Source organism: Finegoldia sp. BIOML-A2 (genome assembly GCF_009678315.1).
Lineage (GTDB): Bacteria > Bacillota > Clostridia > Tissierellales > Peptoniphilaceae > Finegoldia > Finegoldia magna.
This window is the reverse complement of sequence record NZ_WKZE01000004.1, coordinates 1-57,671: the sequence shown is the minus strand read 5'-3', so window position 1 is coordinate 57,671 and position 57,671 is coordinate 1. Positions and strand designations below refer to the sequence as shown.

General features: G+C 30.9%; 56 protein-coding genes (1 of these 56 running past the window's edge). 50 read left to right on the top strand and 6 right to left on the bottom strand.

Annotated elements, in window-relative coordinates; genetic code table 11:
* The 7 genes from pulA to GKF99_RS05110 form a co-directional block, all read left to right on the top strand.
* Nucleotides 1-1,115 carry the 3' portion of a type I pullulanase gene (pulA, locus tag GKF99_RS05140; RefSeq protein ID WP_154272793.1) on the top strand. 694 nt of this gene lie to the left of the window's left edge, so 1,115 of the gene's 1,809 nt are visible here — the last part of the coding sequence; its start codon lies off the left edge, out of view; it ends in the stop codon at nucleotides 1,113-1,115.
* Nucleotides 1,115-1,732 carry a hypothetical protein gene (locus GKF99_RS05135; RefSeq protein ID WP_154271813.1) on the top strand — a complete coding sequence of 206 codons (618 nt, stop codon included), beginning with the start codon at nucleotides 1,115-1,117 and terminating at the stop codon, nucleotides 1,730-1,732. Before pulA ends, GKF99_RS05135 begins: the two co-directional genes overlap by 1 nt.
* Before the next feature lie 9 nt (nucleotides 1,733-1,741).
* Nucleotides 1,742-3,439: a phospho-sugar mutase gene (locus GKF99_RS05130; protein ID WP_154272792.1), complete on the top strand. Its 1,698-nt coding sequence runs from the start codon at nucleotides 1,742-1,744 to the stop codon at nucleotides 3,437-3,439.
* Nucleotides 3,440-3,558: 119 nt separating this feature from the next.
* Nucleotides 3,559-4,131 carry a xanthine phosphoribosyltransferase gene (locus GKF99_RS05125; RefSeq protein WP_002836751.1) on the top strand — a complete coding sequence of 191 codons (573 nt, stop codon included), beginning with the start codon at nucleotides 3,559-3,561 and terminating at the stop codon, nucleotides 4,129-4,131.
* 88 nt (nucleotides 4,132-4,219) lie between these two features.
* Complete coding sequence (locus GKF99_RS05120; protein ID WP_002837647.1) at nucleotides 4,220-4,726, top strand: FHA domain-containing protein; 507 nt, start codon at nucleotides 4,220-4,222, stop codon at nucleotides 4,724-4,726.
* Nucleotides 4,716-6,050: an FtsW/RodA/SpoVE family cell cycle protein gene (locus tag GKF99_RS05115; protein WP_002836748.1), complete on the top strand. Its 1,335-nt coding sequence runs from the start codon at nucleotides 4,716-4,718 to the stop codon at nucleotides 6,048-6,050. Before GKF99_RS05120 ends, GKF99_RS05115 begins: the two co-directional genes overlap by 11 nt.
* A complete protein-coding gene (locus GKF99_RS05110; RefSeq protein ID WP_002836747.1) occupies nucleotides 6,040-7,458 on the top strand; it encodes a penicillin-binding protein 2 in 1,419 nt (472 codons plus the stop codon). The genes GKF99_RS05115 and GKF99_RS05110 overlap by 11 nt, the downstream gene beginning before the upstream one ends.
* A 49-nt stretch (nucleotides 7,459-7,507) precedes the next feature.
* Here the strand turns inward: GKF99_RS05110 and GKF99_RS05105 are convergent, their stop codons facing one another.
* On the bottom strand, nucleotides 7,508-8,329 hold the full coding sequence (locus GKF99_RS05105; RefSeq protein WP_002836745.1) for an NAD(+)/NADH kinase: 822 nt from the start codon (nucleotides 8,327-8,329) through the stop codon (nucleotides 7,508-7,510).
* Nucleotides 8,330-8,393: 64 nt separating this feature from the next.
* Here GKF99_RS05105 and GKF99_RS05100 point away from each other — a divergent pair, with 64 nt between their 5' ends.
* The 12 genes from GKF99_RS05100 to GKF99_RS05045 all read left to right on the top strand — a co-directional run bounded on the left by GKF99_RS05100 (nucleotide 8,394) and on the right by GKF99_RS05045 (nucleotide 19,915).
* Nucleotides 8,394-9,215 carry an RluA family pseudouridine synthase gene (locus GKF99_RS05100; protein WP_002836743.1) on the top strand — a complete coding sequence of 274 codons (822 nt, stop codon included), beginning with the start codon at nucleotides 8,394-8,396 and terminating at the stop codon, nucleotides 9,213-9,215.
* 348 nt (nucleotides 9,216-9,563) lie between these two features.
* A complete protein-coding gene (locus GKF99_RS05095) occupies nucleotides 9,564-10,808 on the top strand; it encodes a zinc ribbon domain-containing protein (protein ID WP_035109603.1) in 1,245 nt (414 codons plus the stop codon).
* 90 nt (nucleotides 10,809-10,898) lie between these two features.
* Complete coding sequence (locus tag GKF99_RS05090) at nucleotides 10,899-11,522, top strand: YtxH domain-containing protein (protein WP_002836739.1); 624 nt, start codon at nucleotides 10,899-10,901, stop codon at nucleotides 11,520-11,522.
* A 7-nt stretch (nucleotides 11,523-11,529) separates the two neighbouring features.
* Nucleotides 11,530-11,970 (top strand): hypothetical protein, encoded by a 441-nt coding sequence (locus GKF99_RS05085; RefSeq protein ID WP_094203821.1) that lies wholly within the window; start codon nucleotides 11,530-11,532, stop codon nucleotides 11,968-11,970.
* Between the two features lie 158 nt (nucleotides 11,971-12,128).
* Nucleotides 12,129-13,034 (top strand): diacylglycerol kinase family protein, encoded by a 906-nt coding sequence (locus GKF99_RS05080; protein WP_002836735.1) that lies wholly within the window; start codon nucleotides 12,129-12,131, stop codon nucleotides 13,032-13,034.
* Complete coding sequence (locus GKF99_RS05075; RefSeq protein ID WP_002836734.1) at nucleotides 13,035-14,042, top strand: LacI family DNA-binding transcriptional regulator; 1,008 nt, start codon at nucleotides 13,035-13,037, stop codon at nucleotides 14,040-14,042.
* A gap of 67 nt (nucleotides 14,043-14,109) precedes the next feature.
* Nucleotides 14,110-14,370 carry an HPr family phosphocarrier protein gene (locus GKF99_RS05070; protein ID WP_002836732.1) on the top strand — a complete coding sequence of 87 codons (261 nt, stop codon included), beginning with the start codon at nucleotides 14,110-14,112 and terminating at the stop codon, nucleotides 14,368-14,370.
* A 59-nt stretch (nucleotides 14,371-14,429) separates the two neighbouring features.
* Complete coding sequence (gene ptsP / locus GKF99_RS05065) at nucleotides 14,430-16,124, top strand: phosphoenolpyruvate--protein phosphotransferase (protein ID WP_154272791.1); 1,695 nt, start codon at nucleotides 14,430-14,432, stop codon at nucleotides 16,122-16,124.
* Between the two features lie 53 nt (nucleotides 16,125-16,177).
* A complete protein-coding gene (locus GKF99_RS05060) occupies nucleotides 16,178-17,062 on the top strand; it encodes a hypothetical protein (RefSeq protein WP_154272790.1) in 885 nt (294 codons plus the stop codon).
* Complete coding sequence (locus GKF99_RS05055; RefSeq protein WP_154272789.1) at nucleotides 17,046-17,384, top strand: LysR family transcriptional regulator; 339 nt, start codon at nucleotides 17,046-17,048, stop codon at nucleotides 17,382-17,384. Before GKF99_RS05060 ends, GKF99_RS05055 begins: the two co-directional genes overlap by 17 nt.
* A 128-nt stretch (nucleotides 17,385-17,512) precedes the next feature.
* Nucleotides 17,513-18,445 carry a carbamate kinase gene (gene arcC, locus GKF99_RS05050; protein WP_002836727.1) on the top strand — a complete coding sequence of 311 codons (933 nt, stop codon included), beginning with the start codon at nucleotides 17,513-17,515 and terminating at the stop codon, nucleotides 18,443-18,445.
* A 120-nt stretch (nucleotides 18,446-18,565) separates the two neighbouring features.
* Nucleotides 18,566-19,915, top strand: a complete 1,350-nt coding sequence (locus GKF99_RS05045) for a nucleobase:cation symporter-2 family protein (protein WP_002836726.1) — start codon at nucleotides 18,566-18,568, stop codon at nucleotides 19,913-19,915.
* 23 nt (nucleotides 19,916-19,938) lie between these two features.
* Here GKF99_RS05045 and GKF99_RS05040 read toward each other — a convergent pair whose 3' ends face one another.
* A complete protein-coding gene (locus GKF99_RS05040; protein WP_154272788.1) occupies nucleotides 19,939-20,964 on the bottom strand; it encodes an FAD-dependent oxidoreductase in 1,026 nt (341 codons plus the stop codon).
* A gap of 239 nt (nucleotides 20,965-21,203) precedes the next feature.
* On the opposite strand from GKF99_RS05040, the gene GKF99_RS05035 reads away from it, so the two are divergent.
* From GKF99_RS05035 to GKF99_RS05020, 4 genes are all read left to right on the top strand, one after another.
* Entirely contained in the window at nucleotides 21,204-22,280 is a 1,077-nt protein-coding gene (locus GKF99_RS05035) for a BMP family ABC transporter substrate-binding protein (RefSeq protein WP_154272787.1), read from the top strand.
* Between the two features lie 65 nt (nucleotides 22,281-22,345).
* Entirely contained in the window at nucleotides 22,346-23,878 is a 1,533-nt protein-coding gene (locus GKF99_RS05030) for an ABC transporter ATP-binding protein (RefSeq protein ID WP_154272820.1), read from the top strand.
* Nucleotides 23,868-24,968, top strand: a complete 1,101-nt coding sequence (locus GKF99_RS05025; RefSeq protein ID WP_154272786.1) for an ABC transporter permease — start codon at nucleotides 23,868-23,870, stop codon at nucleotides 24,966-24,968. Before GKF99_RS05030 ends, GKF99_RS05025 begins: the two co-directional genes overlap by 11 nt.
* Entirely contained in the window at nucleotides 24,968-25,903 is a 936-nt protein-coding gene (locus tag GKF99_RS05020; RefSeq protein WP_002836720.1) for an ABC transporter permease, read from the top strand. Before GKF99_RS05025 ends, GKF99_RS05020 begins: the two co-directional genes overlap by 1 nt.
* A gap of 52 nt (nucleotides 25,904-25,955) precedes the next feature.
* Here GKF99_RS05020 and GKF99_RS05015 read toward each other — a convergent pair whose 3' ends face one another.
* The 4 genes from GKF99_RS05015 to GKF99_RS05000 form a co-directional block, all read right to left on the bottom strand.
* Nucleotides 25,956-26,300, bottom strand: coding sequence for a hypothetical protein (locus GKF99_RS05015; protein WP_094203810.1), 345 nt, complete (start codon nucleotides 26,298-26,300; stop codon nucleotides 25,956-25,958).
* The gene (locus GKF99_RS05010) at nucleotides 26,293-27,573 is read right to left on the bottom strand and encodes a DUF1576 domain-containing protein (RefSeq protein ID WP_154272785.1); all 1,281 of its coding nucleotides are present in this window, start codon (nucleotides 27,571-27,573) and stop codon (nucleotides 26,293-26,295) included. The genes GKF99_RS05015 and GKF99_RS05010 overlap by 8 nt, the downstream gene beginning before the upstream one ends.
* Nucleotides 27,574-27,665: 92 nt before the next feature.
* The gene (locus tag GKF99_RS05005) at nucleotides 27,666-28,784 is read right to left on the bottom strand and encodes a toxic anion resistance protein (RefSeq protein ID WP_094223567.1); all 1,119 of its coding nucleotides are present in this window, start codon (nucleotides 28,782-28,784) and stop codon (nucleotides 27,666-27,668) included.
* On the bottom strand, nucleotides 28,784-29,863 hold the full coding sequence (locus GKF99_RS05000; RefSeq protein WP_094208775.1) for a 5-bromo-4-chloroindolyl phosphate hydrolysis family protein: 1,080 nt from the start codon (nucleotides 29,861-29,863) through the stop codon (nucleotides 28,784-28,786). The genes GKF99_RS05005 and GKF99_RS05000 overlap by 1 nt, the downstream gene beginning before the upstream one ends.
* 163 nt (nucleotides 29,864-30,026) lie before the next feature.
* Here GKF99_RS05000 and GKF99_RS04995 point away from each other — a divergent pair, with 163 nt between their 5' ends.
* The 27 genes from GKF99_RS04995 (at nucleotide 30,027) to GKF99_RS04865 (ending at nucleotide 57,632) form a co-directional block, all read left to right on the top strand.
* Nucleotides 30,027-30,431 carry an NUDIX domain-containing protein gene (locus tag GKF99_RS04995; RefSeq protein WP_002836712.1) on the top strand — a complete coding sequence of 135 codons (405 nt, stop codon included), beginning with the start codon at nucleotides 30,027-30,029 and terminating at the stop codon, nucleotides 30,429-30,431.
* A 4-nt stretch (nucleotides 30,432-30,435) separates the two neighbouring features.
* Complete coding sequence (gene whiA / locus GKF99_RS04990) at nucleotides 30,436-31,353, top strand: DNA-binding protein WhiA (RefSeq protein ID WP_154272784.1); 918 nt, start codon at nucleotides 30,436-30,438, stop codon at nucleotides 31,351-31,353.
* Between the two features lie 64 nt (nucleotides 31,354-31,417).
* Nucleotides 31,418-34,903 carry a DNA polymerase III subunit alpha gene (locus tag GKF99_RS04985; protein ID WP_154272783.1) on the top strand — a complete coding sequence of 1,162 codons (3,486 nt, stop codon included), beginning with the start codon at nucleotides 31,418-31,420 and terminating at the stop codon, nucleotides 34,901-34,903.
* Between the two features lie 9 nt (nucleotides 34,904-34,912).
* Entirely contained in the window at nucleotides 34,913-35,872 is a 960-nt protein-coding gene (gene pfkA, locus GKF99_RS04980) for a 6-phosphofructokinase (protein WP_094207277.1), read from the top strand.
* A 12-nt stretch (nucleotides 35,873-35,884) separates the two neighbouring features.
* Nucleotides 35,885-37,642 (top strand): pyruvate kinase, encoded by a 1,758-nt coding sequence (gene pyk, locus GKF99_RS04975; protein WP_094207276.1) that lies wholly within the window; start codon nucleotides 35,885-35,887, stop codon nucleotides 37,640-37,642.
* Nucleotides 37,643-37,676: 34 nt separating this feature from the next.
* On the top strand, nucleotides 37,677-38,567 hold the full coding sequence (locus GKF99_RS04970) for an HAD family phosphatase (protein WP_094207275.1): 891 nt from the start codon (nucleotides 37,677-37,679) through the stop codon (nucleotides 38,565-38,567).
* The gene (locus GKF99_RS04965; protein WP_094203802.1) at nucleotides 38,554-38,799 is read left to right on the top strand and encodes an RNA-binding S4 domain-containing protein; all 246 of its coding nucleotides are present in this window, start codon (nucleotides 38,554-38,556) and stop codon (nucleotides 38,797-38,799) included. The genes GKF99_RS04970 and GKF99_RS04965 overlap by 14 nt, the downstream gene beginning before the upstream one ends.
* A 1-nt stretch (nucleotide 38,800) precedes the next feature.
* Nucleotides 38,801-39,175 (top strand): septum formation initiator family protein, encoded by a 375-nt coding sequence (locus GKF99_RS04960; protein ID WP_094207274.1) that lies wholly within the window; start codon nucleotides 38,801-38,803, stop codon nucleotides 39,173-39,175.
* 68 nt (nucleotides 39,176-39,243) lie between these two features.
* Nucleotides 39,244-39,666, top strand: coding sequence for a S1 RNA-binding domain-containing protein (locus GKF99_RS04955; RefSeq protein ID WP_154272782.1), 423 nt, complete (start codon nucleotides 39,244-39,246; stop codon nucleotides 39,664-39,666).
* A gap of 37 nt (nucleotides 39,667-39,703) precedes the next feature.
* Complete coding sequence (gene tilS, locus GKF99_RS04950; RefSeq protein ID WP_154272781.1) at nucleotides 39,704-41,059, top strand: tRNA lysidine(34) synthetase TilS; 1,356 nt, start codon at nucleotides 39,704-39,706, stop codon at nucleotides 41,057-41,059.
* Complete coding sequence (gene hpt, locus GKF99_RS04945) at nucleotides 41,049-41,609, top strand: hypoxanthine phosphoribosyltransferase (protein WP_154254607.1); 561 nt, start codon at nucleotides 41,049-41,051, stop codon at nucleotides 41,607-41,609. Before tilS ends, hpt begins: the two co-directional genes overlap by 11 nt.
* A complete protein-coding gene (ftsH, locus tag GKF99_RS04940; protein ID WP_154272780.1) occupies nucleotides 41,609-43,522 on the top strand; it encodes an ATP-dependent zinc metalloprotease FtsH in 1,914 nt (637 codons plus the stop codon). Before hpt ends, ftsH begins: the two co-directional genes overlap by 1 nt.
* Complete coding sequence (locus GKF99_RS04935; protein ID WP_094207269.1) at nucleotides 43,522-43,986, top strand: DUF5673 domain-containing protein; 465 nt, start codon at nucleotides 43,522-43,524, stop codon at nucleotides 43,984-43,986. Before ftsH ends, GKF99_RS04935 begins: the two co-directional genes overlap by 1 nt.
* A 114-nt stretch (nucleotides 43,987-44,100) precedes the next feature.
* Entirely contained in the window at nucleotides 44,101-46,155 is a 2,055-nt protein-coding gene (locus GKF99_RS04930; RefSeq protein WP_154272779.1) for a glutamine synthetase III, read from the top strand.
* Nucleotides 46,156-46,169: 14 nt separating this feature from the next.
* Nucleotides 46,170-47,768 carry a CTP synthase gene (locus GKF99_RS04925; protein WP_110058072.1) on the top strand — a complete coding sequence of 533 codons (1,599 nt, stop codon included), beginning with the start codon at nucleotides 46,170-46,172 and terminating at the stop codon, nucleotides 47,766-47,768.
* Nucleotides 47,769-47,773: 5 nt separating this feature from the next.
* Entirely contained in the window at nucleotides 47,774-48,562 is a 789-nt protein-coding gene (locus GKF99_RS04920; RefSeq protein WP_110058073.1) for a type III pantothenate kinase, read from the top strand.
* Nucleotides 48,555-49,478, top strand: coding sequence for a tRNA dihydrouridine synthase DusB (dusB, locus tag GKF99_RS04915; protein WP_154272778.1), 924 nt, complete (start codon nucleotides 48,555-48,557; stop codon nucleotides 49,476-49,478). The genes GKF99_RS04920 and dusB overlap by 8 nt, the downstream gene beginning before the upstream one ends.
* Nucleotides 49,479-49,570: 92 nt before the next feature.
* Complete coding sequence (gene greA, locus GKF99_RS04910) at nucleotides 49,571-50,050, top strand: transcription elongation factor GreA (RefSeq protein ID WP_094205876.1); 480 nt, start codon at nucleotides 49,571-49,573, stop codon at nucleotides 50,048-50,050.
* Nucleotides 50,051-50,052: 2 nt separating this feature from the next.
* On the top strand, nucleotides 50,053-51,963 hold the full coding sequence (gene lysS / locus GKF99_RS04905) for a lysine--tRNA ligase (protein WP_154272777.1): 1,911 nt from the start codon (nucleotides 50,053-50,055) through the stop codon (nucleotides 51,961-51,963).
* Between the two features lie 63 nt (nucleotides 51,964-52,026).
* Nucleotides 52,027-52,308 carry a CD1845 family protein gene (locus tag GKF99_RS04900; protein WP_001267200.1) on the top strand — a complete coding sequence of 94 codons (282 nt, stop codon included), beginning with the start codon at nucleotides 52,027-52,029 and terminating at the stop codon, nucleotides 52,306-52,308.
* 83 nt (nucleotides 52,309-52,391) lie between these two features.
* Nucleotides 52,392-53,165, top strand: a complete 774-nt coding sequence (locus GKF99_RS04895; protein WP_154272776.1) for a replication initiator protein A — start codon at nucleotides 52,392-52,394, stop codon at nucleotides 53,163-53,165.
* The gene (locus GKF99_RS04890) at nucleotides 53,162-53,989 is read left to right on the top strand and encodes an ATP-binding protein (RefSeq protein ID WP_154272775.1); all 828 of its coding nucleotides are present in this window, start codon (nucleotides 53,162-53,164) and stop codon (nucleotides 53,987-53,989) included. The genes GKF99_RS04895 and GKF99_RS04890 overlap by 4 nt, the downstream gene beginning before the upstream one ends.
* Entirely contained in the window at nucleotides 53,982-54,467 is a 486-nt protein-coding gene (locus GKF99_RS04885) for a PcfB family protein (protein ID WP_000606600.1), read from the top strand. The genes GKF99_RS04890 and GKF99_RS04885 overlap by 8 nt, the downstream gene beginning before the upstream one ends.
* Nucleotides 54,464-55,198, top strand: a complete 735-nt coding sequence (locus tag GKF99_RS04880; protein ID WP_154272774.1) for a phage antirepressor KilAC domain-containing protein — start codon at nucleotides 54,464-54,466, stop codon at nucleotides 55,196-55,198. Before GKF99_RS04885 ends, GKF99_RS04880 begins: the two co-directional genes overlap by 4 nt.
* Nucleotides 55,191-56,198: a type IV secretory system conjugative DNA transfer family protein gene (locus tag GKF99_RS04875; protein WP_154272773.1), complete on the top strand. Its 1,008-nt coding sequence runs from the start codon at nucleotides 55,191-55,193 to the stop codon at nucleotides 56,196-56,198. Before GKF99_RS04880 ends, GKF99_RS04875 begins: the two co-directional genes overlap by 8 nt.
* A gap of 37 nt (nucleotides 56,199-56,235) precedes the next feature.
* On the top strand, nucleotides 56,236-56,775 hold the full coding sequence (locus tag GKF99_RS04870) for a helix-turn-helix domain-containing protein (protein ID WP_002835581.1): 540 nt from the start codon (nucleotides 56,236-56,238) through the stop codon (nucleotides 56,773-56,775).
* Entirely contained in the window at nucleotides 56,709-57,632 is a 924-nt protein-coding gene (locus GKF99_RS04865) for an IS3 family transposase (protein ID WP_149972081.1), read from the top strand. The genes GKF99_RS04870 and GKF99_RS04865 overlap by 67 nt, the downstream gene beginning before the upstream one ends.
* Nucleotides 57,633-57,671 lie beyond the last annotated feature (39 nt).

Genomic DNA, 57,671 nt, shown 5'->3' with positions numbered 1-57,671 from the left:
TTATGGATGTGGTTTATAATCACACTTTTAGAAATAAAGATCATCCATTTAATTTGATTTATCCACAATTTTATAGACGCGATAATAATGGAGATTTTACAAATGGATCTGGTGTTGGTAATGAATTAAACACAGAAGATGAATTTGTGAGAGATTTTATTATTCATAGCTTATTATATTTTCAAAAAGAATTTCACATTGATGGTTTCAGATTTGATTTGATGGCTCTGATAGATTCAGAAACAACTGATAAAATCGTAAGTGAACTTCGAAAAGAAGATGATAATGTAATTATTTACGGAGAGCCATGGATGGCAGATGAATCTCCACTACCAAAAAACAGAAGAACCACTTTTGGTAGTCAAAAAGGAAAAGATTATGCGTTATTCAATCCTTTTTTTAGAAATGCCATTAAAGGTGATAACGATGATATTTCTACAGGTTTTGTTCAAAAAAATGTAGATAAAATTAGTTTGGAAGTAGGAATTTGTGGATCAATTTACTATGACGAAGAAAGACGTGGGTTTTGCAAAAGTTCTAATGAATCTATTAACTATTTTAATTCACACGATAATTTAATACTTCAAGATAAATTACTTAAAACAAATGCAGATATTGTAACATCTACAAAACTTTGTTTTGATTTGATAATGCTAAGTCAAGGGATACCATTTTTCCATTGTGGAAATGAGTTTTTGAGAAGTAAATGGATGCTTAAAAATACTTATAATCTACCTCTTGATATTAATGCAGTGAATTGGAAGTTGAAATATGATAACAATGAAATATATCAATATGTAAAATCGTTAATTGAATTTAGAAAAATACATTCAGAATTTAATCTAAAAGATGAAAATGAGATTAGAAACAAAATCAAATTTTACGATTTAAATGATTTTTGTATTTGTTTTAGTATTAAAAATGATAAAGGATTTTTGCTTGTTTTTATAAATTCAGGAGAAAAATTCGAATTTGATTTGAGCAATTATTTTAAATATTTTGTAAATTGCACGAAGATTTTTGATGAGAAAATAATTGAAACAGAAGTAAGCGGAAATGTAATTTTGATTGGGGAGAGAAAAAGCGGGGTATATTCAATAAGTATGGAGAAATAATGGATACTAGATATGAACTTAAAGATGTAGATAAATTTTTGAGTATAGAAGGTTTCTTTGGTGGAGATCAACAATGGTTTGAAGATGTTTTGCATTCAAACTATCTTACTAAAAAAGGTTGTTCAGTAATTGCCATCACAAATTTTCTTATCTACATTGCAAATACAAAAAAAGAATATGCTAAGTTAGTTCCAGAAAATTTTATCGGCAGTCCGATAAATAAGACTGATTATATAAAATTTGCTGACAAGTTATCTACATTTGTTAAACCTAAACTATATGGCGTTCCATTTTTATTTCCAATGAACAGTGCTATTCGAAAGTACGCTAAGAAAAACGGAGCGAACCTTGTTGTACAAAACTACAATTTTACTTGGAATATCAGAAATATAGTGACATATATTATTGGCGCAATCGCAAATGGATATCCAGTTTTGATGTTGACGTTGAATCACAAAAATCCTGATGTTAAATTTCATTGGGTTACGATAACTTCGATTTATTATGATGATAGTTGGAAAATTGAATGCTCAAACTGGGGGACAAAGAGAGTGTATGATTTAGAAAAATGGTTTAAGGAAAAGTCTTTGTACAAAGGTTTAATTTATTATCAATAGGAGGATTTTATGGATTATTTAAAAAAATATAATGAATGGTTAAATGATGAGTGTTATGATCAACAAACCAGAGACGAATTGATGTCAATAAAAGATGATGATGAAGAAATAAAAGATAGATTTTATAAATCATTAGAATTTGGTACTGCAGGTTTGAGAGGGAAAATCGGGGCAGGGACAAATAGAATGAACAAGTACAACATAATGAAAACAACACAAGCACTTGCAGATACTATAAAAAATTACGGCGATGAAGCTTTGAAAAGAGGCGTTAGCATTAGCTACGATGTTAGAAAATTCTCCAAAGAATTTGCAGAAATATCAGCAAACGTATTAGCTTCTAATGGAATAAAAGTTTATTTGTCTGACGATATTAGACCAACACCAATGTTGTCTTATTCAATTAGAAAATTCAATTGCATTTCAGGAATTATGATTACAGCATCTCACAATCCAAAAGAATACAATGGATACAAGGCTTATTGGGAAGAAGGTAGCCAAATTCTTGAAGATAAGGCTAATGAAATTTTGAATAATTTGGACAAAATAGAAAGTTTTACAGAAGTGAAGATAGGAGATTTTGAAAAATTAATAGCCGATGGGAAGATAGAATATTTTGGTGAAAATTTGGACAAAGATTACTTTGAAGATGTGCTTAGCCTTACAATTAATGACGACAATATTGATAAAGATGTAAAAATAGTTTACACTCCATTGAATGGGACTGGAAATAGATTTGTAAGACATATCTTAGATGTCAGAGGATTTAAAAATGTCTACGTAGTAAAAGAACAAGAAAATCCAGACAGTGATTTTACGACTGTTCCTTATCCAAATCCTGAAAATCCAGAAGCGTTTGAATATGCTATCAATTTAGGTAAAGAAGTTGGAGCTGATTTGTTATTGGCAACTGACCCAGACGCTGATAGAACTGCTGTTGAAGTTTTAAGTGATGGTGAATATGTCTTCTTAGATGGAAATAAAATCGGAGCATTATTGACAAACTATATTTTGAGTCAAAGATACGAAAAACACGATTTGCCAGAAAATCCTGTAGTTGTAAAATCAATCGTAACAGGAGATTTATCGGCTAAAATTGCTAAAAAATATGGCGTTGAAATGATAGAAACATTAACTGGATTTAAAAATGTTTGTGGAAAAGCGAATGAATACGAAAAAACTGGCGAAAAATCTTGGGTATTCGGATATGAAGAAAGTATTGGTTATTCTTACGGTACATTTGTAAGAGATAAGGATGCGGTAAGTTCTTCAATGATGATTTCAGAAATGTTAGCTTATTATAAGAAACAAGGAAAGACTTTGATTGACGTTTTAGATGATTTGTATGAAGAATTTGGTTATCATGAAAACTCACTATCTTCAGTAGTATTAGAAGGATTGGATGGTCAAGAAAAGATCGGAAGAATTATGGAAGAATTCAGACACAGCCCAATTCATGAAATTGGTTCTACAAAATTAGTTGAAACAAAAGACTATGATGTAAATTACAAAGATTTTGGAACTCCAAGATCAAATGTTTTAAAATATTACTACGACGATGGATCATGGTATGCATTAAGACCTTCTGGAACTGAGCCAAAAATAAAATTATATATTTATTCTGTTGCAGATTCAAAAGAAAAAGCAGAACAAAAAGTTTTGGATATTGAAAAAATAGCAAAAGAAAAAATGATGAATGTTAAATAATTTTAAGATATCACTTGCTCTTATATTTTTGGGGTAAGTGATATTTTTTAAATTGGCAAATATTGAGATTTTTTGATATTGTATGTATAATATACTATATTAAATTCTAGGAGAGAAATATGAGAAAACTTGAAGAGAGAATAATGAAAGATGGTCAAGTATTACCAGGTAATATACTTAAGGTAGACAGGTTCATTAATCACATGATTGATCCTGTTCTTTTTGAAGATTTGGCAAATGAATTTTACGAAAAATTTAAGGATAAAAAAATAAACAAAATACTTACGATTGAAGTTAGCGGAATAGCAATTGCGTATGCTTGTGGAATTAGATTTAATTGCCCGGTTGTTTTTGCCAAAAAAACAAGTTCAAAAACTTTGGGAAACAACTGCTACAGAACAGAAGTGTTTAGTTTTACTAAAAATAGAAGCTACGAAGTAATGGTTTCAAAAGAGTACTTAAATGAAAATGATCATGTTTTATTGATTGATGACTTCCTTGCAAATGGTAAAGCGTTGGAAGGTTTGATTGACATTTGTTCACAAGCAAATGCAACTGTTGAAGGAATTGGAATTTTAATCGAAAAAGTTTTTCAAAAAGGTGGAGACAATTTAAGACAACAAGGTTATACAATAGAATCATTGGCAAGAATTAAAGGATTCACCGACGATTCTGTTATATTTGAGGATTAATTTTGACAAATTGTAACTTTATTATTCATTTTTTAAGTCCAAAATATGATATATTATATTAGGATAAAAATGAGAAAGGATGGAGCCTATGAAATACATTATTGACATATTGGACGCATTCTTTTCTATACAAATTACTCCAAATTTAAAATTATATAATTTAATTTCTATGTTTTTTAAATATTTGTTTGTAATAATAATTTACTATTTTATTTTCAACATAATCAAGATGATTTATTTGGACATAAAAGGAACAAACAATATGAATTACAGTTCAAATACTTATTTAAAACTAATTAATAGAAAAGAGAATTTGCCTTTTAAAATACAAGAGCATTATTTTATAGGAAGAACTGCTACTATAGGAAGAGACGACAGCAATCAAGTTGCATTAAAAGATAGGTTTATATCGAAGAGACATGCACGTATATATAAAGAAAAAAATAATTATTATATAGAGGATTTGAACTCTGCTAATGGAACTTTTTTGAATGGAAATAAATTGATTAATTCTGCAAGATTGAACGACAAAGATTTGATAGATATCGGACAAATTGAATTTATGTTTGTAAATGGTGACAAAGATGCAAACTAAACGTAAGAAAAATAGCAGATTTAAAGAATTTATCGATAACTTAAAACCAATGCGTGTAAATAGTAAGATGATTAAACCGGTTTATTTGATATTACTGTTTAACATATTTGGTTTTTTTCTAGCTTTGGGATCAAATGAAAAAGGATTAGATCCGAAAGCTTTAGCTTACTTTTTGTTTGCTACAATTTTAATGTTTTTTGCAAATAAATACGTAACAAAAATCACTAAAGGTGATGGATATATATTACAAATCGCTTGTATGCTTTTTAGTATTGGTGTAATCGTGATTTACAGGCTTAACCCTTATGAAGGATTGAAGCAAATAATGTGGTTTACCATTGGGATACTATTGTTTTTTGGAACATTTTTTATTTTAAAAAGCTACAAAAAATGGTACAAATTCACGGCACTTTATTTAATAGGTTGTGTTGTGATGTTTCTAATGACACTAGTTCTCGCTGAAGATAAATACGGAGCTAGAAACTGGATTAGCATATTCGGGGTTGGTTTCCAACCGTCTGAAATTACGAAAATATTGTATGTATTTTTCCTTGCTAGTTATGATTACAACACTGATTTGTTAGATAAGATAAATATAAAGTCAGCGCAAAAATACAAAAAATATCTACCTGTAATCAAAAGATATTTCTTGATGATAGTTGTTTATTTATTTATAGGAATGTTTTTCTTGCAAAAAGATTTGGGAACTGCAATGATTTTTTACGGATTATTCTTAGTTTACCAAATTGTAAATCAAGAAGACATCAGATTAATTTTATTAAATTTATTCATAGCGATTGTCGGGGCGGTGGCTGCGTATATGCTTTTTTCTCATATAAGAATAAGGGTGTCTACATGGCTTGATCCATGGAAGAATATCGATGGAATAGGTTATCAAATCACACAAGCTTTGTTTGCGATTGCGAGTGGAGGATTTTTTGGAACGGGTCTTGGATTAGGAAGACCGGATGTAGTTCCTGTAGTCACAAGCGATTTTATTTTCGCTGCGATTTGCGAAGAAATGGGAACTTTCACAGGAATGGGTGTAATAATGTTGTTCTTGATTTTGATTTACAGGGGAATGAAAATTTCGTTGTATCAATCAAATAAATTCTACAAGATTGTAGCGCTTGGAATTTCTGTAATTTTTGCAATTCAAGGGCTTGTTATGTTTGGTGGTGTTATGAAGTTGGTTCCTTTGACAGGAATTACTATACCATTTGTAAGTTACGGTGGAACTTCAATGGCGATGTCATTTATTTGCCTTGCGATTTTACAATTCTGTTCAACTGATCAAGGAGAGGAAGATATTTATGCAAAATAAAATGAACAAAAGAATTATTGTGGTTTTATCTTTCTTGATGACTTTGTTTGTGTTGTTGGTTTTGTATTTGACTTATTTTCAAATAGTAAAAGCTGACAAAATTGCAAACAATGAATACAACAAAAGATTGTGGGTAGATGAAGATAAAGTTGAACGTGGAACAATCTATGATAGAGATAAAAATGTTTTGGTAGAAACGAAGAAAGATTCATCTGGGAAAAATTATAGATTTTTTGATTATGCAGATATTTATGGAAATATAACTGGATACAATTCAAAAACCTACGGTACAGCTGGTCTTGAAAAATCATATATGAAAGAATTGTTAAACATTAACAAGGACACTCCTTTATCGCAATTGAGAAATATAGTAAGCTCAAACAATAAAGGTAACGATCTTGTTTTGACGACAAATTCCACTTTACAAAAACTTGCCTACAATTTATTAGACGGCAAAAAAGGTTCAATTGTAATGATGAATCCGACAACTGGTGAAGTTTATGTAATGGCAACTTTCCCTTCATATAATCCAAACGAAGTTTCATCACAATGGCAAGAACTTTTGAATAGAGAGACATCTCCATTATTAAATCGTGCAACGCAAGGAATGTATACTCCAGGATCGGTTTTTAAAATAATTACTGGTAATGCAATATTAGAAAATGAAGACAAAGTTGACAAAGTTGTAGAAGATAATACTGGTACAATTGAGTTTAACAAATACACTATTTCCAATAATAATGGTGCTGTTTTTGGAGAGACGGATTTGAGAAAAGCTCTTGAGAAATCATCAAATGTTTATTTTGCATCGCAAGGTGTAAAATTGGGGAACAAAATTTTGGAAGATAACGCTTCAAAATTTATGCTTGGCAAGAAAATTCCTTTTGATTTGCCAGTAGCAGTAAGCGTTAATGGATATACAAAAACAAAAAGTGATGCAGATATTGCAACGACAAGTTTTGGACAAGGAGAAACTTTGGTAACTCCATTGAACATGGCTATGGCAATGAGCGCTGTAGCAAATGATGGACAAATGTTGAAACCTTACTTGGTTAGTCAAATAATAGATTCAGAAGGAAAAGTAATTAAAGAAACTAAGCCAGAATTATTGTCTGAAGTTGGCAATAAGAAGAATATGGTAACCTTAAAAGATTATTTGAGATCTACTGCAGAAAGTTACGATACACTTAATGTTAGTACTTCTGTAATCGCAAAATCAGGTACAGCAGAAATTAAAGATAAAACAAGTACACATGCTTGGTTTGTCGCTGCTGCACCGGCAAAAAAACCAAAATTTGCGATAGCAGTTATTTTGGAAGATGATAACTCTTATGGTGTAAAAACTGCAGGACCTATAGCTTCAAAAATGCTCAACGCAGCAATTAATGAGTTGGGATTAGAAAAATAAAACAAAACATGGATGGCGATGATTCATTGCAATCCATGTTTTTTATTGCTTATAAGAATTTGTCTTTGATATTTAACCAATACCAGTCTTTTAAGAAAACTAATTTATTGATATATTGATCTGAATAAGTAAAGTTTACATAATCTACATTATCATAACTTCTGTTCAATCCATCAGCTAGAACTATGGAACTTTTTCTGTCAAAGTTGTGATCTCTAAAATACAATGTAACGTTACTTTTTGATGGAACAACAAGAGAATTTAAAAGCGAACGGTATGCTTTTGAATTAATTGGTGCAAGAGGTGTCACTTGAAAACCATCCAGCCCGTGATACAATACAGATCCACCAGCTGAGAAATTGTACGCAGTTGATCCAGAAGGCGTGGATACTATTATTCCATCTCCAGCAAAGGACTCTAAGTGGTTATCATCGATGTATACATCCAAATATACAATTGATGAGTCATCACTTTTTACTACGAATTCGTTCAGTGCTTTGTGTGTATAAGTTTTGCTGCTATTTCTGATCGCTGTTTTAGATTCAAGTAAGGAGATTTTTTCGATTCCGTAATTCTCGTTAATTAAATCTGAAATGAATTTGTCTATGTTAGGGATTAGAATTTCTTGATAAAAGCCTAAGTGTCCAGTATTTATTCCGACAAAAGGAATAGTTGAAAATTCATATTTGTGAACTGCTCTAAGAAATGCTCCATCTCCACCGATACAAAGATTAATCAGCGCATTCTCATCAAAATCGAAAGTAGGTTTGAATCCTTTTTGTTCTAATTTTTCTTTGACAATTAAAGCTGTTTCAAGTGATTTTTGGTTATCGTTTACATATATATTTATAATTTTGCTGTTTTTGTTCATTTATACTAAAAGCTCCTAATATTTGATATAATTTTATTATACCAAATAACTGGAGATTTAAACAATGAAACAAATTAGTTTTGATATAGATAAAAAAATAAGGTTAGATGAATTTTTGAAAGTAAATCACATTTCCAAAAATTTATTTCTCAGTATTTACAAAGATGACATTTTGATAAATGGAAAACATGCAAAGAGAAACTCTAAGTTAAAACCAGGTGACAAAGTAACTATCGATCTTAAAGATGAGGAAAATAATTACGAACCAATAAACTTAGACATTGAAGTTTTGTATGAAGATGATGATATTTTTGTATTAAATAAACCTGACAAACTCACGATGAATACAGATGGAGAAGAAAGCTTAGCGAATTTTGTGTCTTATTTATTTGAGCAAAGAAATATTAATCAAAAAGTTAGATTTATCAATAGATTGGACCAAGACACATCAGGAGTTGTAATGGTTGCTAAAAATAAAATAGCTCAAGCGTATTATCAAAAAACTTCGTTTGAGAAAAAATACTTAGCAATCGTAGAAGGAAATCCTAAAAATCAAAAGATAGAATTAAATTTAATACGCGATTGTATTAAAACAGAAATTGATGAAAATGGTAAAAAAAGTGTTACTATTTTGAAAAATATCAAAAGTTACGGGGATTATTCCTTGGTTAGTTTAAAGCTTTTGACGGGAAGAACTCATCAAATAAGAGTAAGCATGGAATATATTAACTGTCCAATAGTAGCAGATAGTTTGTATGGAGAAAAAATTGAAGGATTTTCTCAAATGCTTCACGCAAATGAAATAGACTTTGTAGATATGAAAGGGAATGAGCATATTATTGCGACAGATTTTCCTCAAAGATTTAATAATTTTTTGAAAAAATAATCTCACTTGAAAACACTTTTATGTTGTAGTATAATTAAATTAACCTCAGAAGAGGAACCCTGAAAAATTAAACCGACACACACTATAAGGGATGACGGACGTTCGATAATTGATGACGAGCCCTCTTTGAAGGGATGTCAGATGTTTGAGACAGTCAACCCACCTTCACATACTGAAGGTCATTAATTGATTAGGGTCTTCTGAGGATATTTTGTAAATAAAAGCGATTTCGCTTATTAGCATGGGACAAAATCTCATGCTTTTTTCTTATGTGTTTAATTTGAGATTATCTATTCACTAAAGTAGTATGAGAATGTATAATATATGATAGATAAGGTGAGTGATATTATGAAAGATTCTAATTTAAAAAAATGCCCAAATTGTAATTCATTTGTTGGCGTTGATGATAGATTTTGTAGAGTTTGTGGTCATGATTTTTCAAAAGATGATGATTTTTCTTCTGAAGGAAAGACATTTGAGGATTTTTTGTTAGAGGCTTCTAAATTTAGAAACGAAACTCAAAATCACGATCTTGGTTTTATAAAAAAAGAAGAAGATAGTTCGACTGATAATGAGAAGAATTATTCTAAGATAGATAATGGCTCTAATCAAGATACAACTGACAGATTAAATGTAGTGGATATTGAGTCAGAATCATTAAAAAAAGAAAGAGAAAAAGCATTCCAAGAAACAAGCAAAGATTATGATGATTACTACGATTATTATGATTATGAGGATGATGAAAAATCATCGATATTTAAGAAAATTATTCTTTCAGTTATTGGTGTGGCTTTATTAATTGGTATTGTATTTGGTGTTAAATATATAAAACCTATGTTCCAAGAAAATCTAGCTGAAAAGACTATTACAGCTGAATCTGTAAAAGGTAAGTTCATTCAATCAGTTCAAACTAAATCCTCAGAACAAATGATGAGTATTGTAAAATCATCAAATCAATCTGTACCATTCAGAAACAAAGATGCGGAAGAATTTATCAACGAAATAAATTCTAACCCTGAGTATCAAGCTACTATATTAAAATGGTTAGAAGATGATGAAGCAAACTTAAAATCGGATAAATCTTATAAAAGTACTAACCCATTAAAAATGGTAAAGGAAAACGACGGATATAAAATTTTGATTGATCCTATAAAGGTAACGATAGAAAATCCAGAAAATGCAAAGTTGAGCTTAGAAAATGCTTCGGAATACGCATTTCCAGGAAAGAAAATTTTGTTAATAGAATCTAATGATTTAACTTTGAGACAAAATTATGATTTATCTTTCTTCTCAAAGAATAGTGCGATTAATTGGGATATTGTAGATATTAATAAAACATTGCCTGATTTTGATGTAACAAGTGGTGAGAAGAATTACGAAATCAGAAAAACAATAGATGATGATTGCCTTGTATTTGTAAATGACAAAAACACTGGACTTACTACTGATAAGTTTAATGAAAAAGGGAGAAAGAATTTAACGGAAGACCAAGATTTTGTAAGAATGGTTGCCAAAGGGAAAAATGGTTTATTGAAATCACCAAAACAAACTGTTGGCTGGGAAACCTGGGTTAGATTGTATCTGAAAGATTAAACTTTATAAATAATTCACTAATAATGTTTGAGATATGAAATTAGAGGGTATACAATAATCATAAGAAAATTTATTTAAGGAGATGTTATTATGAGTTTAATGGATTATTTAGAACATAAAAGAAGAGAAAAGGAAAGACAAATCAAATGGGAAATTGCTAAACGCAAATATGAAGACGAAGCTAAAATTACTTTAGGTACAGTTATTGGTGCTTCATTAGGTTTGGCAGCAGGATTATTATTAGCACCTAAATCAGGTGAAGAAACTAGAAAAGATATCAAAAAATTTGCAGAAGAAACAAAGAAAACAGCAGTAAATAACTTTAACGATGCAGTAGATACTGTAAAATTAACTGCTGACAATGTAACAGACAGTGTTAAAGACAAATATCAAGATTTCCAAGATAGAGGAATGACAGAATTAAACAGAGTTTCTGATCAATTTGACGAAGTAAAAAATGATTTGGGAGTTCTTGGCGAAGATCTTAAAGAAGTAGTTAAAAAAGACGGAAAAGAAATCAAAGAAGATGTTAAAGACACTAAAGACCAAGTAAAAGAATCTGCAGAAAAAGTTGGCGAATCAGCTAAAAAAGTAGCAGAAGAAGCAAAAGACGGTGCAGAAAAAACTGTCGAAGAAGGAAAAAAACAAGCAAAGAAAACTGCTGACACTGCAAAAGAAGAAGCAAAAGAAGTTAAAAAAGAAATCAAAAAGTAGGTAAGAAATGGTAGATGCTTTATATATATTTAAAATAATATTATATATTTGTTTATCTGGATTCTTAATTGCTTTAATCGTATTTTTCTTTAAACTTACTGACTTAATAAAGGGCGTAAAAGCCGTTTTAGCAGATAACAAAAAGGATATCGATAGATCAATTGGCGAAGTACCACAAATACTAGATAATGTAACTGGTATTACTAATAAAGCCGATAGATTAATAGGCGATGTTTCTCCAGATGTAAGAAATATTACAAACAATGTAAGTAACACTTTGTCTCACGTTGAATCAGTTTCAAGTAACGTGTCTAATACTGTGGACTATGTTGCCGAATCTGTAACTGATACTGCAACTAATATTAAATACGGATTTTTGAACTCTACAGACTATGTTGGTTCTGCAAGAGATATTATTAATTTCGTAAAAAGTTTAGCTAAAAGATAATTAAATAAGATTTTATAAGCCAATCGGAAAATTTCTGATTGGCTTATTGTAAATCTTTAAAATTTTTTATAATTTATGAAAACAATTGTAGAAATTGTTAAAATCCTATTGAAAAACAATTAATTTTTTGGTATGCTATTAAGGAAAGATGGGATAGAATGAAAAGAATAAAAATTATCTCAAATCCTTCATCTGGAAGTCAAACACACGCAAGAGATTTAACAAAATTGATTAATTATCTAATTGAGGATAATTTTGTCGTTCAGCTTTTCAAAACTAAAGGCAAGAATGACGCATACAATGAGGCGTTAAACACATCTTCTGATGATTGGGATTTGATAGTTATTTCAGGCGGAGATGGAACGGTTAACGAAGTTGTTCACGGAATTTGCGACAGCGAAAGCGATATTCCAATTACGATTTACTCCACAGGTACAGTAAACGATTTCGCAACTTACTTAAACTTGCCATCAACACCTTACAAATTATATAGAATGATTAAAACTGGGAAAATAATTAAAAGTGACGTCGGAAAAGTTAGCAATGAAGACTCACACAGGTATTTCATCAACGTTTTTGCAGTTGGAAATATAGCGTCTGTTAGTTATGTTACTGATAAAGCTCAAAAAGCGATTTTTGGTAGACTGGCGTATATTGTAGAGGGGTTGAAAGAGCTTCCTAACACATTAAATCAGCCTATGGAATTGAAGATTAAAACAAAGGATGATTATTTGGAAGTAAAATCTCCTATTATGATTATTTCGAATTCAAATACTGTAGGTGGTTTTGAAAATATTTGCCCACAAGCCAAAATTGACGATCAAAAGTTAGACGTTTTGATTATTAAGCATTCCCGTCTTAAAGAAGTTGCTCAGATTTTAATAGATGCTTTTAGTTCAAAGCATATTTACTCTGAAGATGTATTATATTTTCAAACTGATACTTTAACCATTGAATCTAATCAAACAGTTCCAGGAGATGTGGATGGAGAATATGGTGGAAATTTACCAGTGAAAGTTGAGATTAATAATAAACCAATAAATATTTTAGTAAGGAGCGATTAAATGTCATCACCAACAATTAAAGACGTAGCAAAACTTGCTGGAGTTTCAATTTCTACAGTATCTAGAGTTATGAATGATTCCAAGCCTGTAAGTCCAGAAGCACGTAGAAAAGTTTTAGACGCAATTGAAAAACTTGACTTCAAACCAAACGAATTGGCAAGATCTTTAGTAATGAAAAGATCCAATTTAATAGGCGTAGTAGTTAAGGATATCGGTATTCCATACATGGCACAAATTGTAAGAGGTGCTGAAGAAATTGGAAGAATGTACAAATACGATATACTATTGTCGTCTACATACGGCGATTTGGAACAAGAAAAGAAAATTATAGACTTCATGTTTACAAAGCAAGTTGAAGGGATAATTTTGATTTCTGAAGACATTGAACCAGAGGTTATATTCAAGTTGAAAGATCAAACTGTTCCTTATATTCAATTAGACAAATTCTGGAATATAAAAGACGTGCACACAGTACAAATCGACTACAAAGAAGCTATGATAAATATGATTAATCATATTTATGATTTAGGTCATAAGAAAATTTTATTCGTAAAAGAAAATCAAGACACTGAAATTGGTCAAGAAAAACTTAAAGGTTACAGACAAGCTTGTGATGACTTGAAATTAGAAAAATTTGAAATCTCATCAGAAGGAGTTTCAGTAAAAGATGGTTACGAAGCAGGGGATAAGATTTTCGAAATGAAAGATTCGAAAGACATAACTTGCGTAAGTTTTAGTGAAGATGCACAAGCAATTGGATTTATAAATTATTGCTATGATAATAACAAGAAAGTTCCAGATGATATTTCAGTATCTGGATTTGGCGATATACCAATGACAAGTATTTACAGACCTACTCTTACTACAGTTCAAGAACCTTATTATGACATAGGTGCTGTATCAATGAGAACTTTAGTAAAGGTTTTGAAAGAAAATAAAATTATCAACGAAAAGGCAATATTGGGTTCTCAAATAATGAAGAGAGAATCCGTAAAAGATATCAATTAAAATATTTTCCTGTTTAAAAAATCAATTAATAGGATATAAATAAAGTAGTCATAGGAGGATTATTATTATGGTAGAACAAAATGTTATAGTTAAAAACGAAACTGGTTTGCATGCTCGTCCAGCTGCATCTTTGGTACAATTTGTAAAAAATTTTGATGGTAAAGTTGAACTTATTAAAGATGGTAAAACAGCTAACGCAAAATCTATTTTCAACGTTATGGCTTTAGGTATTTCTCAAGATACTGAAGTTACTGTTAGATTAGATGGCGAAAACGAAGAAGAAAACTTAAAAAAACTAGTTGAATTTATAGAAAATTTGGAAGATTAATTAAATTAAGAATTTATAGCCGTCACTTTTGTGGCGGCTTTAGTTTATGAGGAGGTATTATGAGTTTAATTAAAAAAGGTATTATTGCAAGTGAGCAGATAGCAATTGGTAAAGTTAAACTTATGAAAAAACAGAAAGTTAAAATAAGTACCGAAAAAATTTCCGATGAAGAAATAAAGCTTCACGTTGATAAATTTGAAAAAGCTTTGAATGATTACAAAACAATATTATCTGAAACAAAAGTTGACAATGATACACAAAAACAAGTAATAGAAGCTCATTTGAGTATGTTGGATGATCCTTTTTTATCAGAAAGTGTGATTTCAAAAATTAACGAACATTATTCAAGCGACAAAGCACTAACAGATACGATAGATGAAATGGTTGTTATGATGGAGTCACTGGATAATGAATACATGAGAGAAAGAGCATCCGATTACAAAGATATTGGCCAACAATTATTGTACAAGATTAAAGGAATTGAAAACCAAAAACTCGACTCATTAGAACCAAATACTATCTTGGTTTCAAAAGAATTAACTCCTTACGAAACATCAATAATTGATAAAGATAATGTTGTTGGATTTTTGATGGACTTGGGAGGAAAAACTGCACATACTTCAATTATTGCGCAAACCTTAGGCATTGCTTGTCTTGTTGGTATGAAAGATATTACCGAAAACGTCAAGGATTCTCAAACAGTTATTATAGATTCATTTAAAGGAATCTGTATCATAGATCCTGATCAAGAAACTCTTTTAGAATACAAAAAGAAAAAATCTGAATTAGATGATGAAAAATCAAGACTCCAAAAAAACAGATATAACAAAGCTATTACTAAAGATGGAAGAGATATTGATGTTATGACGAATATCGGAAACATCGAAGATTTAGAAAAAGGCTTGGAATCTGGTGCAGAAGGCGTTGGTTTATTTAGAACAGAATTTTTGTATATGTATAATGATAATTTTCCAACTGAAGATGAACAATTTGAATCTTATAAAAAAGTAGTCGAAATTTTAGATGGGAAATCAGTAATTATCAGAACTTTAGATATTGGCGGCGACAAAGAACTTCCTTACTACAAGTTTCCTAAAGAAGATAATCCGTTTTTGGGTTGGAGAGCTTTGAGATTTTGTTTTGATATGAACGATGTTTTTGATGCTCAAATCAAAGCGATTTTGAGAGCTTCTGCGTTTGGAAAAATAAGAATTATGCTTCCTATGGTTATTTCAGTAGAAGAAATGGAAAAAGCTCTCGAAATAATTGAAAATAATAAAAAAGAATTGAAAGATGCAAATATTGATTTCGATGAAAATATAGAGGTTGGTATCATGATTGAAACTCCAGCAAGTGTTATTGTAGCTGAAGATTTAATAGAATACGTTGATTTTTTTAGCATTGGAACTAATGATTTGACTCAATATATCTTGGCAAGTGATAGAGGAAACGAAAAAATTTCAAATCTTTACAACACATACAACCCAGCAGTTCTAAGAGCTATCAAAAAAGTTATCGATGTTAGCCACAAACATGGAAAATGGACTGGAATGTGTGGAGGATTTGCAGGAGATACCAAAGCGACGAAGCTTCTTTTAGGTATGGAATTAGATGAATTTTCTGCCCCAGCAGCGTCAATTCCAAAAATCAAGGATGTTATCGCTAACAATTCATTTGAAGAAGCTAAAATTTACGCAGATGAAATTTTACAAATGAAAAAAACTTCAGAAATTGAAAGGAAAATATCTGAATAAATATTTTGTTTTAAAATTCTGATATTTAATGATAAAATTGTATTGGTGATTATATGGAAATCAAAGATTTACAATTTTTTGAAGATAAAGATATTTACGATTGTGATTTACAAGAGGATAAGTACATTGTAAATACAGATTGTGGTAAATATATTGTTGAAATATATGAAGGGGATTTGGAGTCCTTTTTGAACTACAACAAACAAAATAATTATTTGTTGTATGAATTAAATGACAAGTTTGCAAAGATTGAAGATAGCGGATTTGAAAATGGTCACACTTTTGTGATTAAAAAATTTATTCAAAATCTTACAGATCAAATCTCTACTGAACGACAAATACAACTTGGAAGTGAAATAGGAAAAGTTCTCAGAAAACTTCACGAAAATAGTCAAATTAACGATGATACTACTTGGTCAAAGATTTTTAATTATAAAATCAATAATCTTATATACAATTACTCAATGACTAACTTCAGAGGAGATAAGGATTATATTGTTTTCGATTACATTGAAAATAATAGATATTTAATTGAATCGAGGAAGTTGAGCAATATTTATTTATTTGATAATTTATGCTCTATCTATGCTGATGATAATAATTTGGATTTTGTATCGAAGAATGTAAGTTATATGGCCGACTCTTTTTTTGAATTTAGAAAAATCAACGAAGTAGATGAGAAAAATAGAATTTTCTACTATTCCTTATTAAAATCTTATTTTAATGGGAAAATTCCTAGACTATTTTACAGAATTCTTGCAATATACACTATATTGGATATTCTGGAACCAAAATTAAATGGAGAAAATGAGGTTGATTTGACAGGAGAATTTGATAGAATTTTAAAAATTTACAATGATTTTGATTGTATAATTCCTGTGTGGATTAAGGAAACTGAGGAAAAAATAAAGGAGCTTAGCGATGAAAGTAAATTGTAAGTTTTGGTTTGAGGATGACGATGGTAAGAAATTTTTCGGAAAAGGAAATTACATTCTTCTAAAAGAAATAGACAAGACAAAATCTTTGAACAAGGCTTCAAAAAATCTCAAAATGAGTTACAGTAAAGCTTTTAATATTATAAAGAATAGCGAAAAAATTTATGGTGAGAAGTTTGTGGATACTGAAATCGGAGGAGCAAACGGCGGAGGATCAACGTTAACTGAAACAGGGGAAAGATTAATCTTGGAATATGAAAAAGCTATGTCAAATTTTACCAGAACTAGCAATAATTTAACAGAAAAAATTACAAAAAATTCCTAAAAAGCTTGTATTTTTTATAAAATCAGTGTAATATATATTTATCGAAGTGTCTTAATAATTAAAATCTCAATGTTTAGCATTGGGATTTTATATTTGGATACTATTTTTAATTTATAAAAGGAGTTAAAATGAAGAAAGTAGTTTTAGCATTAGGTGGAAACGCTCTCGGAAATTCACCTGAAGAACAAATCAAAGCTGTTAGAAAAACCGCTGTATCTATAGTTGATTTAGTTGAAGATGGCAACGAAGTTATCGTTTGCCATGGAAATGGTCCACAAGTTGGTATGATTAATTTAGCTATGGAAACTGCTCATAATTCTAATCCACAAATTTCTAACATGCCATTTGCAGAATGTGTTGCTATGAGTCAAGGATACATAGGATACCATTTACAAAAGGCTATCAAAAACGAATTATCAAAAAGAAACATGAAAAACGCAGTGTCTACAATAATTACACAAGTTAAAGTAGATAAGGATGATGAAGCTTTTGCTAATCCAACAAAACCAGTGGGATTATTTTATTCAAAAGAAGAATCTGAAAAACTTGCTGCTGAAAGTGGATATACTTTCAAAGAAGATGCAAACAGAGGATATAGAAGAGTTGTTCCATCTCCAAAACCAATTGATATAATTGAAAAAGAAGAAATCAATACTTTGATTAAGAAAGATTTCATAGTTATAGCTGGAGGTGGCGGTGGAATTCCCGTTGTAGAAAATGATGGACAATTAGAAGGTATAGGAGCTGTTATAGATAAGGATTTCACTTCAGAAAAATTAGCTGAGATTTCTGATGCGGATTTGTTAATCATTTTAACTGCAGTAGAAAAAGTTTGTATTAATTACGGAACAGAAAATGAAGAAGGCTTGGATGAATTAAATTTATCTAGAGCTCAAAAGTTAATAGAAGAAAAACAATTTGCAGAAGGATCTATGCTTCCTAAAGTTAAGGCTTGTTTGAATTTTATCCAATCAGGTGAAGGTAAAATTGCTTTGATAACTTCTTTGGAAAAAGCAAAAGAAGGAATCAATGGTTTAACAGGAACTAGATTTGTAAAATAATAATAGTACTTCCAAAACAAAAATTGATTTGATGTTTTTGGAAGTATTTTTTTATTGCTCTTTAAATTATTTTGAATTTAATATAGAATATACTTTAATGAAATTAAAAGGAGAGTGTATATGGAAAAAAATTCGAATTCATTATTTGATTATTATGGTAATCCTTCCATGCTCAAATCATTTCCAATAGCTATGCAACACTTATTGGCTATGATTGTGGGTAATGCGTTGCCATCAATAGTCTTGGCGAGTGCTTTGAAATCAAGTGAACATGCAATTACAGATGCTCAAGCAATTTATTTGATTCAAGCAGGAATGTTTATTGCTGCAATAGCAACATTATTGCAATTGTATCCAGTTTTAAAATTTGGTGCAAAATTACCAGTAATCATGGGAGTTAGTTTTGCTTATATTCCAGTTTTATTATCAATTGGTAAGCAATACGGAATAGGTGCTGTGTATGCGTCACAGTTGATTGGTGGTATTGTAGCGATATTCACTGGAATGTTTATTGGAAAAATTAGGAAGTTTTTCCCACCGATTGTGTCAGGAACAGTTGTATTAACTATTGGGCTTAGTTTGTATTCAGTTGCTGTAAATTATATGTCAGGTGGAAATGGACCTATGCAAGGCGAAATTAGAAACTGGGTTGTGGCAATCATAACTTTGTGTGTTGTTTTGTTTTGTAATATGTTTATGAAAGGTTACATAAAATTAGCAGCGATTTTGGTAGGAATTATTGTAGGATACATAATATCATTATTTTTAGGCATGGTTAAATTTGACAATGTTGTTAGTGCGTCTTGGTTTATGCTTCCACAAATTTATCCATTCAAATTCCAATTCCATTTGGATGCTATCTTGACTATGTCAATTATGTACATTGTGAATTCTGTTCAAGCAGTTGGTGATTTAACTAGTACTACCATTGGAGGAATGGATCGTGAACCTACAGATGTAGAATTGTCTGGTGGTATCAAGGCAAATGGTATTGTAAGTGTTATTGGTGCATTTATTGGGGCGCTTCCTACTGCGACTTATTCACAAAACGTAGGCATTGTTTCAATGACAAAAGTAATTGCCAGAAAAGTTTTGTTGATTACTGCTAGTATGGTATTTGTATGTGGACTGATTCCAAAATTTGGAGCATTGATGCTTTCAGTTCCACAAGCAGTAATTGGTGGGGCAACTATATCAGTATTTGCACAAATAGCTATGAGTGGTATGAAACTTATAACTTCAAGTGAAATGAGCGTAAGAAATACAACTATTGTTGGATTGGGAGTTGCACTTGGTATGGGAATCACACAAGTTGGTCCAAACGCTGTAAGATATTTTCCACAATGGTTTAGAATGGTGTTCACAGCATCACCTGTAGTAGTTGCAACGTTGATAGTATTTTTCTTGAATATTATTATTCCAGAAAAAACATTAGAACAAGAAGAAAAAGAAAGAAAAGAAATAGACTAAAAAAATCCCTCGCAAGAGGGATTTTAATATTTCATATATTTTTTATCAATGTACCTTTTTAGTACGAATGAAAGGTGTGAATACCAAGTGAATCCTTTGTAGTATAATAGTGCTTTTTCATTTCCACAATATAAAATTTGCATAGGGTCAGTGTCTGGAACATAAGATTCCAATTCTTCATCGTTCAATGTATGTGCAATATTTTTCATCAAAATTGGAGATTGCCTTATAGCGTACACTCCAGCTTTTGGTAAATTAGGGTATTTGTCGATACTAACACAATCCCCAACGGCAAATATTTTGTCAGAAATTCTCATGTATTCATCGGAAATCAAGAAGTTTTTATCAGTAGTATTTAGATTTCCAAAATCAACGTTCACACCGCTAGAACCAATACACATAATCAATTTATCAAAATCAATATCAATTTCATCAATAGAAGATACATTTTTGTTTTCGTAAACTTTTATACCTTTTTCCTTTAATAACTTTCTGGCTTTTTCATTAGCTTTGTCGCTGAATCCTTCCATATTTACGCTGCCTCTGGTTACTATGGATATATTTTTATTAGGATAAATACTTTTGAGAACAAAAGCTAATTCCAATCCACTTGCACCGGCTCCTAATATAAGTATATTTTTATCAGTGTCTTTGATTTTTTCTTTTAAATCGATAATTGTATTGATAGGTTTGGAATTTATTACATTTTCTCCAGTTCCAATAGTTTTTTGAGTCGCTCCTAAATTAATACTCAAATAATCGTAGTCTACTGTGTGATTTTTTGCTATAACTTTTTTGTTTTCATCGTCGATTTTTACGATTTTATCGAAAATCAAATCTGCTCCGTATTTTTCGCAAACTTTTCTTACATCAAAGCATATCTCATCATGAGTGTATACTCCTTCCAAAAAACCAGTATACATACCAGAATAATACTGGTATTCATTGTCTGTTATAACAGTTATTTTAATATCTGGATATTTTTCTTTTATATTTTTGATTACAAAAATATGCCCGTGACCGCAGCCACACAAAACTAAATGCTTCATTTTGTCTCCTTCAGTAAATTTTTTATTTATAATTATATATATCATACCAGAAAAGTAAAGCAGTGTTAAATTCATTCTTCGTTTGACAATATTGTTAATAATTGCTAATATTATATTGTATAGAAGGTATCTATATTTACACGATAACAACGTTTACGTTATCAAATGAAAATCGATAAATTTTTATTAAGTTTTTTAATTGTAAGCAAATGTTATTACAAAAATTTAAGGAGGACATTATGTCAAAAGTTTACAAAAAAATAATTGCTTTATTTCTTTGTTTAAGCATGGTTTTTGCTACTGCATGTGGTGGTGCTGGCAAAGATTCATCTGATAATGGAAAATCATCAGATACAAATGAAAAGAAAGAAAAAGTAAAAGTAACTATGGTTACTGACCAAGGTGGAATTAACGATAAATCTTTCAACCAATCTGCATATGAAGGATTTGAAAATGCAAAAAAAGAAGGATGGTTGGATTACAGATATATCGAATCACACAAAGAAGCAGAATATGCTCCAAATATGGAAACTGCTTTGGATGATGAAAGTGATGTAATATTTACAATTGGCTATGCATTGTTTAAAGCAACTGATGGTGCAGCTAAAGAAAACACTGACCAAAAATACGCAATAATCGACAATGCAAACGTAGAAAAAAGACCAAACATGATTGGGGTTTTATTCGCAGATAACGAAAACTCATTCTTAGTTGGATACATTGCTGGTATGACTACTAAAACAAACAAAGTTGGTTTTGTTGGTGGTATGAAGAGTGATGTAATCGACAGATTTGAATACGGATTCAAAGCTGGTGTTAAAGAAGCTGAAAGACAAAAGAAACAACCAATTGAATTCCAATCACAATATGCAGATAGTTATGCTGCACCAGATAAAGGTAAATCAATCGCTAACTTAATGTATCAAAAAGGCGTAGATGTTATATTCCATGCAGCAGGTGGTACAGGTTATGGTGTTATTCAAGCTGCTATCGACAATAACAAATACGTTATAGGAGTTGACAGGGATCAATCAGCTGATGCTCCGAAAAACATGTTAGTTTCTACAGTAAAAGGCGTTAACGTTGCTGTTCAAAAAATCTCAAAAGATCTTAAAGATGGTAAGTTTGAAGGTGGAAACACAGTAACTTATTCATTAAAAGATGGAGATGCTGTAGACATTGCTTATGCTAACAACGATTTGGTAGCACAAGATGTTAAAGATAAAGTTGAAAGCTTAAAGAATGATATCAAAGAAGGGAAAATCAAAGTTCCACAAAACGAAAAAGAATTTACAGAATTCGGATTTGATAAATAAGGTTGAGAACAGGGATTGAAAAATCCCTGTTTTTATAACTGTTTTTAAAGATGAAAGGGAAAAACATGAACGATGAAAAAAACATTGTTGTAGATTTAAAAGACATATCAAAATCTTTTGGCAGCAATAAAGTACTTGATAATGTAAATTTCACGCTCCATGAAGGAGAGGTTCATGCTTTGTTAGGTGAAAACGGAGCTGGGAAGACAACTCTAATGAATATACTTTATGGGTTGTATGAACCTACATCGGGAAGTGTTACAGTAAAAGGAAAAACTTTTGATCAAATGACTCCTAAATTAGCAATACAAACTGGTATAGGAATGGTGCATCAACATTTTATGCTTATAGAACCATTTACTGTTTATCAAAATATTGTTTTAGGAAAAGAAATAGCAAGTAAAGGCGGAATTCTGGATAATAAAAAATCGATTGACGCTGTAAAAGAATTGTCCGAAAAATACGGTTTGATGATCGATCCAGAAGCAAAAGTTGCTGATATTTCAGTAGGAATGCAACAAAGAGTTGAAATCTTAAAATGTTTGTATCGTGGAGCAGATATTTTGATATTTGACGAACCGACTGCGGTTTTAACTCCACAAGAAATAGATGATTTCATAAAAATTGTAAAAAATCTTACAGAATTAGGAAAATCTATAATAATAATTACACACAAGTTATCTGAAATCAAAGCTATGGCTGATTACTGTACTGTAATTAGACGTGGTAAATTTATCGATAAGTTAAATGTAAAAGAAATCGATGAAAATATTTTAGCAGAAAAAATGGTTGGTCGTGATGTAAGATTTAATGTTGAAAAACAAGATCAAGAACCAGGCGAAGTTGTCTTAGATATTAAAGATTTAGTCGTAAAAGACTCCAGAAACATTGACGTTGTAAAGAAATTGAATCTTCAAGTTAGAAGAGGAGAAATTGTTGGTGTAGCAGGTGTAGATGGCAATGGTCAATCGGAATTGATTGAAGCAATTACTGGTCTTAGAAAAATAGAATCTGGACAAGTTACTTTAAAAGGAAAAGACATTACAAATCATACTCCAAGAGAAATTATAGATTCAGGTATGAATACAATTCCAGAAGATAGACAAAAACACGGACTTATATTGGATTATTCTATCGCTGACAATTTAATTTTGGAAAATGTTAAAAAGAAACCTTTTAGTAAAGGGTTAAAGTTAGATTTTGATGCTATTAATGACAATGCAAAACAATTAATCGAAAAATTCGATATCAGACCTAATGATTATCATCAAAAAACAAAGAATTTATCAGGTGGTAACCAACAAAAAGTAATTATCGCCAGAGAAATTTCCAACGATCCTGATTTGTTAATAGCAGCTCAACCAACTAGAGGATTGGATGTTGGCGCGATAGAATTTATTCACAAATATTTAGTGGATCAAAGAAACAAAAACAAAGCTGTATTGTTAGTTTCATTTGAGTTAGATGAAATAATGGATTTGTCAGATAATATAGCAGTTATTTTTGATGGTAAAATTGTTGGAGAAAAACCAGCAAAAGAAACTAATGAAATGGAACTTGGTAGATTAATGGCTGGAGGTGTTGTAGATGAAAAATAATAATGAAAAAAATTCAATATTCACAAAGTACAACAAGCTATTCTTCATGCTTTTATCTATCATTATAGGTCTATTGGTTGGAGCTTTGGCTTTAGTATTAGCAGGTTATAATCCACTAGAAGCATACAAGCTAATGCTTGAAGGAATATTTAAAAGACCTAAAAATGTTGGTTGGACAATTGTAAATGCTATTCCAATTATATTTACAGGACTTGGTGTTGCATTTGCTTTTAAAACAGGTTTATTCAACATCGGTGCAGAAGGTCAATATATAGTTGGTACAATGGTTGCATTTTTATTGGGATACAATCTTCACTTACCAGCATCTATTCATGTACCTGTAGTAATAATTGTGGGAATGTTAGCTGGGGCGGCTTTTGGAGCATTAGCTGGATTTTTGAAAGCTAAATTTGGCATACATGAAGTTATATCAACGATAATGCTTAACTGGATAGCTTTTTATTTTAACAATATGGTTGCAAATTATCCAAAATTCAAAGCACCGAACTCAATGGGAACTCACGAAGTACAAGAAACTGCGAAAATAACATTGATGCAAAATGTTAAAGGACTACCAAAAGCAATCGACAACTTCTTCAAAGCTCCAATACATTTGGGATTGATATTAGCAATTGTAGCAGCAATTTTATTATGGTATATTTTGAAGAAAACAAACTTAGGATATGAATTGAAGGCTGTAGGTCTTAATCAAGATGCAGCAAAATATGGTGGAATTGATGTCAATAAAAAATTGACTTTATCTATGGCTATAAGTGGAGCAGTGTGTTCACTTGGTGGAATCACTCAAGTTTTAGGATACAGATACACAATTTCTGCATTATCTAGTATGGAAAACTTTGGATTTGATGGACTTGCAGTAAGTTTACTTGCAAATAATAACCCAATAGGTTGTATTTTCTCTGGATTATTTTTCGGTGGATTGAAATACAGTGGGGCAAATGTTCAAAGAGTTTTACACGCACCAACTGAAATGATTAACATCATAATGGGAACAATCATCTTGTTCACAGCAATTCCATTGATGTTCAGAATAATTAAATCTAGATTTAAAAGCAAAGGAGGCAAATAATGAACTTAGTACTTTTAGGATTAGTAATAGGTAATACATTAATAAATGCGACTCCTATTTTATACGCTGGATTAGGTGGTATGATTTCTGAAAAGTCTGGAGTTACAAACATCGGACTTGAAGGTATGATGACAATTGGTGCATTAATCGCAGCCACTGTAGGATATTACACTCATAATCCTTGGTTAGCGTTTTTGTGTGGTGGATTAAGCGGAATGGTATTTGCCTTAATTCACGCAGTAGTATCCATTACATTTGCAGGAGATCAAACTATTTCTGCAATTGCTATAAACTATTTAGGACCTGGTGTTGCACTATTTGTTTCCAGAATATTTTTCGATGGAGCAACTCAAACAAAACCAATTGAACCACAATACAAAATTCCAGTATTATTTGACGGAATTCAAAATAAATTCTTAGCTAATGTAATTTCATTACCTGCTACAGTTTATTTGGTATTTGTTCTAGTATGTTTGATTTATATATTTATGTACAAAACAAAATGGGGAATGAGATTAATTGCAGTTGGTGAACATCCTAAAGCAGCAGAAACTTTGAATATAAATGTATTTTTCGTTAGATACATGGCTGTTTTATTCTCCGGATTTATGGCTGGTTTAGGTGGAGCTACAATGTCTATTTCACTAGTATCTTCATTCTTTCCTGCATTAGTTGCTGGTCAAGGCTTCATAGCTTTGGTTACAGTAATATTCGGTAAATGGACTCCACAAGGTGTTATGTTAGCAGCGTTATTCTTCGGATTCGCTCAATCATTATCAGTTGTCTTGGGAGGAACAAATCTTCCGATACCATCAGAATTAATATCAATGATTCCTTATGTTGCAACATTAATCGTATTGATACTATTTGGTGGAAAAACAAAAGCACCTACAGCAGATGGAATTCCTTATTTGAAAGACGATATAGCACTTTAATAGAAAAAGTAAAGGTAGTGTGAGATTTCACACTACCTTTTTAAAATTCAATCTAAATTAAATTTCTCTCTACATAAAAGCTCAATATTTTTCCATCATAAGAAATTATTCCAGAGTCAACCATTGAGCCAAGAAGATTTATATCATTATAATCTGATTCCCATCCCAACAAATTTGCATAATAATCTTCAATTTGAGGAGATCTGCTTACATTAATAAGTCTTTTCATATCTTCAAGATGTTGTGGTGTTTTTGTTGGCATCCCTTCGGCAATAATTATCAATTTATCGTCTTTGAATTCCGAATCAATTCTTATACTTTTTGTGTCGTACATGAAAAAATAACTTAAAATTTCTGACACGATTAATTTTGCTTTTTTCTCTTCGTTACTAATCATCGTTTTTTAACCTCACTCTCATTAAGAAATTATCCATTTCACTAAATACCGGAACTAAAATTCCGGCGACAAATCCACCTGAAAAACCATTATTGTACAAATTAACTCCGCCGTGAACAACTCCTATATTTAAAACCATAGCCATGTGCAAAAATCCGGCTAATACACCTCTGAAAAATCCAAACTCACCAGCAATTGGAGCAAGAGTCGTTCCAAATAACGCTGCCAAAAGACTGGAAGTAGACAGAGGATTAACTGCATTTAAAATTGATGCTAAGAATACACCAATTAAAATTGGTATAGTGTTTTTGGGGTGTTTACCAAATGCAGAAAAACCAGTCACGGTAAAAATACCGCCAATTATTGGACCGCTTATATTGCCACCTACAATAATGATGTAGGTCGTCGCTATTAGCCCCATAATGCCCATATTAATCATCGTTTGATATAAACCATCAAGCGATATAAAATCCGTCGCCAATCTACCAGAATTGTACATTATGTTTTCATATCCATGAAAAGACAAATTGTTTTTTACAAATCCCAATAAAAATATTGAAATAAATAGCAAATATAAAAATATTATTATTCTGATATCATTGACAGGGTATACTAAGTTCACAGATTTTATGGTTACATTGAACATTCTAAGAATTCCTACATAAAGCATTCCTACAATTCCTGCTGTAAATCCCATATTGTATAAGTTATAACCTTGATGAAATCTAAGAAAAGTTCCAGAAAGTGGTACCATTATCATTCCTATACTTATTCCAACGAGATAACTTATTATAATTGAATGTACAGGGGATAGACTAGAATTAAATGCTATTTCACTAACTAAAGGACCCAATGCACTACCAAATAATGCAGGAAGTATAACGGATGCTCTTGATGTGTTTTCTATTTTTGCATATATCAACACTCCTATAGTTATTGGAATTGTGTTGAAAATATTTTTGCCGAAAAAAGCAAATCCAGTCATCGTGAAGATAGCCGCAACTCCTGGTCCAGAAATAACAACCTTAAAATTATGTGATAGAAGAGTTGACAATAAACAAATTAAACCGGCATTAAAAAAAGCAGCTCCAATGTTTGCCAAATACATATAATCAGTAATTAAAGTACAAGGACTTTTAATTATAGTTATCAAACCGTTAAAAATTTCTGTGGGAGAATTAAACAAAAACGCTACTGCCATCAGCAAACTAGCCAATGTGTAAAGAAGTTTATAAATTCCCATTGAGTGAAAAACTTTTTCTTTCTCTTTCATAAGACCTCCATTTATAATTTAGTATATTTTATTATAAAGAAGTACAATTTTCAACAAAAAAGGAGCGATAATAATATATCACTCCTTAAAAATTAATTAGGCTTATTTAAAAGTCTGTTTTTTAATTCTTGTTCCATTGCCATTAATTCTTGTTTTGCTTTAAGTCTATTTTCATGACCTTCGATTTGAATATTGCGAACTTCATCTAATGCACTGATAAGTTGTTCGTTTGTGTGTCTAATTGTTTCCACATCGACGATTCCTCTTTCAGTTGCTTTTGCAGTTTCGATAGTGCTCATCTTCAATGTGTCAGCGTTTTTACGCAACAAATCATTAGTCAAATCAGTAACTTTCTTTTGGGCTTCTGCTGCTTGAGAATTATGGTAAACACCTAATGATAAAACCATTTGGTTTTTCCAAATAGGAATAGTATTCACTATTGTAGATTGGATTTTTTCTACCATAACAGCATTAGAAGATTGCACCATTCTTATTTGTGGAGCCATTTGCAAACTCACCATTCTCGTAAGCTCAAGATCATGTAATTTTTTTTCGAATCTAGTAGCTAAATCTCTTAAATCATTTGCTTTTTGCGCAGTGATAGAATTAGGAGAATTTTCGGCCTCTTTGAGCATATTTGGAAGTTCTTCATTTCTTACTTGATCCAATTTCTTTTGTCCAGCAAGAATGTACATGCTTAATTCCTTAAAATATTGCTCATTTAGCTTATACATTTGGTCTAACAATGAAATATCTTTCATCAAAGTAATTTGATGATTTTCTAAAATTTTTGAAATCTCATCTACATTTTTTTCAGCCTTTTCGTAGTTTGCTCTCAAAGCAGTAATTTTATTTGCACCTTTTTTGAAAAAACCAAACACACCTTTATCTTCAGTTTCATCAAATGATTTTAATTCTGTAACAACGGAAGATAAAAGATTACCAACTTCTCCAAGATCTTTTGTCTTTACTGAATTTAAAGTTTTTTCAGAGAAACTAGCGATTTTCTTTTGGGCTCCAACTCCGTATTGTAAAACTATGTTGGAATTAGATAAATCAATTTGTTTAACAAATTCATCAACAGTTTTTTGTTCCTCAGGAGTAAGGTTAACTTTTTGTTCAAATTCTGGGTAAAAAACTTCATCTTCTTTAACTTCATTTAGTGTAGGTTCTTCTACATCCAAGGTCAATTTAATAGGTTTATCTTCCATTATTCAGCACCTCTCTTAAACATAGTATTTTTCTCAATCAATCCATCTTGTGACAACAAAGTATTCATAACTTCGATTTCCGAGTTAATATTCAAAATATCATCGCTGTACAAATCTGTTAAAAGCTTTGAAAAAGCTTTATTGATATTTTGAATAGCATTTTTAATATCATTTTTTGATTTTTCTACGCTTAATATATCATTCTTTTCATTTTCAAATTGAATATAATTTTTCACCAAATTTATAGCAGTTGGAGTGTAATAATCAACGAATTTATTAAGCCCATTGACATCAGAATTTTCGTTTTGAATTTGATTATTTATCGACACTAACAAATCCTTTAATTTAATGACATCTTGTTTGAAATCAAAATCCTTTACAGATGTTATTAAATTTTCAGTTATCGTAATATAATTAGTAATATCTCTGTTAGATTCAATCTCTTTTTGGTTTTCTTCTGATTTGCTTTCATCTAAGTAATGAGCTTTGTATGCATCGTAGCTTGTCCTGTCCAATAAAAACAAATGACCATTTTCAACGACACGAGCTTGTGGGAAGTATCTTTTGTTTATGAAATAAATTAGTTCCTTACTACATTTTTCGACAGGAAGATTAACAGCCGATGCAAAATCTTCTACGCTTAAAATTTTATTGTCTCCAATTTCTGTTTTGTATCGTAAAAATCGTTGTAATTTTGATGCGTGTATATGTGACAAAAATCCCACAACACCAAATCCCAAACTTATCATAATACCAGAAAACAGATCAGGTAAACTATGGGTCAACGATGAGACAGAGCCAAATAAAGTCATAGCGCCTATAGCATAACTAATATTTCTTAGTGCAAAATAACTTTTTGGATTAATCTTTTTTTGAGTTACTAATTTAGAGTCTTTGTTTGCCAGATATTGTTGTTTTGGTTTAGGTTTTAGATTAAATGTGTTCATAACTACATTTAAACCGTTTTTTGATAAATCCAACGCCATATCAATAGATTTTTCTATTATTTCACCAACTTTCGAAAAATCATTGTCGCTTATAGCGTTATCTATATATTCTTCTAATTTGTTTTTCTTCATTTCACACCTTCCTATTACTATTGTATCATATATAGTAGTTGAAATTAAATGAATTTTATTTACAAAAATTCAAATCGATTTTTAAATATCGCTTTGACTTTTAAATATTTTCAATTCAGTTTATAATAGTATTAGATTTTCAAAATAAAATACAGGAGGATATATGGAAGAAATAAGTGCAGGTGGGGTTGTTATCAATAATGGTAATGTTGCTGTGCTTAAAAAGTTCCGTGGTGAATGGGTTCTTCCTAAAGGTAGGGTAGAGAAAGGAGAAAGCTTAGAAGAAACTGCAATTAGAGAAGTTTTTGAAGAATCGGGACTAAGAGCTGAGATTGTTAAGTATATTGGATATGTAAAATATAAATACAGACACATGGATGGCACGAAAGTTCTTAAAACAGTTCACTATTTTTATATGGTAACGAAAGATAATAATATTATCCCACAAAGAGAAGAAGGCTTTGCAGAAGGAGATTTTATGAATCTCGACAAAGCTTTAAGATATGTGCGTCACAGCGCAGAAAAAAATATGATAAAAACAGCTAAATCGTTTATAGAAAAAAGGTAAAGATATGAGCTTTTCATCTGATATTAAAACTGAAATAATAAGTAATCTTGATGACTATGATGTTTTGGCAATGCTATCAGCTTTTACTAAGACAATAGGTACCTTGAATTACAATTCATTAGGTGTAAAGATTACATTAAAAACAGAAAGTAATCCAGTTGCAAGATTAATCTTTTCTAATTTAAAAAAACATTACAATTATGAATGTGATATGAAAGTTATTCACAACAATAATCTTCGTAAGAAAAATATCTACGAAATATTGATTGATGATAAGATATCAAAACAATTTTGTGAGGATACGCACACTTCAACTAGCCCTTTTGACTTTGATTTGGGAATTGATGAAGAATTAATTGATTCCAATACGAAGAAAATTAGTTTCCTACAAGGGGCTTTTTTAGGGACGGGTTTTTGTTATGACCCATCAAAAATGTATCATTTAGAGATGATTTTCAAGCAAGAAAATGTTGGTAACCAAGTAAAAGGCTTACTTCAAGGTTTTGGAATAAAATCTTCTATTTTTGAGAGAAGTGAAAATTATGTTTTGTATATCAAAGAAGCTGAAGCAATTTCTGATTTTTTGAGTTTGGCTAAAGCATATAATAGTGTTTTAAAACTTGAAAATATCAGAGCATTCAAAGATATAAAAAATAATGTCAACAGAAGGTTTAATTTTGAGACAGCAAATTTGAATAAAACGGTTGATGCTGCTTTGAAACAAAAGCTTATAATAGAAAAAATTGATAACACGATAGGTCTTGAATCGCTAGATCCACTATTGTTGGAATTAGCTTATGCCAGAATAGAAAATCCAGATGTTTCATTAAAAGAATTAGGAGAAATGATGACTCCTAAGATTTCAAAATCTGGAGTTAGTTACAGACTTAATAAACTTAAAAAAATTGCTGATGATTTATAATTGTCAGCAATTTTTCTTTTAAAATAACCAAACTTATTATAAAATAAGGCTAAAGGAGTTTGAAATGATAGATACGTTTACGCATTTACATGTTCATACAGAATACAGTTTACTAGATGGATTTTCTCCAATCGAAAAACTTTTGGATAAAGTTGAAGAATTGCAAATGAAAGCCATCGCTATTACTGATCACGGTAGTATGTTTGGAACAGTAAAGTTTTATAAGGAATGCAAAAAAAGAAATATAAAACCTATTATTGGTTGTGAAATCTACACTACTAATAAGGATCATAAAATCAAAAATCCAGAAAATAAATTCTACAATCATTTAGTTCTTTTAGCCAAGAATCAAACGGGTTATTCTAATTTGATGAAAATCGTGTCACTTGGATATGTTGAAGGATTTTATTATAAACCAAGAGTGGACAAGGATACTTTGAGAAAATATTCTGAGGGAATCATTGCTTTGTCTGCGTGTTTGAAAGGAGAAGTACAAGAATCTCTAATTAGGTATGGATACGATAAAGCAAAAGATGTCGCAAAGGAATTAAAAGATATTTACGGAGAAGATTTTTACTTAGAATTACAAAACCATTCGTCACGAGAAGATATGGTTGTTATGGAAAATATTCCAAAAATAGCAAATGAATTAGGCATTGGTCTTGTGTGTACGAATGATGTTCATTATATTGAAAAAGAAGATTATAAAATACACAATATTTTGATCTGTCTTCAAACGGGAAAAACAATCGAAGAAGAAAATAAAATGAGCTACATTCCAGGAGAATTTTTCCTTAGAAGCGAAGAACAAATGAGAGATTTGTTCAAAGATTATCCTGAAGCAATTGAAAACACGAAAAAAATTGCAGAAATGTGTAACGTAGAACTTGAATTTGGTAATCTTCATCTACCTTATTTTGCGATTCCAGACGGCTTTACAAACAGTAGCTATCTGAAAAAACTCGTCTTTGATGGATTAGAAAAAAGATTTGCAAATGATGACAGATTAGAAGAAGCGAAAGAAAGATGCGAATATGAACTATCTGTAATTGAAAAGATGGGGTATGTCGATTACTTTTTAATCGTTTGGGATTTTATTAGATTTGCAAAATCACAAGATATTCCTGTTGGACCTGGACGTGGTTCTGCAGCGGGAAGTATTATAAGTTATTGCTTAGAAATTACAGATATCAATCCATTGGATTACAATTTAATTTTCGAAAGATTTTTGAATCCTGAACGTGTTTCTATGCCAGATATAGATATAGATTTTTGTTATGAAAGAAGAGAAGAAGTAATAGATTACGTAGTTAATAAGTACGGCGAAGATAAGGTTGCTCAGATTGTAACTTTTGGAACAATGGCAGCTAGAAATGCTATAAGGGATGTTGGAAGAGTTCTTGCTATGGATTTTAAAACAGTGGATGATACAGCCAAGAAAGTTCCTAATCTTTTAAATATTAATATAGACAAATCACTAGAAATTTCTCCGGAATTTAGAAAAGCTTACGAAGAAAACCGTGATGTAAAAAAATTAGTCGATGTTGCACGAAGAGTTGAAGGAATGCCACGTCACACATCAACTCACGCAGCTGGTGTGGTTATATCTAAGCTCCCAATAATGGAATATGTTCCGTTGGCAATTAACAAAGATGCTGTCATTACACAATTCAATATGACAGAACTTGAAGAGCTCGGATTGCTGAAGATGGACTTTTTGGGTCTTAGAACTTTAACTGTAATCAGTGATTGCATGAAATTTATCAAAAAAAATAAAAATATAGATGTAAGCTTTGAAGATATGGACGAAAATGATCCGAAAGTTTTGTCAATGTTTACAGTTGCACAAACTCTTGGAATATTTCAATTTGAATCACAAGGCATGAGAAATTTCTTAAAAGAATTAAAGCCAACTAAATTTGACGATTTAATTGCTGCAAATGCTTTGTTTAGACCTGGTCCAATGAATGAAATTCCGACTTACATTCACAATAAACACAACGAAAAAGATGTTGAATATTTATCTCCGTTACTTGAAGATATTTTGAAACCAACTTACGGTACGATTGTTTACCAAGAGCAAGTTATGCAAATTGTACAAAAAATCGCGGGATTTAGCTTGGGAGAAGCTGACAATTTGAGACGTGCTATGAGTAAGAAAAAAATGAAAGTTATGGAAGATGGTAGAAAAGAATTTATCTTTGGAAAAGAAGATGAAGATGGAAATATTTTGATTGAAGGAGCTATTAGAAGAGGAGTCGGTGAGGATATTGCAAATAAAATCTACGATTTGATGATAGACTTTGCAAAGTATGCATTCAACAAATCTCACTCTGCAGCTTATTCGTTAGTAGCAATGAGGACGGCTTGGTTAAAATATTATTATCCAGTAGAATTCTTAGCAGCGCTTATATCTTCGGTTATGGGAAACACTTCACAACTTTCGTTGTATATTGAAGAAGCAAGAAGACTGGACATAAAAATTGAGGCGCCAGATATCAATTACAGCTTAGATAAATTTGATGTGAAAGATAATTCTATAATTTATGGATTGAAAGCTATAAAAAATGTAGGAACGAATTTAATAGAGCAAACAATTATTTCAAGAAATGAAAATGGTAAATTCAAAAGTTTTAGAGATTTTGTGGAAAGAATTTATGCAAAAGATAAATCAGCTATAAATAAAAGATCGATTGAATCGTTAATAAAAGCGGGAGCATTTACATCTCTAGGTGAAACAAGAGCGACATTAATGCTTCAATACCAATCTATCATTGACTCAGTTCAATCGGGTTTAAAAAACAACGTACCTGGTCAATCAAATTTGTTCGATATGTTTGAGTCCAAAGATGAAGATGAACGAGACGATTTTACTAGAAGAGAAGAGTTCGATAAATCAGAACTTTTGAGAATGGAAAAAGAGGTATTGGGTATATATTTATCAGACCATCCTTTAAGAACTTACTCAAACATCATAGAGAAATATTCTAATTTTTCTACAGGGGACTTAGAAGATGATGATTACAATGAGAAAAACTTCGACGGGAAAAGAGTTAAAGTCGTAGGAATAATTGAATCAATCAATAAAAAATTCACCAAAAATCAAAAGATAATGGAATTTGTTAAATTTGAAGATTTGTATGGAACTATGGAATTGATAGTTTTTCCACAAAAGTACGAACAATATTCAGATATTTTAAATGAAGATGAAATTTTGATTGTGAGTGGAAGATTGAATATTATTGAAGGAGAAGATCCAAAAATTTTGGTAGATAACATTCAAAGTATCAAAACTATTTCAAACGTTGAAAAACAAGATGAAACACAGCCAAAATTATTTTTAAGAATTACAAAAAATATGCCAAGTTATATCTTGGATAAAGTCAAACCAATACTACTCAATAGCAAAGGGAATACTCAATCAAATATATATTTTGAAGAAAAGAAACAAAACTACTTGCTTGGAAATGAATTTAGAATTTCTGTAGAAGATGATACTATTGATGAACTTGTATCATTATTAGGAAGAGAAAATGTAGTTTTAAAATAGAGGTTAATTATGAAAACAATAGCAATATTGACAAGTGGTGGCGATGCACCTGGAATGAATGCCTGCATTCGTTCTATAGCTAGAACTTGTATTTACAATGGAATAAGAGTAATGGGAATAAGATCTGGATATGATGGTCTTATGAATGGAAATATTTACGAAATGAATGTGTCTTCAGTTGCAGATATTATCCACAGAGGTGGAACTATTTTGGGTTCTGCTAGATGTAATGAATTTAAAACTGAAGAAGGTCAAAATAAAGGCGCACAAATATTAAAGGATTTCGGAATAGATGGACTAGTCGTTTTAGGGGGAGATGGTTCATTTAAAGGTGCAAGTGCACTAAGCAAAATAGGAATATCTACAATTGGAATTCCTTGTACAATTGATAACGATATGGGTTATACTGATTATACGATTGGATTTTTTACTGCCGTTGAAACAGTTAGTGATGCGATATCAAAATTAAGAGACACATCTTCAAGCCATGGTAGAGCAAATATAATTGAAGTTATGGGAAGAAATTGTGGAGATATTGCTCTTTATTCAGGTGTTGCATCTGGAGCAGAATCAATCCTAGTTCCTGAAGTAGAATTAAATATCGATGAAGTTACAGAAAAGATAGAACGAGGAAGAAAAAGAGGAAAGCTTCATCATTTAATCATGCTTGCTGAAGGAGTCGGTGGAGCTTACGATATTAAAGACATAATTGAAGAAAAAACAGGAGTTGAGACAAAAGTTACAATTTTAGGTCACGTTCAACGTGGAGGTACACCTTGTACTTTTGATAGATTAATGGCAACTCAAATGGGAAATTTGGCAGTAAAATTAATCATGGAAGAAAAAACAGGATTAGCAATAGCTATGAAAGACAATAAGATAATCACAGTTCCAATAGATGAAGCAGTAGCAACAAAAAGAAATTTCAGAGAAGATTTGTACGAGATATCTAAGGAAATTTCAATATAGATAGGAGTAAATATGTTAAAGAAAACTAAAATAGTCTGTACTATAGGTCCGGCATCAGATTCTTTAGAGACTTTAAAAACATTGATGCAAAGTGGAATGAACGTGTGTAGATTGAACTTCTCACATGGAAGTCATGAAGAGCATTTACAAAGAATAAAAAACATAAAACAAGCACGAGAAGAATTGGATTTGCCAATAGCAATAATGTTAGATACAAAAGGTCCCGAAATTAGATTGGGAGATTTTGGAGTTGATCAAGTTCAACTTTCAATTGGTGATCAATTCACATTAACTACAAGAGACGTAACTGGAGATCAAAATATCTGTTCAGTGAGCTACAAAGGACTTCCAGATGATTTGGATATCGGGAAGAAAGTATTGATAGATGATGGATTAGTTGAATTAGAAGTTGTAGAAATAAAAGATACAGATGTGATTTGCAAAGTTAACAACTACGGTATTTTGAAGAGCAAAAAAGGAGTAAATATTCCAAATTCAAAAGTAAAATTACCAGCAATCACTGAAAAAGATATTTCAGATATAAAATTCGGAATTGAAAATGGAATTGATTATATAGCTGCATCTTTTATCAGAAAATCACAAGACGTATTAGATATTAGAAAAATTTTAGAACAAAATAACGGAAACGACATAAAAATAATATCTAAAATTGAATCGCAAGAAGGCGTAGATAATTTGGACGAAATAATCAACACTTCTGATGGGATTATGGTTGCAAGAGGAGACTTGGGCGTAGAAATTCAAACTGAAATTATGCCTATTGTTCAAAAAGAAATAATCAAGAAAACTTCATTAGCTGGAAAACCAGTTATAACTGCGACACAAATGTTAGATTCTATGATTAGAAACCCAAGACCAACCAGAGCGGAAGTTACAGACGTAGCGAATGCGATTTTGGACGGCAGCGATGCTGTTATGCTTTCTGGAGAGACTGCAGCAGGAAATTATCCAGTAAATGCAGTAAAAGTTATGAATGATATTGCAATTAATACTGAAAATTCTGAAGAGTTTAAAGAAGCTGCGAATAAAAGGTTGAAATGGTTGGACATTACAACAACGAATGCAATAAGTATTGCAACTAGAAGTATTAGTGAACAATTGGGAGCAAATGCGATTGTAGTTGCTACAACTTCAGGTTCAACAGCTAGAAATGTTTCAAAATATCGTCCGTTGTCACCAATAGTTGCAGCTACTACATCAGAAAGTGTAATGAGAAAACTATCTTTAATTTGGGGTGTTCATCCAGTTCTTAGCGAATTAAGTGAAAACACTGATGAAGTAATTGATAGATCAATTTCTGCGGGTATCAAAAAAGATTTGGTTCACGAAGGAGATTTAATTATAATCACAGCAGGCCTTCCGGTTGGAGTTTCTGGAACTACAAATTTATTAAAAGTTCACACAATTGGAGATATTTTGATTGAAGGAACAGGAATTGGTAAAAAATCCGTTACTGCAAAAGCAAGAGTTGCTAAAGGTGTAGAAGATTTGGCTTCTAAATTTGAAGATGGAAATGCAATTGTATTGTACAGTTTGGAAAGAGAATTCGTTCCATATATTCAAAAAGCTTCTGCAATTATTGTGGAAGAAGGTGGCCTAACATCACCTGCTGCAATTGTTGGATTGCATTTGGGAATTCCAACGATTGTAGGATGTAAAGATGCTGTAAGTAAAATCAAAGATCAAGAAATTTTGACTATTGATCCAATAGCTGGGTTAGTTTATCGCGGAGCAGCCAAGATTTTATAACGGTAATGTGGTACAATAAACTTAGAGGTAGAAAATGAATACTGTAATATTTGATATGGATGGCGTAATAATTGATAGCGAAGTAATTTATATTGATTTTTTCCAAAAAGTACTTCAAGATTTTGACGTCGAAATATCTGAAGAAGATTTGTTTTCTCTTGCTGGTTTGAGTCAACAAAAAACCGATGAATTTTTGAAATCTAAACTTCATAGAAAACCTGAGGAAGTATATAGTTTGATGAAAAAATACATCGATGATGATAAAATAAACTACAGTTCTATAGTAATGGATGGATTTTATCCATTACTAAAAGAACTAAAAAGAAAAAATTTTAAGATTGCATTAGCATCTTCATCACCAAAAAAAACTATTAACAATGTTTTAGAAGAATTAGATATAAAGGATGAATTTGATGCGATAATAAGCGGTGAGGATTTTAAAGAATCAAAGCCAAATCCCGAAATTTACATTAAAACATGTGAGATTTTGGGAGTACGTCCCAAAGATGCTATTGCAATTGAAGATTCTGATTACGGTATTGATTCTGCAAAGAATGCAGGATTAACAGTAATTGCCAGAAGAGAGAATAGATTTAATTTTAAACAAGACAAAGCTGATTTTATTGTCGATAATTTACAAGATATTAAGATTATATTGGAAAAATTTGAAAAAGAAAAAAATGGCGTTTACAAAATCAGAAGAAAATCAAAAGAATTTGTAAAAGCAATGTTTTTTATTGATCGAGAATCTTTCAATGATAATGTGGATGATTGTGATATTTATTGTTTATATCGAAATGATAAAATGAAATCTGCAATCATAAAAAAACATGATAAAATAATATACAAGAATGTAGAATCAGAGATGGATTATAAATTAATACTAGAAGGAATAGAAAATAAGGAAATAGATGAGATTAGATAAATTTTTAAAAAATTCAAGGATTATTAAAAGAAGAACTGTAGCCAAGACTGCTTGTGAATCCCAAAGAGTTAAAATCAACGACAAAATCGCTAAACCTGGAGACAACGTAAAAGTCGGAGATATAATTGAAATAAGTTTTGCTCAATCGGTTTTAAAGGCAAAGGTTACTGAATTGATAGATAATCCAAAGAAAGACGATGCAGATAAAATGTTTGAAACTTTAGGAGATTAAAATGAATACCAGGGATAATCAGATAAGAAAAAGAAGAAAAAACGTTAATAAATTTAGAATAATAGTTTCTGCAATAACTATTTTTGCTTGTGTTACGTTGTTATTTACAATTTTTAAACAACAAATTCAAATCAGAAACATTAATAATGTTAAGTTGGAACAACAAACAAAAAAGGATGAACTTGAAAAAGAAATAAAAAAATTATCTGAAGATTCCAAAAACTTAGACAATCCTGAGTTGATAGAAAAATATGCCAGAGAAAAATTAGGTATGGTAAAACCTAACGAAGTTTTGATTAAGGATGAAAAGGAAAAACCAAAAAAAGATTCAAATTTTACACCGTCGCCAACTTTTGACAAAAAGTCTGATAAATAATTATTGACACCGTTTTTTTAGTAGTATATACTGGTATATAGTATTATATTAGGAGGAAGATATTGCGTATGTCTATATCAGTGGGCGATATTGTTGAAGGAAAAGTAACAGGAATTACTAAGTTTGGGGCATTTGTAGAATGCGAAGACGGAACTAAAGGATTAGTTCATATTTCACAAATTTCTAATGACTACATAGAAAAAGTTGAAGATGTGTTAAAAGTTAATGATGTAATAAAATGTAAAGTTATGAGCATTGAAGATAATAAGGTTAGCTTTTCAATAAAGGAATGTCTTCCGAAAAAAGAACACAAAAAAGAATTTTCAAAGAAAACTTATTCAGAAGATGATAAGAATTCAAACAAAGAATCTAGCAAAGAATCAAGTTTTGATGATTTACTTTCTAAGTTTATGAAAGAAAGTAACGAGAGATTAGATTCCATTAGACAAAGAGAGAATAAAAAGTTTTCGAAGAAAAGAAAGTATAATTAGGAGTAACGCCGCAGATTTATGCGGCTTTTTTATTATTATGGATTTGATACACAAAATAAAAAAAACTATCATCAGAGAAAACTTAATACAAAAAAACGACAAAATTTTGATAGGATTATCAGGTGGGGCAGACTCAGTATTATTATTCAATGTTTTATACCAACTAAAAGATGATTTAGGTTTTGAGATAAAAACATGCCACATTAATCATTCTTACAGAGTTACTGCCGATAGAGATGAAAATTTTTCAAGGGAAATATCTGAAGAAAAAAATGTTCAATTTTTTTCAAAAAAAGTAGATATGAAACAATTTTCCATCGATAATTCTATTAGTTTGGAAGACAGCGGTAGGATTTTAAGATATAATTGTTTCAACAAAATTTTAGAAACAGAGAATTTCAATAAGATTGCTGTAGCACACCACTTGGACGATCAAGTGGAGACTTTTTTCTTACATTTGTTTAGGGGAAGTGGAATTGATGGATTGTGTGGAATACAATATCGAAACAAAAATGTAATAAGACCACTTTTAGATGTATCAAAAAATGAAATCCTAAATTATTTAGATAGCAAAAATATTGAGTATGTAACTGATGAGACAAATTTCATAGCCGATGTTAAAAGAAATAAAATTCGACTTGAAATGTTGCCATATATTCAAGAAAATTTCAATAATTCTATAAATGAATCGATATATAGGACTATAAATATTTTACAAGATTCAAAAGAAATAATTGACGATATTACTAATCTTAAATTCGAAAAATTAGTTAGTCAAAGAAATGGTGAATATTCTATAGATGTAAAATTATTTGAAATCGAAAAAATCTCTATTCAAAGAAATATAATTAGAAAACTTTTAATTGAATTAAATGGGTCTAACCAAGATATTAGAATGGCTTATATAGATGATATTATAGAATTATTTGATTTAAAAAATGGCAGCGAATATATATTTAAAGACTACAGTTTTTTCAAAAGTTATGATAAAGTAATAATTAAGAAAATTGTAGACAACAAAAAAAGTCAAAATGTTAAATTTGAACTTGGGACAATTATTTTTGGGGATTTTAAAATTAGTAGTTATCTATCAAAAAATACTAATATTAAACCTTCAAGAAATAAAATGGTTTTTGATTCTAAAATTCTATCACATAATCTTGTTTTACGAAGAAGAGAAAATGGAGATAGAATTAAATTAAAGGGATTTACCAAGAAAATTAAAGATGTATTTATTGATAATAAAGTTTTACAAATTGAACGCGATAATTATCCCATTTTGAGCGATGAAGAAAATGTATATGCTATTTTGTCGTTGAAAAGATCAAATTTGTACATGAAAAATTCTAACAGCAAAGAAGTTTTAGTTATAGAGGTGACTTATGAAAAGTAATTTATGTGATGCTGTCGAAAAGGTGCTAATACCAAAATCAGAAATCGACAAAAGAATTGAAGAATTAGGAAAAGAAATCACTGAAGAATACAGAGATAAGGGAGAACTTATCGTAGTTGGTATTCTAAGAGGCGCAGCGATGTTTATGAGTAATTTAACATTGAATATCGACTTAGAAGTTGGAATAGATTTCATGGCAGTATCAAGTTATGGACATTCTTCAGAATCTAGTGGAACTGTAAGAATAATCAAAGATTTGGAAGAAGACATCGCCGGCAAAAATATCCTTATAGTTGAAGATATTGTGGACAGTGGTCGCACATTAAATTACTTGGTTCGAAACTTAATGGATAGAAAAGCAAAATCAGTTAAGATAGCGAGTCTTTTGGATAAACCTGAAAGAAGAACTAACGAAGTTGATGTTCAATTCAAAGGTTTTACTGTACCTAATGAATTTATAGTTGGTTATGGATTGGATTTTGCACAACAATTTAGAAATATTGAAGATATTTGCGTATTGAAGAAATCTTTTTATGAAAAGGAGATTTAATGAAAAAAGTAACTAAAAGTTTAGCGATTTATCTTGTTCCAATTATTTTAATAGCTTTTTTCGTGACTATGACTCAAAACAATACATTGAGCACAAAATATTTTACTGTCAACGAAATGATAGTAAACGTCAAGAAAGATAATGTTAAAGAAATTGTTGCAAGAGGAAATGATATAAAAGGCGTTCTAAAAGATAGCAAGGGTACTCCTTTTAGAATGTATATGCCATCAGAAATGTGGGAAGTATTTTACAATAATTATCTGAAGGAATCTGTTGAAAACAATAAGATAGTTTTGAAGACAGAAAAAGATCCTGGCAAACCATGGTATGTTGATATAATGCCAACTATATTAATTATAGTCGGGCTTGGAATAATTTGGTTTATGTTTATGAATCAAACACAAAACTCTGGAAATTCTAAGGCTATGAATTTTGGAAAATCAAAAGCAAAACTCAACCAAGATTCAAAAGAAAAGGTTGTGTTTGCTGATGTAGCGGGATTAAAAGAAGAAAAAGAGGAATTGATGGAAATAGTAGATTTTCTGAAAAATCCTTCTAAGTATATAGACATTGGTGCAAGAATTCCTAAAGGAGTTTTGTTAGTGGGACCTCCAGGAACTGGTAAAACATATTTATCGAGAGCAGTCGCAGGTGAAGCAAAGGTTCCATTTTTCAGCATTTCCGGTTCTGATTTCGTCGAAATGTTTGTTGGTGTCGGTGCATCGAGAGTTCGTGATTTGTTTGAACAAGCTAAGAAAAATGCTCCTTGTATCATTTTCATCGATGAAATAGACGCAGTAGGTAGAAAAAGAGGAGCAGGACTTGGCGGAGGCCATGACGAAAGAGAACAAACGTTGAATCAATTACTTGTTGAAATGGATGGTTTTGGAAAAAATGAAGGCGTAATTGTAATGAGTGCTACTAATAGACCTGATATTTTGGATAAAGCATTGTTGAGACCTGGAAGATTTGACAGAACTATTTATGTGGGACTTCCAGATGTGAGAGAGAGATTAGAAATATTAAAGGTTCACACAAAAAACAAAAAACTTGAATCAGATGTGGATTTGGAGAATATTGCAAAAACAACTACTGGTTTTTCTCCAGCTGATTTGGAAAATTTGTGCAATGAAGCAGCACTTCTTGCAGCAAGAAATAATGAAGCAGAAATTTCAAATGAAGTGTTCAAAGAAGCATCTATAAAAGTTGTTGCTGGTCCAGAAAAAAAATCACAAGTTGTAATAGAAAAAGAACGTGTGCTTACAGCTTATCACGAATCTGGTCATGCGATTGTATCCGGATTCTTGGAAGATAATGACAAAGTTCACATGATTACAATTATTCCTAGAGGAAGAGCCGGAGGATTTACGGCATATCTTCCACAAGAAGATGCGAAATTTATGACTAAAAGACAAATGCAACACAAATTGATTTCGCTTTTAGGTGGACGTGCAGCAGAAGAAGTTGTGCTTGACGATATCTCCACTGGAGCAAGTAACGATATTGAAAGAGCAACAAAGATCGCACATGCAATGGTAACAAAATACGGTATGAGTAAGAGATTGGGACCTATGATGTACGGTGGAGATGACGCTGAGGTATTCTTAGGTGAAGAGCTTGGTAAGAACAAACAGTATTCTGACAAGATAGCTTATGAAATTGATTCTGAAATGAGAGAACTAATAGATGAAGCGTACAACAAAGCTTTAAATATTTTAAATGAAAACATCGATTTGTTACATGCATTGGCAAACAGGCTTTTAGAAAAAGAAACTATTGGACAAGAAGAATTCGAAGCTATATTTGACAAATACACCAAGACTAAAATTCACGAAAATGAACCAAAAGAATTAGTCGATGTAAGAAAAAAAGACGAAGAAATAGAAAACAATATAGAAAATCAGGAGAAATAATGAGCGCACAAAATATTATTAATGTGATGTATATATTGATTTTGCTTTTTGGATTGAAGCAAATGTACAATGTATACAAAGTCAAAAAAAATATTGGTAGAGTCATCAAAAACTTTAACCAAAGAAAAAGAGTTTTAATGATGGTTGCATCATATTCAATTGTAATATTGGGATTATTGTATCTTTACCAACAAAAAACATGGTTCCCATTAATTTATATATTACTTGGAGTTATATTCATTTATTTAACATTCGAAAAAATCTCATTCACAGATAAAGGGATTTATTTCAATGGATTTTTGGCTGAATATGAAGACATCAAACAATGGAAATACTCCAAAGATAAGAGATTTTTGGAATTAACTTTGAAAAATTCCAAAGCTACTAACAAACTTATTCCGATCAATCCAAGCGATGCTTCTGAAATGCAAGTAATCATAAAAAAGAATAAGAAAAAACAATAAAATACTTGACAACAAAACTGTGATTAAATATAATAAAAAAAACACTATTTTTGTTTTTCATAAATTGGCTTTCTTTGATTGCCAATTTTTTTTATTTTAATACATGGAGGTATTATGGATACAAACAAAATTTTTGGGATTGACACTTTTGATAAAAAACAAATGAAAGATTCACTACCATTTCCTATTTATCAAAAATGGAAAAACGCAGTTAGAAAAGAAGATTTACTTGATATTGAAACAGCAGAAATAATTGCGCATGCGATGAAAAAATGGGCAATTGAAAGAGGAGCCACTCATTTTTGTCATTGGTTTCAACCATTAAATGGATTAACAGCAAAAAAACACGATTCATTTTTGGATAGAGGAGACGATAATACTCCAATAAATAGATTTTCGGCAAAAGAATTAATTAAAGGAGAACCAGATGCTTCATCATTTCCTACAGGATCAATTAGATCTACGTTTGAAGCAAGAGGCTATACTTATTGGGACTGCACATCTAACACTTTTATTGTAGATAATATTATGTATATACCATCGGTATTTGTATCTTATGATGGAACTACACTGGATAAAAAATTACCACTACTTAAAAGCTTGGATTATTTGTCAGATTACGCGACAAAACTTTACAACGAAATTTCTGATGAGCACTGTTACAGAATGAAAGTCAAAATCGGATTGGAGCAAGAATTTTTCCTTATAGATGAAAATGTATATAAACAACGTATTGATTTAATTAATACAGGAAGAACTCTTTTAGGAGCACAAGCTCCCAAATCGCAAGAACTTACTGACCATTATTTCGGTTCAATTCCACAAAGAGTTGAAGCGTTCTACAAAGATTTTGACGAGAAATTATTCAGACTTGGAATATACGCTAAGACTGAACACAATGAAGTTGCTCCAAATCAATTCGAAGTAGCAATTCTTTTTGAAAACGCCAATATTTCTGTAGATGATAACCACTTAGTTATGGAAATACTTAAAACTACTGCAAGAAAACATCATTTAGTATGCTTGTTGCACGAAAAACCATTCAAAGGTGTAAATGGTTCCGGTAAACACAACAACTACTCTTTAGTTACAAATCACGGTAGAAATGTATTTTCACCAAAAGCTGATATGGAAAATGACCTTGTATTTTTGATATTCACAGCATGTTTGATAGAAGCTGTAGACAAATCACAAGCACTTTTAAGATCCGCATCTTCAACTACGTCCAACGACTATAGATTAGGAGGAGATGAAGCACCTCCATCAATAATATCTATGGATTTGGGGCAAGATATTGAAGAAACATTTAACTCTCTTATGAATGAAGAAGAAATTGTCAGAAATTATCCTGAATTTTCGATAAATAGATTTGATTACATTCCACCAAATATGACAGACAGAAATAGAACAAGTCCATTTGCCTTCAGTGGAAACAAATTTGAATTTAGAATGTTAGGCTCTTCAAATAGTGCAAGCGATGTGAACATAGTTTTAAATACAATGTATGCAAATGCAATTAAAAGAGTATATGAAAAATTCAAATCTCAAAATGAGAATATAGAACAATTTATTAAATCAGAAGTTGTCAATATTTTGAAAAATCACAAACATATTTTGTACAGACAAGACAACTACACAGAACTTTGGAGAGAAGAAGCGAAGAAGAGAGGTTTGTTGGATTTAGTTCATTATTTTGATTCTTTATATTCCTTGATTTCGGAAGAATCTATCAAGGATTTTTGTGGTATACTAAGTGAGGAAGAATTACACGCAATTTACGATGTTGGATTGGAAGATGTAATAACAACTCATGAAATTGAAGCGAAGACTTTGATTTATATGTTGGATAAATTCGTTATTAATGCTTTCTCAAAGCAACTTATTCAAAACAGCAATTTAATTGAAAAATGTGGCATTAATAGTTTGGATTCTACACAAGAAAAATTGAAAAATGGTTTGAATGAAATCATCGACAAGAGAAATAATTTGGAAGAAATGATACAAAAATCTGATTTTGAATCTAAATACGATAAGGCTAAATATTTTCAATATGAAATTAGTCCATTAATTGAAGAAATCAGAGAAATACACGACAGTCTTGAAAAATTTGTCTACAAAGAAAATTATAGTTTGTGTGATATTCAAGACATATATTCATCATTAATATAATTATAGGAGGAGTAATGAGTAAATTTATTTTTATTACTGGAGGAGTTGTCTCTGGTATAGGTAAGGGAATTAGCGGAGCAAGTATTGGAAGAATGCTAAAAGATAGAGGGATTTCTGTATTCATGCAAAAATTTGACCCGTACTTGAACATAGACCCAGGTACTATGAGTCCTTATCAACATGGAGAAGTTTTTGTAACAAAAGACGGAGCAGAAACTGACCTAGACTTAGGCCATTATGAAAGATTTATTAACGAAGAATTAACTCAAAGATCTAATATTACGACTGGAAAAGTCTACAACGACGTTATCAAGAAAGAAAGACGTGGAGATTATAACGGCAAAACCGTACAAGTTATTCCGCATATTACTGATGAAATAAAAAAAGCGGTGTATAAAGCAGCTGAAGAATCACAAGCAGACATTGTTATAACAGAGATCGGCGGAACTGTAGGTGATATTGAATCATTGCCATTCTTGGAAGCAATCAGACAAATCCACGCTGAAAACGAAAAAGAAGACGTATTATTCATTCATACAACCTTAGTTCCAACAATTCCTGGAAGCAATGAACTAAAAACAAAACCAACACAACATTCTTATAAAGAATTGATGAGTTTGGGAATAAAAACAAATGTAATAATCCTTAGAAGTGAGGGAATAGTTACAGATGAATTAAAAGAAAAAATCTCATTATTCTGCGATGTTCCAGTTGAGGCTATTATTCAATCATTTAATGTTGACTTTATCTACGAAGTTCCATTGAAATTCCAAGAACAAAATTTGGATAAATATATCATGAGAAAAATGAAACTAAAATCCAAAGGCGAAGAAGATGGAAAATGGAGAAAAATGATTGAAAACTACAGAAAAGCAACTGAAACTGTAAATATCGGTTTAGTTGGAAAATACACAGAACTTCACGATGCTTATCTTTCTGTAGAACAAGCATTGATAGATGCTGGATATGCAAACAATCACAAAGTAAACATTCGTTGGATTAATTCCGAAGAATTAAACAAAGACAATATCAAAGAATCATTTGAAGGATTGAATGGTATTATCGTTCCAGGCGGATTTGGTGGCAGAGGCATGGAAGGAATGGTTGAAACTTCAAAATATTGTCGTGAAAACAATATGCCATATTTCGGAATTTGTTTGGGAATGCAAATTGCAGCAATAGATATCGCTAGAAATGTACTTGGTTTAGCTGATGCTAATACAGCGGAAGTTGTTGCTGATTGCAAAAACCCTGTAATAAGTTTAATGAAAGAACAAAGAGATATTGAAGATATAGGTGGAACATTAAGACTTGGTAACTACGAGTGTCACTTGAAAGATAAATCATTGGCAAAAGAATTGTACGGTGAAGAATTTATTCAAGAAAGACACAGACACAGATATGAATTCAACAACGATTACAGAGAACAATTTGAACAAAATAATGTTGTATTCTCAGGAATTAATGACCAATACAACTTGGTAGAAATGCTTGAAATACCACAAAATAAATTCTTCTTAGGTTGCCAATTCCATCCGGAATTCAAATCAAGACCTAACAAAATTCATCCTTTATTCGATGGATTCATAAAAGCATCCATTGAAAACAAATAAAGAAGGTGGAAGATATTTTACTTGTAATAGATATTGGAAATACTAATATTGTATTGGGTATTTTCAAAAATGATGAGTTGATTTTTGAATGGAGAATATCCACAGATTTGCACAAAACTAGTGATGAATACGCTCTAACATTAAGACAAGCTTTGGAATATTCAAATATTAAAAAATCTGATATAAAAGAAGCTATTATTGGTTCTGTAGTACCAAATCTGATGCCAACTATACCAAAAGCAGTAAAAAAATATTTGGGAATTGAACCATTGATAGTAGATGAAAATATAAAGACGGGAATAGTTAATAAATACGCAAGTCCAAAAGAGGTCGGCGTAGATAGAATAATCAACGCAGTAAGTGCTTGTAAAAAATATTCTACTCCAGTTATTATCGTAGATATTGGAACGGCGATTACTTTTGATTATATTTCGGAAAATAAAGAATATTTGGGAGGAGCAATAGCTCCGGGGATTGCAATTTCATCAGAAGCATTATTTATGAAGACTGCAAAACTACCAAAGATTGAAATAGAAATGCCGGATAAAGTTATTGGAGATAGCACCGTAAAAAGTATGCAATCAGGAGTTGTATTTGGATTTATAGGATTAATAGATTATATAATTGAAAAAATCCTAGAAGAAAAACACAAAACAAAAGATGAAGTTACAATTATTGCAACTGGTGGTTTTTCTTATTTGATTGCAAAACAATCAAAGTATATTACAATTATTGACAAACTAATCACTTTAGATGGCTTAAAAATTATTAACGAATTAAATAGAAATGATTAAAGAAAAATTAAACTTAAATAGTAATTTGTTTTTGGCACCATTAGCTGGAGTTACAGATATTCCATTTCGAATAATCTGTGGAGAATTGGGAGCGGGGTTGTGCTTTACAGAAATGATAAGTGCCAAAGCACTTTACTATGATGACAAGAAAACTAAAAAACTTTTAGATACAGATCCAAGAGAGAACAATACATCTGTTCAAATATTTGGACACGAACCAGAAATCATTGCATATGCAACTAGATTTCTGACTGAAAATTACAATTTCAAATCAATTGATATAAATATGGGATGTCCTGCACCGAAAATTTTCAAAAACGGTGACGGCTCAGCTTTAATGGGAGATTTGAACTTAGCGGAAGATGTTATAAGAGCTTGTAAGAACAACACTGATTTGCCAGTTTCTGTAAAATTCAGACTTGGAATCGATGAAAATTCCATGAATTACATGCAGCTTGGACAAATTTGTGATAGATTGAAAGTAGATTATATTACACTTCACGCTAGGACAAGAAAAATGTTTTATTCAGGAGAAGCTGATTGGTCTCATATAAAAAGATTAGTGGAAAATGTAGACATACCTGTATTTGGCAATGGCGATTGTTTTACAAAAGAAGACATTAGAAAAAATATGGAATACTCAAATTGCGATGGAGTTTTGTTGGCAAGAGGTGCAATGCAAAATCCATTTATTTTTAGTGATGATGAAATCAAAACTAAAGAAGAAGTTATCGACACAATAAAAAAACACATGCAATTGAAATTGGAATTTTACGAAGAAAAACGTGCGATTTTGGAAATGAGAAAGCACATTCAATGGTATCTGAAAGGATTTAGAAATTCTAATAAAGTTAAGAACAAAATCAATCAATTGACAGATCTTGTTGAAATATACAAAATACTAGATGAATTTTAAAATGAATAGTTTAATCATATACTAAAAACTTGACAATTATGCCTTTTGTTATATAATTTTAGAATATATGGTTAAAATAAGGAGAATAGATTATGGCAGATAAAGAATTTTTATTAACTCAAGAAGGATTAGATCAACACAAAGAAGAACTTGAGTTTTTAAAGACTACTCGCAGAACAGAAATAGCTGAGAAAATCAAAGTTGCCAGAGGATTTGGCGACCTTTCTGAAAATGCAGAATATGATGAAGCTAAGAATGAACAAGCGCAAGTAGAAGAAAGAATTAACTATCTTGAAAACTTGCTACTATATGCAAAAGTAATTCAAGATGACGAAAATCAAAAAGACGTTGTGACAGTTGGATCAACAGTAACTTACAAAAACTTAAAGTCAAACAAAGAAATGACATATAAAATAGTAGGGACAGCGGAAGCTGATCCTTTTGAAGGTAGAATTTCAAATGAATCACCAACTGGAAAAGCCCTGTTAAACCTAAAAGTTGGTGACACTACTACAGTTGAAACACCAGGTGGAATCGTAGAATTAAAGGTATTAACTGTAAAGAAAGGATAAAAATGGAAAATTTAAACGAAATGCTACAAATTCGTAGACAAAAGTTACAAGAATTATTAGATGCAAATGAAAATCCTTACGTTCATGAAAAATTTGACAATGCTAATAATACAAAAGAAATCCTAGATAACTTTGACGAATTTGACGGAAAAGAAGTTAAAATAGCCGGAAGAATTATGAGCAAAAGAGGACATGGAAAAGTTAACTTCATGGACTTACAAGATTCTTTTGGTAGAATTCAATTATTTAATAAAGTAAATGAATTAGGCGAAGAAAATTATGCAAAAGTAAAAAATATGGATATCGGAGATATCGTTGGTGTTGAAGGATGTATTTTTAAAACACAAAGCGGAGAAGTATCTATTAGAACAAAGACTGTAGTTTTATTATCTAAATCATTACAAATATTACCTGAAAAATGGCACGGACTAAAAGATCCTGATTTGAGATATAGACAAAGATATGTGGATTTAATTATGAATCCAGAAATCAAAGATACATTCATAAAAAGATCTAAAATTATTTCAGCAATCAGAGAATTTTTGGATACAAGAGGATTCTTAGAAGTTGATACTCCAATTTTGAACACAATAGCTGGTGGAGCAAATGCTAGACCATTTATCACTCACCACAACACATTGGATATCGATATGTATTTGCGTATCGCAAATGAATTATACCTTAAGAGATTAATTGTAGGTGGATTCGACAAAGTTTATGAAATGGGCAGAATGTTCAGAAATGAAGGAATGGATCACACTCACAATCCAGAATATACGGCAATAGAATTGTATCAAGCTTACGCTGACTATAATGATATGATGGATATCACAGAACAATTAGTTGCTTTTGTTTGTGAAAAAGTTAATGGATCTATGAAAGCACAATTTGGTGAAACAGAAATAGACTTTACACCACCATGGAAAAGAATAACAATGGTTGATGCAATAAAAGAATATGCAGACATCAACTTCGATGAAATTGAAACAGATGAACAAGCTCGTGAAGTTGCCAAAGCAAACAATGTTGAAATCGCAGACAATATGTCACGTGGCGAAGTTATCAACGAATGTTTCGAACATTTCTGCGAAGAAAAATTAGTTCAACCAACATTTGTATTGGGTCATCCAGTTGAAGTAAGTCCATTGGCTAAGAGAAATCCAGATGATGAAAGATATACTCACAGATTTGAAGCATTTGTATGCACAAAAGAAATAGCAAACGCATTTAGTGAATTGAACAACCCAATCGACCAAAAAGAAAGATTCTTAAAGCAAGTTGAAGCCAGAGAAAATGGCGATGACGAAGCTCAAATGATGGATTATGATTTCTTGAATGCATTAGAAGTAGGACTTCCACCAACAGGCGGTTTGGGAATTGGTGTTGACAGACTTATAATGATGTTAACTAACAATGAATCAATCAGAGATATAATGTTGTTCCCAACAATGAAGCCAATAGGCTTAGAAAAGGCAGAAAATGGGGGTTTGTCAAAAGAAACTTACGAAACTTACGACAAACTTACGACAGAAGAAATTGACCTTTCAAAAGTGAAAGTTGAACCATTATTTGAAGATATGGTAGACTTTGAAACTTTCTCAAAATCTGATTTTAGAGTTGTAAAGGTTAAAAACTGCGAAGAAGTTCCTAAGTCAAAAAAACTTTTGAAATTTACATTAGATGATGGTTCTGAAAAAGAAAGAGTTATTTTATCTGGTATTAAGGAATATTACAGCGCAGAGAGCTTAATTGGAAAGACACTACTTGCAATTTGTAATCTTCCTCCTCGTAAGATGATGGGAATCGACTCAGAAGGTATGATTATATCTGCAATTTGTGAGTATGACGGTGAAGAAAAACTTAACTTAATAATGCTGGCTGATAATATTCCAGCAGGATCAAAATTATATTAAAGGACACGCTAATTATGAAACTGGGGTTTGTTATGAATCCCAGTTTAATTTTTAGGAGTATGTATGAGATGGATAATTAGAATAATTTTATTACCGATAAGATTAGTGTTGAGTTTGCTCATAGCTTTTTTAACCTTCATATTAAGTTTGAGTACTGCGTTGTTAAGCGTAGTTTCTACTTTGATTTTTATAATTGGAATAGCTAGCATTTTTCAAGGAGACAAGCAAATTGTAATTGAAGCACTAATATTAGCATTTTTATTTAGTCCATTTGGATTACCTAAATTAGGTATATATGTTATTGGATTATTAGAATTATTAAACTATACAATAAAATCAATTTGAAGAAAAATAAATATAAGACAACCGTAGACGATAGAAAGCAATAATTCTGTCGTCTTTTTTTATTTCAAAGAAAGGAGGTAGGGATGAATTTTGATTATTTTTATAATAGGCAATCTGAAATGTATAACTTCATTAGGTTACCTATGTTATTAATGGAAGATAAGATTTTTGAGAGCATTTCTATTGAAGCTAAAGTTTTGTATTCATATATGCTCAATCGAATGGGTCTTTCATATAAAAATGGCTGGATAGATGAAGATGGAAAAGTTTTTATTTACTACACAATGGATGCTATTAAAGAGCAATTTAACTGTGCTAATGATAAAGCCTTAAAGATTATAAATGAGCTTGATACAAAATCAGGAATTGGATTGATAGAAAAGAAAAGACAAGGACTTGGAAAACCAAATAGGATATATGTTAAAGATTTTATGAGTGTTTTCTATGATTCAAATAATAGAAATCCAGATTTCCGAAAAGCAGAAGTCCAGACTTCCGATAATCGGAATTCAAGAACTCCGAATAACAGACTTCAAGATTTCCGAAAATCGGAAGGTAACTATAACAATATTAATAATAATGAGTTAAGAAATAATGATTTTAATAAAGGGCAAAAACCTTATGGAATATATAAAAACATATTTTTAACTGATGAGGAATACAAGGACTTAACAAATGAATTAGGAAGTAGAATTAATGAGTACATTGATAGGTTGTCGTCATATATGAAAGCAAATAACAGAGATTATCAAGATCACAAGGCAACGATAATCAATTGGTATCTTAATGATCAGGCAAAAAACATTAATGATAATACAACAAGGAAAATGAATTACGATATAGGAGAGAGTTTATGACAAGTTTAAAAGATTTTGTATTAAGAGAAAATGATATTGAAAGAAATGGGCATATCTATTGCAAGGTATGCGGTAAAAGAGTCGATGGAGAATTACTTGACCTTGGATTTACAAAGTTTATTCCCAGAATTAAATGCGAATGTGAAATAAAAAGAGATAAGGAAAATGAAGAAAGAGAAAGACTGATGAAAATATCATCATTGAAAAGAGATTGCTTCTCATCGCCGCTCCAACACCAATATACTTTTGAGAAATACTTAAATGAAAAAGGTCAAGCTTACAAGGTTGCTTACAATTATGCTAAAAGTTTTGAACAAATGAAGGAAGACAATGTTGGACTTTTATTTTATGGAGATGTTGGCAGTGGAAAGACTTATCTTGCTTGTTCTATTGCAAATGAATTAATCGAAAGAAAGCAAGTTAAAGTTAAGATTATGAATTTATCTCAGGTTATAAATCAAATACAAAAATCTGCATTTAAGCTAGATTCAAATGAAATAATAAGTAACCTCTCTAATATCCCTTTGTTAATCTTAGATGACCTTGGAATTGAAAGGGATACATCTTATGCAAGGGAGCAAGTATATAACATTATAAACTCAAGATACTTAAAAGGCAGGCCGACAATTTTTACTACAAACTTATCATTGGAAATCATTCAAAATCCTAATATTGAACTTGAGTATCAGAGAATATATTCAAGAATACTTGAAATGACAATACCAGTTAAAGTTACGGGAGAAGATTTTAGAAGAAAAATTCAACAAGAGAAGTTAAGAAAATACAAAGAGTTACTTTTATATGGAGGTGGAATAGATGATTAATGAAGAAGTATCTAGGTCAAGTCTTAATCTTGAAGTAAGACTTGCAAAAGCAACAAGTAAAGCAATTCTTGATGCCTTAAAGAAAGTACACAAGCAAATAGAAGAACAAGGAGGCTTGAAAAATGTAATAAAAAATAATGGAGAAGAAGTAAAACTAAAGGATATGGTTAAAAAGGGACAGTTAGAAGAAATTAATCTAAAAGATCCTGAGTTAAAAGAACTAAAGAAAATTTTAAATAAACACGGAGTGAAGTTTTCTGTTATGAAAGATAAGGAAACTGGTAATCACTCTGTGTTTTTTCAATCTAAGGATATAAAGGTAATGGAACATGCCTTTAAAAAAGCAGTTAAGGCTTCTGAAAGAAAGGCCGATAGAAAAGATTCAATAACGAAGACTATAAATAAGTTTAAAGATATGGCTAAGGACACTATCAGTAAAGATAAAGTTAAAAATAAACATAAGGAGCAAAGCTTATGATAAGTAATTTAAAAACATTTGAAAATAAGAATTTTGGGAAACTCACTGTTATAGAAAAAGACGGTGAGTTTTTCTTTATAGCAAATGAAGTAGCAACTATGTTAGGATATGTCAATCCAAGAAAAGCTGTTTATGACCATGTAGATGAGGAAGATAAGGGTGTAACGAAATGGAACACCCCTGGAGGAATACAGAATATTTCAATAATTAATGAGTCAGGATTGTATTCACTTATCCTCTCATCAAAACTACCACAAGCAAAAATATTCAAAGCTTGGGTAACGAGAGAAGTCTTACCTAGTATTAGAAAAAACGGAGGATATATAGTAGGGCAAGAAAAGAAAACTAACGAAGAGTTACTTGCAGATGCAATTCTTGTAGCCAATAGAATTATTGCTGAAAGAGAAGAAGAAATTGAAGTATTAAGACCAAAGGCAGACTATTATGACAAATTAGTAGATTATAGCCTACTTACAAACTTTAGAAATACTGCCAAAGAGTTAGGAATACCACAAAACCAATTTATAAGTTTTTTAATGGATAAGGGATTAATTTATAGAGATAAGAAAAAGAAACTCTTACCTTATGCAGATAAGAACAAGGGATATTTTGAAGTAAAGGAATGGGTTGATCCACTAGGTACACTTGTAGGAATACAAACATTTATAACACCAAAGGGAAGACACTACCTACTAATTTTATTAGATAGTGAAGGTTTTTACGATGAATAAGATATTGGAAGCTATTCTTTCTGATATTAAAAACTTAATTAAAATAGACAACCCAAAGAAATTTATATTAGCAAACATTCCTTATTTATCCTTTTTCTATATTGGAAATATTTTTTCTAAGCACATCAATTCTTATGTAGGAGGAGATATTATTGATAGAATAATGGTGGGAATTTCTGATATAGGAACTTTATCTTATATACCAAGCCTTAATCCAAGGGACTTGTTAGTAGGTATTTTTCTTGCTGCTCTTGTTAAGCTAATTGTTTATAGCAAAGGAAAAAATAAAAAGAAATATAGGCAAGGTAAGGAATATGGCTCTGCAAGATGGGGAGAAAGTAAGGATATTGCTCCATACATTGACCCTAAGTTTGAAAACAATGTTCTCATAACTAATACTGAAAGACTTACAATGAACTCAAGACCTAAAAACCCAAAATATGCTAGGAATAAAAATGTATTAGTAATAGGTGGTTCTGGATCAGGTAAAACAAGATTTTATGTAAAGCCAAATCTAATGCAAATGCACTCTTCTTATGTAGTAACAGACCCTAAGGGGACACTTGTATTAGAGTGTGGAAAAATGTTATATGAAAATGGATATGACATAAAGATTTTGAACACAATAAACTTTAAAAAGTCTATGAAATACAATCCATTTGCTTATCTTCGATCAGAAAAAGATATTTTAAAACTTGTGCAAACAATCATTGCTAACACAAAGGGAGATGGAGAAAAGGCAGGAGAAGATTTCTGGGTAAAGGCTGAGAAGTTATATTACACTGCCCTCATCGGTTATATTTATTATGAAGCACCTGAAGAAGAAAAGAATTTTAAAACACTCTTAGATATGATTGACGCAAGTGAGGTTAGAGAAGATGACGAAACCTATATGAACCCAATTGATAGGCTCTTTGAAGCTCTTGAAAAGAAAGATCCAAGTCATTTTGCAGTTAAGCAATATAAGAAATATAAACTGGCAGCAGGAAAAATGACCTGAACCCCAAAATCCGGAATACGGATGGAGGGGTTTTTGTATGCCAAAATACACAAAAGAATTTAAAATTAAACTAGTGAAGGAATACTTATCAGGTAATTCGGGTGGTCGAGAAATGGTAGCTAAAAAATATGATATTCCAGATGGAACTTTGAGAAATTGGATAAATAAATATAATTCAGGAGGCTTTGATAACTTATCTAAAAAGTTAAAAAACAATAATTACACTAGTGAATTTAAGCTATCTGTAATACAATATAGGCAAATCAATAATACTTCGCTTAGAGAGACTGCAGAGCATTTCAATCTTGTAAATGTATCTATGGTATACAGATGGGAAAAAGCTTATCAAGAACGTGGTCTATCTGGGCTTGAAGATAACAGAGGAAGGCCTAGAAAAAATATGACTAAATCAAATAAAAAGTCTAAACTAAACACTCCAATAAACGAAAGTGAAAGGGAAGAATTAATAAGACTAAGAGAAGAAAATAGACTTCTCAAAATGAAGATAATATACGAAAAAAAGCTACAAGCCTTGCTACTGGAAGAGGAAGCAGAAGCAAGGAAAAGACAAAGATAATCCTCAAACTACAAAAAGAATATCCAAAAAGCAAGGTAAGTGAATGGATAGAAATAGCTAAGTTACCTAAATCATCCTACTATGAATGGAAGATAAAATTAGAAAATCCAACAGACAAAGACAAAGAAGTTAAAAATGAAATTAAAACCATAGTAGATGAATCAAAAGGTAGATATGGCTACAGAAGAGTAACTATGGTATTAAAAAATAAAGGCTTTAATATCAACCATAAAAGAGTATTAAGAATAATGAGAGAAGAATCCTTGCTATGTACTAAATTCAAAACTAGATCAAGAAAATATTCATCATACAAAGGACAAATAGGAAAAGTAGCAGATAATGTAGTAAGAAGACAATTTAGCGCTACTAAACCAAATCAATTATGGTTAACAGATGTAACAGAATTTAGATTGAGAGGCAAAGAAGAAAAACTCTATCTATCACCAATACTAGACCTATACAACAGCGAAATAATTAGCTATACATTAAGCAATCATCCAACAACTAAATTAACCAATACAATGTTAGAAAAAGCAATAAATAAAACAAAAGATATAAGTAAACTAATAATACACTCAGACCAAGGATTTCATTATCAACATAGTACTTGGACAAATAAGTTAGAAAAATTGAAAATTACACAAAGCATGTCAAGAAAAGGAAATTGTCTAGACAATTCTCCAATGGAGAACTTCTTTGGGATATTAAAACAAGAAATGTATTATGGAGTGGAATTTAAAAGTTATGATGAATTAGTTAATGAGATCGAAAGATATATTAAATGGTACAATGAAGATAGAATTAAAACAAAATTAAACGGAATGTCCCCTGTTATGTACAGATTACATTCCGCTTAAAATATTATTAAATTATTCCGTGTTTACGGGTTCAGGTCA

Bases quoted from the DNA above. Each gene is read 5' to 3' on its own strand.
- GKF99_RS05135 (WP_154271813.1), top strand. From the start codon at position 1,115: ATGGATACTAGATATGAACTTAAAGATGTAGATAAATTTTTGAGTATA.
- GKF99_RS05130 (WP_154272792.1), top strand. From the start codon at position 1,742: ATGGATTATTTAAAAAAATATAATGAATGGTTAAATGATGAGTGTTAT.
- GKF99_RS05125 (WP_002836751.1), top strand. From the start codon at position 3,559: ATGAGAAAACTTGAAGAGAGAATAATGAAAGATGGTCAAGTATTACCA.
- GKF99_RS05120 (WP_002837647.1), top strand. From the start codon at position 4,220: ATGAAATACATTATTGACATATTGGACGCATTCTTTTCTATACAAATT.
- GKF99_RS05115 (WP_002836748.1), top strand. From the start codon at position 4,716: ATGCAAACTAAACGTAAGAAAAATAGCAGATTTAAAGAATTTATCGAT.
- GKF99_RS05110 (WP_002836747.1), top strand. From the start codon at position 6,040: ATGCAAAATAAAATGAACAAAAGAATTATTGTGGTTTTATCTTTCTTG.
- GKF99_RS05105 (WP_002836745.1), bottom strand. From the start codon at position 8,329: ATGAACAAAAACAGCAAAATTATAAATATATATGTAAACGATAACCAA.
- GKF99_RS05100 (WP_002836743.1), top strand. From the start codon at position 8,394: ATGAAACAAATTAGTTTTGATATAGATAAAAAAATAAGGTTAGATGAA.
- GKF99_RS05095 (WP_035109603.1), top strand. From the start codon at position 9,564: ATGAAAGATTCTAATTTAAAAAAATGCCCAAATTGTAATTCATTTGTT.
- GKF99_RS05090 (WP_002836739.1), top strand. From the start codon at position 10,899: ATGAGTTTAATGGATTATTTAGAACATAAAAGAAGAGAAAAGGAAAGA.
- GKF99_RS05085 (WP_094203821.1), top strand. From the start codon at position 11,530: ATGGTAGATGCTTTATATATATTTAAAATAATATTATATATTTGTTTA.
- GKF99_RS05080 (WP_002836735.1), top strand. From the start codon at position 12,129: ATGAAAAGAATAAAAATTATCTCAAATCCTTCATCTGGAAGTCAAACA.
- GKF99_RS05075 (WP_002836734.1), top strand. From the start codon at position 13,035: ATGTCATCACCAACAATTAAAGACGTAGCAAAACTTGCTGGAGTTTCA.
- GKF99_RS05070 (WP_002836732.1), top strand. From the start codon at position 14,110: ATGGTAGAACAAAATGTTATAGTTAAAAACGAAACTGGTTTGCATGCT.
- ptsP (WP_154272791.1), top strand. From the start codon at position 14,430: ATGAGTTTAATTAAAAAAGGTATTATTGCAAGTGAGCAGATAGCAATT.
- GKF99_RS05060 (WP_154272790.1), top strand. From the start codon at position 16,178: ATGGAAATCAAAGATTTACAATTTTTTGAAGATAAAGATATTTACGAT.
- GKF99_RS05055 (WP_154272789.1), top strand. From the start codon at position 17,046: ATGAAAGTAAATTGTAAGTTTTGGTTTGAGGATGACGATGGTAAGAAA.
- arcC (WP_002836727.1), top strand. From the start codon at position 17,513: ATGAAGAAAGTAGTTTTAGCATTAGGTGGAAACGCTCTCGGAAATTCA.
- GKF99_RS05045 (WP_002836726.1), top strand. From the start codon at position 18,566: ATGGAAAAAAATTCGAATTCATTATTTGATTATTATGGTAATCCTTCC.
- GKF99_RS05040 (WP_154272788.1), bottom strand. From the start codon at position 20,964: ATGAAGCATTTAGTTTTGTGTGGCTGCGGTCACGGGCATATTTTTGTA.
- GKF99_RS05035 (WP_154272787.1), top strand. From the start codon at position 21,204: ATGTCAAAAGTTTACAAAAAAATAATTGCTTTATTTCTTTGTTTAAGC.
- GKF99_RS05030 (WP_154272820.1), top strand. From the start codon at position 22,346: ATGAACGATGAAAAAAACATTGTTGTAGATTTAAAAGACATATCAAAA.
- GKF99_RS05025 (WP_154272786.1), top strand. From the start codon at position 23,868: ATGAAAAATAATAATGAAAAAAATTCAATATTCACAAAGTACAACAAG.
- GKF99_RS05020 (WP_002836720.1), top strand. From the start codon at position 24,968: ATGAACTTAGTACTTTTAGGATTAGTAATAGGTAATACATTAATAAAT.
- GKF99_RS05015 (WP_094203810.1), bottom strand. From the start codon at position 26,300: ATGATTAGTAACGAAGAGAAAAAAGCAAAATTAATCGTGTCAGAAATT.
- GKF99_RS05010 (WP_154272785.1), bottom strand. From the start codon at position 27,573: ATGAAAGAGAAAGAAAAAGTTTTTCACTCAATGGGAATTTATAAACTT.
- GKF99_RS05005 (WP_094223567.1), bottom strand. From the start codon at position 28,784: ATGGAAGATAAACCTATTAAATTGACCTTGGATGTAGAAGAACCTACA.
- GKF99_RS05000 (WP_094208775.1), bottom strand. From the start codon at position 29,863: ATGAAGAAAAACAAATTAGAAGAATATATAGATAACGCTATAAGCGAC.
- GKF99_RS04995 (WP_002836712.1), top strand. From the start codon at position 30,027: ATGGAAGAAATAAGTGCAGGTGGGGTTGTTATCAATAATGGTAATGTT.
- whiA (WP_154272784.1), top strand. From the start codon at position 30,436: ATGAGCTTTTCATCTGATATTAAAACTGAAATAATAAGTAATCTTGAT.
- GKF99_RS04985 (WP_154272783.1), top strand. From the start codon at position 31,418: ATGATAGATACGTTTACGCATTTACATGTTCATACAGAATACAGTTTA.
- pfkA (WP_094207277.1), top strand. From the start codon at position 34,913: ATGAAAACAATAGCAATATTGACAAGTGGTGGCGATGCACCTGGAATG.
- pyk (WP_094207276.1), top strand. From the start codon at position 35,885: ATGTTAAAGAAAACTAAAATAGTCTGTACTATAGGTCCGGCATCAGAT.
- GKF99_RS04970 (WP_094207275.1), top strand. From the start codon at position 37,677: ATGAATACTGTAATATTTGATATGGATGGCGTAATAATTGATAGCGAA.
- GKF99_RS04965 (WP_094203802.1), top strand. From the start codon at position 38,554: ATGAGATTAGATAAATTTTTAAAAAATTCAAGGATTATTAAAAGAAGA.
- GKF99_RS04960 (WP_094207274.1), top strand. From the start codon at position 38,801: ATGAATACCAGGGATAATCAGATAAGAAAAAGAAGAAAAAACGTTAAT.
- GKF99_RS04955 (WP_154272782.1), top strand. From the start codon at position 39,244: ATGTCTATATCAGTGGGCGATATTGTTGAAGGAAAAGTAACAGGAATT.
- tilS (WP_154272781.1), top strand. From the start codon at position 39,704: ATGGATTTGATACACAAAATAAAAAAAACTATCATCAGAGAAAACTTA.
- hpt (WP_154254607.1), top strand. From the start codon at position 41,049: ATGAAAAGTAATTTATGTGATGCTGTCGAAAAGGTGCTAATACCAAAA.
- ftsH (WP_154272780.1), top strand. From the start codon at position 41,609: ATGAAAAAAGTAACTAAAAGTTTAGCGATTTATCTTGTTCCAATTATT.
- GKF99_RS04935 (WP_094207269.1), top strand. From the start codon at position 43,522: ATGAGCGCACAAAATATTATTAATGTGATGTATATATTGATTTTGCTT.
- GKF99_RS04930 (WP_154272779.1), top strand. From the start codon at position 44,101: ATGGATACAAACAAAATTTTTGGGATTGACACTTTTGATAAAAAACAA.
- GKF99_RS04925 (WP_110058072.1), top strand. From the start codon at position 46,170: ATGAGTAAATTTATTTTTATTACTGGAGGAGTTGTCTCTGGTATAGGT.
- dusB (WP_154272778.1), top strand. From the start codon at position 48,555: ATGATTAAAGAAAAATTAAACTTAAATAGTAATTTGTTTTTGGCACCA.
- greA (WP_094205876.1), top strand. From the start codon at position 49,571: ATGGCAGATAAAGAATTTTTATTAACTCAAGAAGGATTAGATCAACAC.
- lysS (WP_154272777.1), top strand. From the start codon at position 50,053: ATGGAAAATTTAAACGAAATGCTACAAATTCGTAGACAAAAGTTACAA.
- GKF99_RS04900 (WP_001267200.1), top strand. From the start codon at position 52,027: ATGAGATGGATAATTAGAATAATTTTATTACCGATAAGATTAGTGTTG.
- GKF99_RS04895 (WP_154272776.1), top strand. From the start codon at position 52,392: ATGAATTTTGATTATTTTTATAATAGGCAATCTGAAATGTATAACTTC.
- GKF99_RS04890 (WP_154272775.1), top strand. From the start codon at position 53,162: ATGACAAGTTTAAAAGATTTTGTATTAAGAGAAAATGATATTGAAAGA.
- GKF99_RS04885 (WP_000606600.1), top strand. From the start codon at position 53,982: ATGATTAATGAAGAAGTATCTAGGTCAAGTCTTAATCTTGAAGTAAGA.
- GKF99_RS04880 (WP_154272774.1), top strand. From the start codon at position 54,464: ATGATAAGTAATTTAAAAACATTTGAAAATAAGAATTTTGGGAAACTC.
- GKF99_RS04875 (WP_154272773.1), top strand. From the start codon at position 55,191: ATGAATAAGATATTGGAAGCTATTCTTTCTGATATTAAAAACTTAATT.
- GKF99_RS04870 (WP_002835581.1), top strand. From the start codon at position 56,236: ATGCCAAAATACACAAAAGAATTTAAAATTAAACTAGTGAAGGAATAC.